Annotated in this window: 34 protein-coding genes and 1 pseudogene; 24 read left to right on the top strand and 11 right to left on the bottom strand. The window is 64.4% G+C overall.

The features are described from left to right. The first annotated feature begins 367 nt into the window (after nt 1-367). The 4 genes from ABE456_RS18745 to ABE456_RS18730 are packed head-to-tail and all read left to right on the top strand — an operon-like array spanning nt 368 to nt 5,482. Nucleotides 368-850 carry a formate dehydrogenase subunit gamma gene (locus ABE456_RS18745; protein WP_346645242.1) on the top strand — a complete coding sequence of 161 codons (483 nt, stop codon included), beginning with the start codon at nt 368-370 and terminating at the stop codon, nt 848-850. Next, nucleotides 844-2,403, top strand: coding sequence for an NADH-ubiquinone oxidoreductase-F iron-sulfur binding region domain-containing protein (locus ABE456_RS18740; RefSeq protein ID WP_346645241.1), 1,560 nt, complete (start codon nt 844-846; stop codon nt 2,401-2,403). The genes ABE456_RS18745 and ABE456_RS18740 overlap by 7 nt, the downstream gene beginning before the upstream one ends. Continuing rightward, the gene (fdhF, locus tag ABE456_RS18735) at nt 2,400-5,282 is read left to right on the top strand and encodes a formate dehydrogenase subunit alpha (protein WP_346645240.1); all 2,883 of its coding nucleotides are present in this window, start codon (nt 2,400-2,402) and stop codon (nt 5,280-5,282) included. Before ABE456_RS18740 ends, fdhF begins: the two co-directional genes overlap by 4 nt. Further along, nucleotides 5,279-5,482 (top strand): formate dehydrogenase subunit delta, encoded by a 204-nt coding sequence (locus ABE456_RS18730; protein WP_346645239.1) that lies wholly within the window; start codon nt 5,279-5,281, stop codon nt 5,480-5,482. Before fdhF ends, ABE456_RS18730 begins: the two co-directional genes overlap by 4 nt. A 145-nt stretch (nt 5,483-5,627) precedes the next feature. Here the strand turns inward: ABE456_RS18730 and ABE456_RS18725 are convergent, their stop codons facing one another. Further along, complete coding sequence (locus tag ABE456_RS18725) at nt 5,628-6,491, bottom strand: universal stress protein (protein ID WP_346645238.1); 864 nt, start codon at nt 6,489-6,491, stop codon at nt 5,628-5,630. 155 nt (nt 6,492-6,646) lie between these two features. Here ABE456_RS18725 and miaE point away from each other — a divergent pair, with 155 nt between their 5' ends. Then, nucleotides 6,647-7,264 carry a tRNA isopentenyl-2-thiomethyl-A-37 hydroxylase MiaE gene (gene miaE / locus ABE456_RS18720; RefSeq protein ID WP_346645237.1) on the top strand — a complete coding sequence of 206 codons (618 nt, stop codon included), beginning with the start codon at nt 6,647-6,649 and terminating at the stop codon, nt 7,262-7,264. Nucleotides 7,265-7,286: 22 nt separating this feature from the next. Here the strand turns inward: miaE and ABE456_RS18715 are convergent, their stop codons facing one another. Beyond that, entirely contained in the window at nt 7,287-7,604 is a 318-nt protein-coding gene (locus ABE456_RS18715) for a DUF883 family protein (RefSeq protein ID WP_346645236.1), read from the bottom strand. Between the two features lie 129 nt (nt 7,605-7,733). Here ABE456_RS18715 and ABE456_RS18710 point away from each other — a divergent pair, with 129 nt between their 5' ends. The 3 genes from ABE456_RS18710 to ABE456_RS18700 all read left to right on the top strand — a co-directional run bounded on the left by ABE456_RS18710 (nt 7,734) and on the right by ABE456_RS18700 (nt 11,820). Further along, complete coding sequence (locus tag ABE456_RS18710) at nt 7,734-7,997, top strand: hypothetical protein (RefSeq protein ID WP_346645235.1); 264 nt, start codon at nt 7,734-7,736, stop codon at nt 7,995-7,997. 123 nt (nt 7,998-8,120) lie between these two features. Beyond that, nucleotides 8,121-9,245: a sigma-70 family RNA polymerase sigma factor gene (locus tag ABE456_RS18705; protein ID WP_346645234.1), complete on the top strand. Its 1,125-nt coding sequence runs from the start codon at nt 8,121-8,123 to the stop codon at nt 9,243-9,245. 148 nt (nt 9,246-9,393) lie between these two features. After that, complete coding sequence (locus ABE456_RS18700) at nt 9,394-11,820, top strand: TonB-dependent receptor (protein WP_346645243.1); 2,427 nt, start codon at nt 9,394-9,396, stop codon at nt 11,818-11,820. A gap of 212 nt (nt 11,821-12,032) precedes the next feature. Here ABE456_RS18700 and ABE456_RS18695 read toward each other — a convergent pair whose 3' ends face one another. Continuing rightward, nucleotides 12,033-12,923 carry a LysR family transcriptional regulator gene (locus tag ABE456_RS18695; RefSeq protein WP_346645233.1) on the bottom strand — a complete coding sequence of 297 codons (891 nt, stop codon included), beginning with the start codon at nt 12,921-12,923 and terminating at the stop codon, nt 12,033-12,035. Nucleotides 12,924-13,025: 102 nt separating this feature from the next. Here ABE456_RS18695 and ABE456_RS18690 point away from each other — a divergent pair, with 102 nt between their 5' ends. The 6 genes from ABE456_RS18690 to ABE456_RS18665 all read left to right on the top strand — a co-directional run bounded on the left by ABE456_RS18690 (nt 13,026) and on the right by ABE456_RS18665 (nt 18,565). Further along, a complete protein-coding gene (locus tag ABE456_RS18690) occupies nt 13,026-14,105 on the top strand; it encodes a polyamine ABC transporter substrate-binding protein (RefSeq protein ID WP_346645232.1) in 1,080 nt (359 codons plus the stop codon). 24 nt (nt 14,106-14,129) lie between these two features. Further along, entirely contained in the window at nt 14,130-15,095 is a 966-nt protein-coding gene (gene speB, locus ABE456_RS18685; RefSeq protein ID WP_346645231.1) for an agmatinase, read from the top strand. 235 nt (nt 15,096-15,330) lie between these two features. Next, nucleotides 15,331-15,648: a hypothetical protein gene (locus tag ABE456_RS18680; protein ID WP_346645230.1), complete on the top strand. Its 318-nt coding sequence runs from the start codon at nt 15,331-15,333 to the stop codon at nt 15,646-15,648. 22 nt (nt 15,649-15,670) lie between these two features. Beyond that, nucleotides 15,671-16,822 (top strand): PQQ-dependent sugar dehydrogenase, encoded by a 1,152-nt coding sequence (locus ABE456_RS18675; RefSeq protein ID WP_346645229.1) that lies wholly within the window; start codon nt 15,671-15,673, stop codon nt 16,820-16,822. Between the two features lie 40 nt (nt 16,823-16,862). Further along, complete coding sequence (gene zapE, locus ABE456_RS18670; RefSeq protein ID WP_346645228.1) at nt 16,863-17,969, top strand: cell division protein ZapE; 1,107 nt, start codon at nt 16,863-16,865, stop codon at nt 17,967-17,969. A 14-nt stretch (nt 17,970-17,983) separates the two neighbouring features. Next, entirely contained in the window at nt 17,984-18,565 is a 582-nt protein-coding gene (locus tag ABE456_RS18665; RefSeq protein ID WP_346645227.1) for a DinB family protein, read from the top strand. Between the two features lie 42 nt (nt 18,566-18,607). On the opposite strand, the gene ABE456_RS18660 is transcribed toward ABE456_RS18665, so the two are convergent. From ABE456_RS18660 to yegQ, 6 genes are all read right to left on the bottom strand, one after another. Then, nucleotides 18,608-19,606 (bottom strand): alpha/beta hydrolase, encoded by a 999-nt coding sequence (locus ABE456_RS18660; RefSeq protein WP_346645226.1) that lies wholly within the window; start codon nt 19,604-19,606, stop codon nt 18,608-18,610. Between the two features lie 74 nt (nt 19,607-19,680). Beyond that, nucleotides 19,681-20,118: a YqaA family protein gene (locus ABE456_RS18655; RefSeq protein WP_346645225.1), complete on the bottom strand. Its 438-nt coding sequence runs from the start codon at nt 20,116-20,118 to the stop codon at nt 19,681-19,683. Continuing rightward, on the bottom strand, nt 20,118-20,546 hold the full coding sequence (locus tag ABE456_RS18650) for a DUF411 domain-containing protein (protein ID WP_016500648.1): 429 nt from the start codon (nt 20,544-20,546) through the stop codon (nt 20,118-20,120). The genes ABE456_RS18655 and ABE456_RS18650 overlap by 1 nt, the downstream gene beginning before the upstream one ends. Before the next feature lie 14 nt (nt 20,547-20,560). Next, nucleotides 20,561-21,460, bottom strand: coding sequence for a copper resistance protein B (locus tag ABE456_RS18645; protein WP_346645224.1), 900 nt, complete (start codon nt 21,458-21,460; stop codon nt 20,561-20,563). Beyond that, entirely contained in the window at nt 21,453-23,177 is a 1,725-nt protein-coding gene (locus tag ABE456_RS18640) for a copper resistance system multicopper oxidase (protein ID WP_346645223.1), read from the bottom strand. Before ABE456_RS18640 ends, ABE456_RS18645 begins: the two co-directional genes overlap by 8 nt. Nucleotides 23,178-23,255: 78 nt before the next feature. After that, nucleotides 23,256-24,590, bottom strand: coding sequence for a tRNA 5-hydroxyuridine modification protein YegQ (yegQ, locus tag ABE456_RS18635; protein WP_346645222.1), 1,335 nt, complete (start codon nt 24,588-24,590; stop codon nt 23,256-23,258). A gap of 133 nt (nt 24,591-24,723) precedes the next feature. Between yegQ and ABE456_RS18630 the strand changes: the two genes are divergently transcribed. After that, complete coding sequence (locus tag ABE456_RS18630) at nt 24,724-25,788, top strand: AI-2E family transporter (RefSeq protein WP_346645221.1); 1,065 nt, start codon at nt 24,724-24,726, stop codon at nt 25,786-25,788. Between the two features lie 74 nt (nt 25,789-25,862). Here ABE456_RS18630 and phnX read toward each other — a convergent pair whose 3' ends face one another. After that, on the bottom strand, nt 25,863-26,690 hold the full coding sequence (phnX, locus tag ABE456_RS18625; RefSeq protein ID WP_346645220.1) for a phosphonoacetaldehyde hydrolase: 828 nt from the start codon (nt 26,688-26,690) through the stop codon (nt 25,863-25,865). 34 nt (nt 26,691-26,724) lie between these two features. Further along, nucleotides 26,725-27,831, bottom strand: a complete 1,107-nt coding sequence (locus tag ABE456_RS18620) for a 2-aminoethylphosphonate--pyruvate transaminase (RefSeq protein ID WP_346645219.1) — start codon at nt 27,829-27,831, stop codon at nt 26,725-26,727. A gap of 112 nt (nt 27,832-27,943) precedes the next feature. Here ABE456_RS18620 and ABE456_RS18615 point away from each other — a divergent pair, with 112 nt between their 5' ends. The 9 genes and pseudogenes from ABE456_RS18615 (at nt 27,944) to ABE456_RS18575 (ending at nt 40,603) form a co-directional block, all read left to right on the top strand. Further along, nucleotides 27,944-28,807 carry a LysR substrate-binding domain-containing protein gene (locus ABE456_RS18615; RefSeq protein WP_346645218.1) on the top strand — a complete coding sequence of 288 codons (864 nt, stop codon included), beginning with the start codon at nt 27,944-27,946 and terminating at the stop codon, nt 28,805-28,807. Nucleotides 28,808-28,864: 57 nt separating this feature from the next. Continuing rightward, on the top strand, nt 28,865-29,887 hold the full coding sequence (locus tag ABE456_RS18610; RefSeq protein WP_346645217.1) for an AraC family transcriptional regulator: 1,023 nt from the start codon (nt 28,865-28,867) through the stop codon (nt 29,885-29,887). A gap of 78 nt (nt 29,888-29,965) precedes the next feature. Continuing rightward, nucleotides 29,966-30,244, top strand: coding sequence for a hypothetical protein (locus ABE456_RS18605; RefSeq protein WP_346645216.1), 279 nt, complete (start codon nt 29,966-29,968; stop codon nt 30,242-30,244). Nucleotides 30,245-30,257: 13 nt separating this feature from the next. Beyond that, nucleotides 30,258-34,922, top strand: a pseudogene (locus ABE456_RS18600) (NEL-type E3 ubiquitin ligase domain-containing protein). A gap of 122 nt (nt 34,923-35,044) precedes the next feature. Next, complete coding sequence (locus tag ABE456_RS18595; RefSeq protein WP_346645215.1) at nt 35,045-36,694, top strand: acyl-CoA synthetase; 1,650 nt, start codon at nt 35,045-35,047, stop codon at nt 36,692-36,694. 13 nt (nt 36,695-36,707) lie between these two features. Beyond that, nucleotides 36,708-37,475, top strand: coding sequence for an SDR family NAD(P)-dependent oxidoreductase (locus tag ABE456_RS18590; protein WP_346645214.1), 768 nt, complete (start codon nt 36,708-36,710; stop codon nt 37,473-37,475). Nucleotides 37,476-37,486: 11 nt separating this feature from the next. Then, nucleotides 37,487-38,680 carry an acetyl-CoA C-acyltransferase gene (locus ABE456_RS18585; protein ID WP_346645213.1) on the top strand — a complete coding sequence of 398 codons (1,194 nt, stop codon included), beginning with the start codon at nt 37,487-37,489 and terminating at the stop codon, nt 38,678-38,680. An 8-nt stretch (nt 38,681-38,688) separates the two neighbouring features. Continuing rightward, nucleotides 38,689-39,816, top strand: coding sequence for an acyl-CoA dehydrogenase (locus tag ABE456_RS18580; RefSeq protein WP_346645212.1), 1,128 nt, complete (start codon nt 38,689-38,691; stop codon nt 39,814-39,816). Between the two features lie 13 nt (nt 39,817-39,829). Continuing rightward, entirely contained in the window at nt 39,830-40,603 is a 774-nt protein-coding gene (locus ABE456_RS18575; protein WP_346645211.1) for an enoyl-CoA hydratase, read from the top strand. The last annotated feature ends 180 nt before the right edge of the window (nt 40,604-40,783 follow it).

The following is a 40,783-nucleotide window of genomic DNA, read 5'->3' as shown; positions in this document are numbered from 1 at the left end:
CGAAAGGGCCGCAAAGCGGCCCCAGGATTTTTGCGTCACGGCGAATATTGTTGGGGCTGCTTTGCAGCCCTTTCGCGACGCAAGGCCGCTCCCACAAGTGCAGGCACCTCAGAGCGCCGCCCGCATAAGGGCAGCATCAACCCGCGTCGGTTTCAGGATGCGCCTGGTCGCTCGCACGCAACCCCCCGGCGCCACAAGTGCCATGCTTGCAGGATGCCTTCGGACCAGCGCGCGCAGACGCGCGGCCGTGGGCGAGGAGGCCGCCGCACCACGCAACCGTGACGTGACCGGCGCGCCGCAGCAGAACACGCCGGATACCTGCCCTCACAATAATTCAGGCAGGGTCCGTGATGCCGAGGTCCGCTGTATGCCTGATGAATTGCTCCACCTGCCCGTGATCCACCGCATCCTGGCCCGCGACAAGGATACCCCCGGCGCTCTGTTGCCGATCCTGCATGCCATCCAAAACGACATCGGCTACATCCCCGATGCCGCTGTGCCCGAAATCGCCCATGCCCTGAACCTCAGCCTGGCCGAGGTGCGCGGGGTGATCAGCTTCTACCACGATTTCCGCACCACACCGCCAGCGCGCCATACCCTGCGCCTGTGCCGCGCCGAGTCGTGCCAGAGCCGTGGCGCCGAGGCCTTGGCCGCGCAACTGCGCGATCAACTGGCACTGGACGACCACGGCACCAGCGCCGACGGCGCCATCAGCCTGCGCCCAGTGTATTGCCTGGGCGCTTGCGCCTGCTCGCCGGCGCTGGAGCTGGATGGCCAGGTACACGCGCGGCTCACCCCTGAGCGCCTGCGTGCATTGGTGAACGGTTGCCGGGAGGACACAGCATGCTGAAGCTATACATTCCCTGCGATTCGGTAGCCCGTGCCGTGGGTGCCGACCAGGTCGTCGATGCCCTGCAGCGCGAGGCCGAGCGCCGGCAGTTGCCGCTGGACATCCAGCGCACCAGCTCACGCGGGCTGTACTGGCTGGAGCCGCTGCTGGAGTGCGACAGCGCGCAAGGGCGCCTGGGCTTTGGCCCGGTTACCCCGCAAGACGTGCCGTCATTGCTCGATGCCCTGGCCGGCGAGCCTGGTGGCCATTCGTTGGCGCTGGGGCTGGTCGAAGACATCCCTTACCTCAAGACCCAGCAGCGCCTGCTGTTCGCCCGTGCCGGCATCACCCGCCCATTGTCGCTGGACGACTATCGCGCCCACGGTGGTTTCGCCGGCCTCGAAGCGGCCGTGGCCCTGAACGGTGCCGAAGTGGTCACCGCCGTGCTCGACTCCGGCCTGCGCGGCCGCGGCGGTGCGGCGTTCCCGGCTGGCATCAAGTGGCGCACCGTGCGTGACGCCGGGGCTGGGCAAAAGTACGTGGTGTGCAACGCCGACGAGGGTGACTCTGGCACCTTCGCCGACCGCATGCTGATGGAGGGTGACCCGTTCCTGCTGATCGAGGGCATGATCATCGCCGGCCTCGCCGTGGGCGCCGACAAGGGCTACATCTATGTGCGCTCGGAGTACCCCGACGCCATCCGCGTGCTCGACCAGGCCTTCGCCATCGCCCGTGCCGCCGGTTACCTCGGCACAGACGTAGCCGGCAGCGGCCAAGCCTTCGACCTGGAAGTGCGGGTTGGTGCTGGCGCTTACATCTGCGGTGAAGAAACCGCACTGCTCGAATCCATCGAAGGCAAGCGCGGCATCGTCCGTGCCAAGCCGCCGTTGCCCGCGTTGCAAGGCCTGTTCGGCCTGCCAACGCTGGTACACAACGTGCTCACCCTGGCTTCTGTGCCCATCATCCTGGCCAAGGGCGCGGCGTTCTACCGCGACTTTGGCATGGGCCGCTCGCTGGGCACCATGCCGTTCCAGCTGGCCGGCAACATCCGCCAGGGCGGCCTGGTGGAACGCGCTTTCGGCCTGACCCTGCGCGAGCTGGTGGAAGGCTATGGCGGCGGTACCGCCAGCGGTCGGCCACTGAAGGCCGCGCAGGTCGGTGGCCCGCTCGGTGCCTGGGTGCCACCCAGCCACTTCGACACCCCGCTGGACTATGAAGCCTTTGCCGCCATGGGCGCGATGCTTGGCCATGGCGGTGTGGTGGTGGCTGACGACACCCTGAACATGGCCAGCATGGCGCGCTTTGCCCTGCAGTTCTGCGCCGAGGAATCCTGTGGCAAGTGCACCCCATGCCGCATAGGTTCTACACGTGGCATGGAGGTGGTCGACCGGCTGATCGCCAGCAGCGACCTCACCGAGCGCCACGACCAGGCCCTGCTGCTCCGCGACCTGTGCGACACCATGCAGTACGGCTCGCTGTGCGCCATGGGCGGCATGACCGCCTACCCGGTGGCCAGCGCCCTCAAGTACTTCCCCGCCGATTTCGGGCTGACCACCACGGAGGCCGCGCAGTGATCAATTTCTTCGACCCCGCTTCTGATAAAAGCAGCGACCTCGGCACCCCGGCCCGTGACAGCGAGGTGCAGGTCAGCCTGAGCATCGATGGCCGTGCCATCAGCGTGCCCGCCGGCACCTCGGTGATGCGCGCCGCGGCCATGCTCGGCACCAGCATCCCCAAACTGTGCGCCACCGACAGCCTTGAAGCCTTCGGCTCGTGCCGCATGTGCATGGTGGAAATCGAAGGCATGCGCGGCTACCCGGCGTCGTGTACCACCCCGGTCAGCGAAGGCATGGTGGTACGCACCGAAACCCCGCGCCTGGCTGGGCTGCGGCGCAACGTGATGGAGCTGTACATCTCCGACCACCCGCTGGACTGCCTGACCTGCTCGGCCAACGGCAACTGCGAGCTGCAGACCGTGGCCGGCCAGGTGGGCCTGCGCGAAGTGCGCTACGGCTACGACGGCGCCAACCACCTGGCCGAGAAAAAGGACGTATCCAACCCGTACTTCGATTACGAACCAAGCAAGTGCATCGTCTGCAGCCGCTGCGTGCGCGCTTGCGAAGACATCCAGGGCACCTTCGCCCTGACCATCACCGGGCGTGGCTTTGAGTCGCGGGTGGCGGCGGCGGGCGGCGACAACTTCCTCGCCTCCGAGTGCGTGTCGTGCGGTGCCTGCGTGCAGGCCTGCCCGACCGCAACCCTGACGGAAAAGAGCCTGGTGCAGCTGGGCCAGCCTGAACGCTCGGTCATCACCACCTGCGCCTACTGCGGCGTAGGTTGCTCGTTCCGCGCGGAAATGAAGGGTGACCAGCTGGTGCGCATGGTCCCCGACAAGAACGGCGGCGCCAACCACGGCCACGCCTGCGTCAAGGGCCGCTTCGCCTGGGGCTACGCCACCCACCCGGACCGCATCACCAAGCCGATGATCCGCAAGCGCCTGGAAGACCCGTGGCAGGAAGTGAGCTGGGACGAGGCGGTGACCTACGCCGCCAGCGAGTTCCGCCGTATTCAGCTGAAGTACGGGCGTGACTCCATCGGCGGCATCACCTCCAGCCGTTGCACCAACGAAGAAGCTTACCTGGTGCAGAAACTGGTGCGCACGGCGTTCGGCAACAACAACGTCGACACCTGTGCGCGGGTGTGCCATTCGCCAACCGGCTATGGCCTGAAGCAGACCCTGGGTGAGTCGGCCGGCACGCAAAGCTTCGATTCGGTGATGCAGGCCGACGTGGTGCTGGTGATCGGCGCCAACCCGACCGACGCCCACCCGGTGTTCGGCTCGCAGCTCAAGCGCCGCCTGCGCCAAGGCGCGCGCTTGATCGTGATCGACCCACGGCGCATCGACCTGGTCGACTCGCCGCACGCGCGCGCCGAGCTGCACCTGCAACTGCGCCCGGGCACCAACGTGGCCATGCTCAACGCCCTGGCCCATGTGATCGTCACTGAAGGCTTGCTGGCCCAGCGTTTTATCGATGCTCGCTGCGAAACCGAGGACTTCGCCCGCTGGCGCGACTTCGTCAGCCTGGCGGAAAATGCCCCCGAGGTGCTCGGCCCGGTCTGTGGCGTGCCTGCCGAGCAGATCCGCGCCGCCGCCCGCTTGTACGCCACCGGCGGTAATGCGGCGATCTACTACGGCCTGGGTGTGACTGAGCACAGCCAGGGCAGCACCGCGGTGATGGGCATCGCCAACCTGGCCATGGCCACCGGCAACATTGGCCGTGAAGGGGTAGGGGTGAACCCGCTGCGCGGGCAGAACAACGTGCAGGGCTCGTGTGACATGGGCTCGTTCCCCCACGAGCTGCCAGGCTACCGGCATATTTCCAACGAGGGCGTGCGCGCCGAGTTCGAGCGCGCCTGGGGTGTGACCCTGCAGCCCGACCCGGGCCTGCGCATCCCCAACATGTTCGAAGCGGCGCTGGACGGCAGTTTCAAGGCCCTGTACTGCCAGGGCGAGGACATTGCCCAGAGCGACCCCAACACCCAGCACGTCACTGCGGCCCTGCGCGCCATGGAGTGCGTGGTGGTGCAGGACATCTTCCTCAACGAAACGGCCAAGTTCGCCCATGTGTTCCTGCCGGGCAGCTCGTTCCTGGAGAAGGACGGCACATTCACCAATGCCGAGCGGCGTATTTCGCGAGTGCGCAAGGTCATGGAGCCGCTGGCCGGCAAGGCCGACTGGGAAGCCACCGTGGCCCTGGCCAATGCCTTGGGCTACCCGATGAACTACCGCCACCCATCCGAGATCATGGACGAGATCGCCCGCCTGACGCCGACCTTCCACCGCGTCAGCTACGCCGAGATCGACCGCCACGGCAGCCTGCAGTGGCCGTGCAACGACGCCGCGCCCGATGGCACGCCGACCATGCACATCGACCAGTTCGTGCGTGGCAAGGGGCGCTTCATGCTCACTGGCTACGTGCCCACCGACGAGAAGGTCAACAACCGTTACCCGCTGCTGCTCACCACCGGGCGCATCCTCAGCCAGTACAACGTCGGCGCCCAGACCCGGCGTACCGCCAACGTTGCCTGGCATGATGCCGACCGCCTGGAGATTCACCCGGCCGATGCTGAAAGCCGTGGCATCCATGACGGTGACTGGGTTGGCATCGGCAGCCGCGCCGGGCAGACCGTGCTGCGTGCCAAAGTCAGTGCGCGGGTGGCGCCGGGGGTGGTGTACACCACGTTCCACTTCCCCGAGTCGGGGGCCAACGTGATCACCACCGACAACTCCGACTGGGCCACCAACTGCCCCGAGTACAAGGTGACGGCAGTGGAGGTGGTGAAGGTGTTCCAGCCATCGCAGTGGCAGAAGCGCTACCAGGACTTCAGTGATGAACAGCGGCGCCTGCTGAAGGAACGCCGCATTGCGGAGAAAGCCGAGGTGCGCCGATGAGCAGTGACAACCTGGTCAAGATGGCCAACCAGATCGCCCATTACTTCGACAGCGAGCCAAACCGGGCGCTGGCGGTGCAAGGGGTGCGGCAGCACTTGCAGAACTTCTGGACGCCGGCCATGCGCCGGCAGTTGGTGGAGTGGATCGAGGCCAATGCAGGGGAGGGGCTGGACCCGAAGGTGCGCGAGGCGTTGGCCTAGATTTCCGGCCGCAAGAAGAAACCTTGTGGGAGCGGGTTTACCCGCGAATGCGGCGGTGAGTCCAACCACGCATTCGCGGGTAAAACCGCTCCCACAGGGGCCCTGCAATTTCAAAGAATCATGTGTCTTCCTGAGGAAGACAGATTCAGCCGCGGGCCAGCTCTGCTTGGTGGGCAATCGCCTCCTCGCTCTTGAGCACCAGCACATCCCCCTCCAGTGCATCCAGCACCACTTCCGAAGTATTACCAATCAACGCCCCGGTAATCCCCGTGCGGCACACGGTACCAATCACCGTCACTACCGCATCAAGCTTTTTCTCGGTATGCGGAATAAGCACATCCGCCGGCCCCTCGGCCACATGCAGGTGGTCTTCGCTGATGCCGTACTCGGCCTGGAACGCCGAGCACGCCTCGCGGTAGCGCTTCTCGATGGATTCGCTCAACTGGTACACCGGGTCCGACGCCGACAGCATCGGCGACGGATGGGCACTGATCACATGCAGCTCGCCCTTGGCCAGTTTGGCAATCTCAAAGCCATGGTCGATGATGCTGGCATGCAGGCGACGGTGGTCCTCGTCCTGGTTGCCCACATCCACCGCCGCCAGGACCTTTCCACCGGTCCACGGCCGCTCGCTCTTGACCATCAGCACGGCACACGGGCACTGGCGCAGCAGCTTCCAGTCGCTGGGGGTGAGCAGGGCTTTTTTCAGTGGGTTGTCCGGGCGGTGTTCCTTGATCACCAGCTCGCAGCCTTCGGCCTGCTGCACATGGATGATGGTGTCGTGCAGGTTGTCGCGCCAGGCTTCTTCATGGGTGACATTGTCGTAGCCATCATCGTGCAGCTGGCTGCCCAGCAGGCTCAGCAGCGCGCTGTGGTCATGCCGTTTGTCGCACATCAGCAGGTGCAGGCGCGCACCGGTGACGCCAGCGATCAGCTTGGCCCGGGTCAAGGCGCGGCTGTGGGCGTGCGAGGGGTCGAGGACGACGAGGATGCTGCGGACGGCTTGCATGGGCGTTAGCTCCCTTCAAAGGTGGCGACCAATGACTGACTATAGTCGGCGCGTCCCCCGCTGGCGCTTGATGTACGTCAAGCATAGTCACTGGCGCCGCCCGCCGCCGCCGGTATAATCGCCGGCCCTGCCTGTTCTGTGTGGTTTGCACGCTTATGTCCCTGATCCCCGAAATCGACGCCTTTCTTGGTTGCCCGACCCCAGACGCCTGGATCGAAGCGGCGCTCGCCGACCAGGAAACCCTGCTGATCGACCACAAGAACTGCGAATTCAAGGCCGCCAGCACCGCCCTGAGCCTGATCGCCAAGTACAACACCCACATCGACCTGATCAACATGATGTCGCGCCTGGCCCGCGAGGAACTGGTGCATCACGAACAGGTGCTGCGCCTGATGAAGCGGCGCGGCGTGCCATTGCGCCCGGTGTCGGCGGGGCGCTATGCCTCGGGGTTGCGGCGCCTGGTGCGTGCCCACGAGCCGGTAAAGCTGGTGGATACGCTGGTGGTGGGAGCGTTCATCGAGGCACGTAGCTGCGAGCGCTTTGCCGCGCTGGTGCCGCACCTGGATGAGGAGCTGGGCCGCTTCTACCACGGCCTGCTGAAGAGCGAAGCACGCCATTACCAGGGGTACCTGAAGCTGGCGCACAACTACGGCGATGAGGCGGACATCGCCCGCCGGGTGGAGCTGGTGCGCGCAGCGGAAATGGAGCTGATCCAGTCGCCGGACCAGGAGCTGCGCTTCCACAGCGGTATTCCGCTGGCGCAAGCCGCCTGATTCGCACCAGGCGGCCCAGGCTTCAGTGCCGGCGGCCCAACAGCAGGCCTACCACCAGCCCCAGCCCTGCGGAAAGGGCCACGGTCTGCCACGGGTGCCCGCCAATGTAGTCCTGGGTGGCGTCCACCACCGGTTGCGCCTTGCTGCGCATGGTGTTGGCGGCCTGGCGGGCCTGGCGTAGCTTCAGGCTTACCTGCGCGCGCAGGGTGTCGGCCTCGTCGCCGACCAGGGCGGCGCTGTCGTTCAGCAGTTTTTCCGATTCTTCGATCAGCGACTGCAGCTCGCTGAATACCTGGTCCTTGATCTGATCGCTGTCGGCCAGCGCATTTTTCCGGGCCATGAACTCGTCCTCGTCGATGGGGTGGTTTGAACAATGGATGCCGCCGCGTCGGGAAAGTTGCGGTGGTTTTCCGATGTTGCGTTGCCTGGGTGTAAGATAGCGGCCATTTTCAAACCTGCAGGTACCTTCATGAGTTTCAATCTGGCCAACATGAGCTTTGAGGAACGGGCGCAGATCGAGGCAGAGAAGGCCCGGCTGTTCGAACTGTGGCAGAACAACCTGGGCAAGGCCAAGGGCGAAGCGGCCCGGCTGATTGCCGAAAAGCCGCGGCGCAAGGGCAAGTGGGCCGAGTGGGTGCGGGCCGAGCTGGACGGCATGGCGCCGCCCGAGTACGCCAGCATGGTGCGCAGCGAAGTCAACAAGCTGATGGCCGCCGCCAGCGCCAACCGCTGATCAGACCTTACCCGGGCCAGTAGCGCGACAAATGCGCATCGGCGTTGAAAGTATCTATCCAGATGAATGATACTGTTTCTCACTAACGCCCGATAATTCCTCCTACTGGCCGTACCCAATCCCATGCTGACGTCACCCGTGTCGGGGCTGCTGGCAAGTTTCCAGGAGCACTACGACGACCTGCTGCAGTTTCTGACCCGGCGCATGCACGACCGCCAACGCGCCGCCGACGTGGCGCAGGAAACCTACCTGAAGCTGGTGAAGCTCGATGAGCAGGCGCTGCCGGTGCTGCATGCGCGCAGTTTCATCTTCCGCGTGGCTGGCAACCTGGCAATCGATGCCTTGCGCCGCGAACAACGTATCGCCGCCAGCCACGACGACAGCGACGGGGCAGGCGAGGTGGCCTGCCCGGCGCCGGCGCCCGAGGCAGCCTTGCTGGCCCGGGAACGCCTGCAGATCCTCGACCAAGCGCTGCTGCAGCTGCCCGACAATGCCCGCCAGGCGCTGTTGCTCAACCGCGTCGAAGGCCTTACCCAGAAGCAGGTGGCACAACGCCTGGGCGTTTCCGAGAGTATGGTGGCCAAGTACATCGGCCAGGCCCTGCGCCATTGCCGCAGCTGGCTGAAACAGGCGGGTGTGGCGGCCTCTGCGGTGTTGCTGGTCGCCGCTGTAGCGGGTTGGCAGCGGGCGCCGATGCTGCTGGCGGATTACCACACTGCAGTGGGTGAGCGGCAGGTAATTACCCTGGCTGATGGCACGCGGGTGACGCTGAACAGCGCCAGCGCCTTGAGCGTGGTGTTCAGTGACCGTGAGCGGCGAGTGGTGCTGGAGTCTGGTGAGGCCCTGTTCGAGACCACGGATGACTCACGACCCTTTGTGGTCGATACGGCAGGTGAGCAGGTACAGGGGCGTGATGCAACCTTCAGCGTGCGCCGCGATGGCCGTGTGGTGTTGGCCCGAGGCGAAGCCAAGGTCGGCGAGCATGAACTGGCAGTGGCGGCCGATGCTGGCACACAGATGGCCTGGCAGCGCGGCAAACTGATCTTCAATGGCAAGCCGCTGGGGCAGGTGTTGGCAGAGCTTGAGCGTTACCGGCATGGGCGCATTGTGCTGTCCGATAGCAAGCTGGCGGCCATGGAGGTGAGCGGGGTGTTTGACCTTGATGAGCCTGAGGCGCTGTTGCGGACCCTGGAGCAGCGTTATGGGCTGAAGGTGACTTACCTGCCGTGGCTGGCCGTGGTTCATTGATCAGCCTGTACCGGCCTCTTCGCGGCTACAGGAATAAAAATATTTTTCATTTAGCACTGCAAGTTCCTGCAAGCCAGATCGTCGTAGTGGGACTGATCAGCAACCCATTCTCATTTACGATTTGTCTGGAAACTCATTCGTGCCTCTGATGCTCAAGCCTTTGCACCGCCGTCGCGGTCCGCTTCACCACGCCCTGATGTCCTGCAGTGCCCTGGCCATGCTGGTCGGCCCACTGTGCGCAGGGGCCTCGACCGCCACCGAGCAAGCCCAGGTGCAGGCCCGCCAAGTCCAACTGGACCTGCCGGCCCAGCCGCTGGACCAAGCCCTGACCGCCTTCGCCGACCAGGCCGGCCTGTACCTGCTGTACACCACCGGCGATGTCGCCGGCCAGGCCAGCCCGGCCTTGCAGGGCAGCTACAGCGTCGAGCAGGCCCTGCAGCAGTTGCTGGCCGGCAGCGGCATGAACTGGCACTTCAGTGACGCCCGCACGGTGACCCTGCGCAAGGCCGAGGCAGCGCCGCAGGCAGTCAACCTCAAGCCGATCGAAGTCAGCGTGGCCTCGCGTACCAGTACCGCCATCAGCGAAATCCCCGGCACCGTCTGGGTGGTCGACCAGCAGCAGTTGCGTGAGCAGATCGACAGCGGCGTCAGCCTGAAGGAGGCCATTGGCAAGCTGGTGCCGGGCCTTGACCTGGCGCCGGAAGGGCGCACCAACTACGGCCAGAACATGCGCGGGCGCAACGTGCTGGTGATGATCGACGGCGTCAGCCAGAACAGCTCGCGTGGCCTGTCGCGCCAGTTCGACAGTATTTCGCCGTTCAACGTCGAGCGGGTAGAGGTGCTGTCTGGTGCCAGCGCCATCTACGGCGGCGGCGCCACCGGCGGCATCATCAACATCGTGACCAAGAAGGGCGAGCCCGGCCCGGCGCGCTTCGAAACCCAGCTCGGCGCCAGCAGCGGCTTCAACAACAGTGACGACCTGGCCACCCGCTTCGCCCAGTCGATCAGCGGTGGTAACGAGCGGGTCAATGCCCGGCTGGGTATTTCCGGTGAGCAGAACGAAGCCTTCTACGACGGTGCCGGCGACCAGATCTTCATCGACAACACCCAGACCGACCTGCAGTACAACCGCACCATCGACGTACTCGGCACCCTGGGCCTGCAGCTGAACGACCAGCAGAGCCTCGACTTGCTGGCCCAGTACTACGACTCGGGCAACCATGGCAGCACGGGTATCTACTTCCCCAACCTGAACTACAACGCGCCGTCCGACCTGGAAGATGCCGAGCTGCGCAGTGGTTACTCGTCGGACCTGGAGCCGCGTACCCGGCGCCTACTGCTGAACGCCAATTACCACCACAGCGACGTGCTGGGCCAGGATTTCTACCTGCAGGCCTCGTACCGCAAGGAAGACGACAACTTCTACCCGTTCCCGTACTACAACCGCGCCACGCCCACCGGCTCGCGCGGGGTGTACTTCGCCGCCTCGCAGCAGAACTTCGAGGTCACCAGCCTCAAGGGCCTGTTCGCCAAGCAGTGGGACACGCTGAAGCTGACCTACGGCGTCGACCTGGACCGCGAGCGCTTCAATGCCGAGCAAACCACCTTCAACGCCCAGACTTCGTCCGAGTCGGGTGGCCTGGAGCTGGAGAAAGACAGCAAAGCCGCGCGCTACCCCAGCTACCGGGTCGATGGTGTGTCGGTGTACGCCCAGCTGGACTGGCATGCCACCGACAACCTGACGTTCTCCGGCGGTGCCCGGCGCCAGCAGATGGACGTGGACGTCAGCGACTTCAAGGGCGTGCCGGGCGGCAGCAACGACTACCAGGTCAACCTGTTCAACATCGGCGCCATCTACGACTTCAAGAACGGCCACCAGGTATGGACCAACTACGGCGAAGGCTTCGACCTGCCAGACCCGGCCAAGTACTACGGCAAGCCAGGCCTGAGCGTGGCTGACAACCCGCTGGCTGGCATCAAGAGCCGCCAGGTGGAACTGGGTTGGCGCTTTGCCGACCTGGACTGGGATGCCCAGGCGGCGCTGTACTACATCTGGTCGGACAAGATCATCAACGTTGACTCGCAAACGCTCACCATCAACGTGGAAGAACAGAAAAGCCGTGACCTCGGCTTTGAAGGTGCGCTCACCCGGCACTTCCAGAATGGCTGGGAAACCGGCGGTACGCTGCACCTGACCCGCTCCGAGGAGGAAGACCCCGACGGCGGCTGGATCAAGCGCGACGCCCGCTATGCCTCGTTGTCCAAGGCCACCGCGTTCGTTGGCTGGAAGGGCGATGGCCGCAGCGCGCGGTTGCAGGCCAACCATGCCTTCAGCCTGAAAGACGATGCCGACCACGAGATCGACGGCTACACCACCTTCGATGTGCTGGCCAGCCAGGACACCGGCTTCGGCACCTTCAGCGCCGGCATCCAGAACCTGCTGGACAAGCAGTACAGCACGGTCTGGGGGCAGCGCGCGACGCTGTTCTATTCGCCGACCTACGGGCCGGCGTACCTGTATGACTACCAAGGGCGCGGGCGTACCTACACCCTGACCTGGAGCATGGCTTACTGACCCGTTTGGCGCAGGGTTGCTTTTATCCCTGTGGGAGCGGCCTTGCGTCGCGAAAGGGCCGCAAGGCGGCCCCGACAATTTGTGCTGCGTGGCTGAAATCCTGGGGGCGCTGCGCACCCGTTTCGCGACACAAGGCCGCTCCCACAGGGACCGCGTACGGCTCAAGGTTGGCGCCGTACTTGTGGGAGCGGTGTTCTCGCGAAGAGGCCGGGTCAGGCAAACGCTGCCAGCAAATCCTGCGCAAACGCCTGCTGTGCTTCACCCACCACCTGTGCCCGATGGCGGGCCAGGGTAAACGGCACCACAAAATCCAGCCCTGGGTCCAGCGCCCACAACAGCCCTTCAGCCTCCCACCCCTGCGCGCAATGGCACGGCAGGTAGCCGATATGCTGCCCTGACAGGATGAACGTCAGCACGCTCTCGATCTGCTCCGCCACCGCCATGCTGCGCCGGCTCTGGAACGGCTCACCCCCCTTGAGAAACCGGTATGGGTGGCGCACCTGGTCTGTCTCCAGCAAGCGCTCAAGCCCTGTTTCAGCCTTACCGAACAGCACATGCCCCTTGCCGCAATACAGCCGTTGCCGCTCCTCGAACAACGGCTGGTAGTCGAAAGCTGCCTGGTTGCCGGAAAAATAGCTGATGGCGTAGTCCAGCCGTTGCTCTAGCAACAGCCGCTCCAGCTCCGCCGGCGGTGCACTGATCAGCTCCAGCTGCACCGACTCTTCTCGCCTGCGAAAGGCCGCAATGGCCGCCGCCAGCTTCAGGCTTACCGCCTTGTCCTGGTTCTCCGCCATGCCTATGCGCACGGTCCCCAGCAAGCGCCCGGTAACCCCATTGGCTTGCTGGCGAAACTGCTCGATGTTCAGCAGCAGGCCACGGGCTGCGTCCAGCAGTAATGCACCTTTTTCCGTCAGGCGAAAACCGCCCTTGCCGCGGCTGCACAGGCGGTAGCCCAGGCGTGCTTCCAACTGCGCCATGCGCTGGCTGATGGTGGGCTGGCTCAGGCCCAGCACACCCTGCGCGGCGCTGAAGCCACCGGCCTCGACTACAGTGACGAACAGCCGCAGCAGGTGCAGGTCGGGGTCGTGCACTTGTCCGAGCATTACATTGCTCCTTGTGAATGTCAGCTTTGCAAACTTGCCATTCCTGCAATGTAACCCGGCTGGCATGCTCGCGGCATCCACCCATTTACCGAGGTGTCCGCCATGCGTCGATCGTTGTGCCTGTTGTCCCTGGTCCTGGCCTTGCCGCTGCAGGCCGAAGAAAAGGTCGTCAACCTCTACAGCTGGGCCGACTACGTCGCCCCGCAAACCCTGCAGCGCTTCGAACGGGAAACCGGCTACAAGGTGCGTTACGACACCTTCGACACCACCGAAGTGCTGGAAACCAAGCTACTGACCGGTGGCAGCGGCTACGACGTGGTAGTGCCGTCATCTACCGTGCTGGCGCGGGCGCTGAAGGCCAATGCCCTGCAACCGCTGGACGCCCAGGCCATGCCCGGCTACGCCAACCTCGACAAGGACCTGCTGGCCAAGCTCGCCGAGGCCGACCCCGGCAACCGCCATGCCGTGCCCTACACCTGGGGCACCCTGGGCCTGGGGGTGAACGTGGAGGCGGTGCGCCAGCGCCTGGGCGATGTGCCGTTGGACAGCCTCGACCTGTTGTTCAAGCCCGAATACGCCAGCCGCCTGAAGGATTGCGGCATCGCCATGCCCGACTCGCCGCAGGAGGTAATCGGCGTGGCCCTGAACTACCTGGGCAAGGACCCTTACAGCCAGAACAAGGATGATCTGGCCGCCGCGCAGAAACTGCTCAGCCAGTTGCAACCATCGATCAGCTACGTCGCCAACGGCCGGCAGATCAGCGACCTGGCCAACGGTAGCGTGTGCCTGGCGCTGACCTACAACGGCGATGCGGCGATGGCCGCCGACCAGGCGCGCCGCGCTGGCAAGCCGTTCGAGCTGATCTACCGCATCCCGCGTGAAGGTACGCTGGTGTGGCAGGACAACCTGGTCATCCCCAAGGACGCCCCGCACCCGGAAGCCGCGCGGGCATTCATCGCCTTCATGCTCAAGCCCGAGTCGGTGGCTGCGCTGACCAATACGCTGTTCTTTGCCAACGCCAACCAGGCTGCCACGCCGCTGGTGGACGAAGCGGTGCGCAATGACCCGGACATCTACCCGCCTGCCCACGTGCGCCAGCGCCTGTACGCCGACCGCAGCATGGCCCTGGCCGACCTGCGCCAGCGCAACCGCCTGTGGACTGCCTTCCGTAGCCGCCAATAACCATAACGACCCAGGAGCCCGACCGTGGACCAAGCCGCAAACAACGACCAGGCCATGACCCGCGACAGCCTGTACGGCACTGCCGCAGAAAGTACCTACGCTGGTATCACCAGTTTCTCGCGCCGCCGCTACAGCCGCGACCTGCGTGGGGTGGATGTGGTGGTCAGTGGCGTGCCGTTCGACACCGCCACCAGCAACCGCCCAGGTGCACGCTTCGGCCCGCGGGCGATCCGTGCCGCTTCGGTGCAGCAGGCCTGGGCCCGGCACTGGCCGTGGGCGTTCGACCCGTTCGACCACCTGGCAGTGATCGACTATGGCGACTGCGCCTTCGACAGTGGCACGCCGCAGTCGGTGCCGGACAGCATCGAGGCCCATGCCGAGCATATTCTGCAGGCCGGTTGCGCCATGCTCACCCTCGGTGGCGACCACTTCATCAGCTACCCGTTGCTCAAGGCACACGCCCGCCAGCATGGCCCGCTGGCGCTGATCCATTTCGATGCGCACAGCGATACCTGGCCGGACGAGGATGGCAAGCGCATCGACCACGGCACCATGTTCTGGCATGCCGCCCGCGAAGGCCTGGTGGACCCGGCTCACTCGGTGCAGATTGGCCTGCGCACCACCAATGACGACAGCCAGGGCTTTGCCATCCTCGACGCCCGGCAGGTGCACCGCCAGGGCACCGAAGCGGTGATTGCGGCGATTCGCCAGCGGGTAGGCGAGCGGCCGGTGTACCTGACCTTCGATATCGACTGCCTCGACCCGGCCTATGCGCCCGGTACCGGCACGCCGGTGTGTGGCGGGCTGAGCACGGTGCAGGCGCTGGAGATCCTTGGCGGGCTGCGCGGCATCAACCTGGTGGGCATGGACCTGGTGGAAGTGGCGCCGGCCTACGACCATGCCGACATCACGGCATTGGCTGGGGCGACGCTGGCGATGGAGATGCTGTGCCTGTATGCGGCGCGGCACAAGGTAGATAAAGGCCAGTAATTTGGGGGCCGCTTTGCGGCCCATCGCGACGCAAGGCCGCTCCCACAATGATCGGTGCACGCCGATCCTTTGTGGGCGCGGCCTTGCGTCGCGAAAGGGCTGCGCAGCAGCCCCCTGGGCCCATACTGAAACATCACGAATCAACTCCACCCATATTCACACTTTTGCCGCGAACCCTTCGCGCCTTAGGCTATCAAAGCCACCAGGCGCGGCATTTTCGTACAGGAGGTGAAGCATGACCCCGACATTGCCCACCCTGGCCCTCGGCCTGGCCTTGTGCCTGCCCGCGCATGCTGCCCCGCAGCCACCGTTGCAGCTCGCCGCCGGCAACAACAACCCCTACAACAGCCCGATCCAGCGCGCCAACCCCAACAGCCGCCAGGGCAGCATGTCGGCCACACCCCCCGTGCGCGGCCCGTCCACCGACCCGTACCAGCGCACCCCCACCCTGGACAACCGCGGCATCGGCAACGGCGACAACCTGCGCCGCCAGCAGCAAACCCCGAACCTGGAACCCACCCGGCCACCGCGCGACAGTACGCGGGCGCCGTGAGCCCCACTGAAAGGAATCCTGCATGTTTCGAGTACCCTGGCTAGCCACCCTGACCGCCGCCGCTCTGTTGCCCCTGCTGGCGCAGGCGGCGGCCGAACAGCAGTTTCGCAGCGAAGAAGGCACCGTGACTGTCAGTACCCTCGCCGATGGCCTGCGCAACCCCTGGGCGTTGGCCTTCCTGCCGGGGGGCAAGGACATGCTGGTGACCGAGCGCGCCGGCAACCTGCGGGTGGTCAATGCCGAAGGCAAGGTCGGCCCGCCGATCAGCGGCGTGCCGAAGGTCTGGGCCGAGGGCCAGGGCGGCCTGCTGGACGTGGTGCTGTCACCGGAATTCGGCAAGGACCGCACGGTGTACCTGTCCTATGCCGAGGAGGGCAGTGACGGCAAGGCCGGTACTGCGGTCGGCCGTGGGCAGTTGTCCGAGGACCGCGCGCGGCTGGAGAATTTCACGGTGATCTTCCGCCAGCAGCCCAAGCTGTCGGTGGGCAACCACTTCGGTTCGCGGCTGGTGTTCGACCGCGACGGCTACCTGTTCATTGCCCTGGGCGAGAACAACCAGCGCCCCACCGCCCAGGACCTGGACAAGCTGCAGGGCAAGATCGTGCGTATTCTGCCGGACGGCGAAGTGCCCAAGGACAACCCCTTCGTCGGCAAGGACAACGTGCGGCCGGAGATCTGGTCTTATGGCCACCGTAACCAGCAAGGCGCCGCACTCAACCCCTGGACCGGCAAGCTGTGGACCCACGAGCACGGCCCGCGGGGCGGTGATGAAATCAACATCCCGGAGCCTGGCAAGAACTACGGCTGGCCAATTGCGACCCACGGCATCAACTATTCGCTGCTGCCGATCCCCGAGGCCAAGGGCAAGCACGTGGACGGCATGGTCGACCCACACCATGTATGGGAAAAGTCGCCGGGCATCAGCGGCATGGCGTTCTACGACAGCCCCACGTTCAAGGCTTGGGACCACAACCTGTTCATTGGCGCGCTGGCCACCCAGGAGCTGATCCGCTTGCAGCTGGATGGCGACAAGGTGGTGCACGAGGAGCGCTTGCTCGGTGAGTTGAAGGCGCGGATCCGCGATGTGCGGGTGGGGCCGGATGGGTACCTGTATGTGCTGACCGATGACAAGGATGGCGCACTGCTCAAGGTAGGCTTGGCCGACGAAGCCTGACGCGCTCCTACAGGAATCGCGTGGCTGTGTAGAATGCCGCATGGCCATCTCCCCCGAACATCTCTACCAGCAAGCCCTGACCACCCAGGGCTATGTCGCCGACCCCGCCCAGGCCCGCGCGGTCGAGGCCTTGCAAGCCTGCTTCCAGGCCGTCGAGCAAGGCCGCGCCACCCGGGGCATCTACCTCTGGGGCCCGGTCGGCCGTGGCAAGACCTGGCTGATGGACCAGTTCCATCGCTGCCTGCGCATACCCAGCCGGCGTCAGCACTTCCACCACTTCATGGCCTGGGTGCACCAACGCCTGTTCCAGCTCAACGGCACTGCCGACCCGCTGCTGGCCCTGGCCCGGGAGCTGGCCGGGCAGATCCGCGTGCTGTGCTTCGACGAGCTGTTCGTCAACGACATCGGCGACGCGATCATCCTCGGCCGCCTGTTCCAGGTTTTGTTCGACCATGGGGTGGTGATCGTCGCCACCTCAAATCAGCCACCCGAGCAGCTCTACCGCGACGGCTTCAACCGCGAACGCTTTCTGCCCGCCATCACCGCCATACAGCGGCATATGCAGACACTGCCGGTGGCCGGTGAGCAGGACCATCGCCTGCACCCAGGTGCCGAACGCCAGCGCTATTGGGTGGCGCAAGCGGGGCAGGCCAGCCAGTTGCATGAGGTGTTCCGCCAGCTCAGCCCTGAAGACGCCGGCACTGAACAACCCTTGGCTATCGGCCCCAGGCAGGTGCAGGTTGTGCGGCGCAGCGAACAGGCCATCTGGTGCCGCTTCACCGACCTGTGCGAACAACCGCTGGCAGCCATGGAGTTCATGGCCTTGTGCGACCGTTTTCCGGCCATCCTGTTGTCGGGTATTCCGGCGCTGGGCGGTGAGCAGCGGGCCGGGCGCATTGCCCGTGGCACCGAGGACGCTGCGGCGCGGGTGGTGGCGGGCGATCGCCAACTGCCGGCGCTGTCCCCCAAGGACGACGCGGTGCGCCGCTTCATTGCCTTGGTCGACGAATGCTACGACCGTCGGGTGGCGTTGTACCTGGAGGCACAGGTACCGCTCGATGCGCTCTACACTCAAGGGTATCTGGCGTTCCCGTACCAACGGACGTTAAGCCGGCTACGGGAGATGCAACTGCAACGCTTCGCCTGAAAAGGAGCCGAACCATGGAGCCGTTGTCGCATCATCTGCTGACCCAGGCCTTTAACAATGGCTGGGCCAACCACCGCCTGTACAAGGCCTGCCTGCAACTGACCCAGGACGAATTCGTCGCCCCGCGCTGCAGCTTCTTCCCATCGATCAAGGCCACCCTCAACCACCTGCTGACGGTGGACTGGTTCTACCTGCACATGCTTGAGTGCGAGCAGCGTGGCGAGCAGCCCGATGCCGACGGCGAGCGCTTCTTCGACCCTGAACAGCCGTTTGCCACCTGTACCGACCTGCATGCCGAGCAGGCCCAGGCCGACCACCGGCTGATCGCCTATTGCCAGGCGCTGCGCGATACCGAGCTGGGCCGTTATGTGAGCATCGTGCGGCCCGAACGGGTGCAGCGCGAGCAACGGCTGCGCCTGCTGGCGCACCTGTTCGAGCACCAGGTGCATCACCGTGGGCAGGTGCATGCGATGCTCAGTGACACGGCGGTACGGCCGCCGCAGCTGGATGAGTTCTTTTGCGAGGAAGAGGCTGAGCTGCGGGCCGTGGACTTTGCCGAGCTGGGCTGGACCGAGGCTCAAGTCTGGAAAGTGTAGGGGGCTGCAAAGCAGCCCCAAAATGAGAGTTTAATTACTGGCTTACTTGTTCAGCCACTCCACCAGCGTGCGATTGAACCGCACCGGCTCTTCGATCTGCGGCGCATGCCCCATGCCTTCGAAGGTGATCAGCTCACCCCTGGGGATCAGCTTGGCCACCTGCGGCCCCAGCTCTGCGTACTTGCCCAGTTTGGCCTTCACCTCCGGCGGCGCAATATCGCTGCCAATCGCCGTGGTGTCCTTGTCGCCGATCAGCAGCAGGGTCGGCATCTGCAGGTCCTTGAACTCGTGGTACACCGGCTGGGTGAAGATCATGTCGTAGATCAGCGCCGAGTTCCACGCCACGGTTTCATGCCCAGGCCCTTTGTTCAGGCCCACCAGCATCTGCACCCAGCGTTCGTACTCGGGCTTCCAGCGCCCGGCGTAGTAGGTTTTGCGCTCATACTCGCGCACGCCTTCGGCATCCAGCTTGAGCTCGCGGGCATACCACTGGTCCACGGTACGGTAGGGCACCCCCAGGGCTTTCCAGTCTTCCAGGCCAATCGGGTTGACCATCGCCAGCCGCGCCACTTGCTGCGGGTACATCAGCGCGTAGCGGGTGGCGAGCATGCCGCCGGTGGAATGGCCGAGCACGATGGCTTGCTTCACGCCCAACTGTTCGAGCAAGGCATGGGTGTTGTCTGCCAGTTGCTGGAAGCTGTATTGGTAATGCGCCGGTTTGCTGGAGCTGCAGAAGCCGACCTGGTCGGGGGCGATGACCCGGTAGCCGGCCTTGCTCAGGGCATCGATGGTGGTTTCCCAGGTGGCGGCACAGAAGTTCTTGCCGTGCATCAGCACCACGCTGTGGCCGTTGGCCTGGCCCTGGGCGGGCACGTCCATGTAGCCCATCTGCAGGGCCTGGCCCTGGGACTTGAAGTCAAAATGCTGGAGCGGGTGCGGGTAGCTGAAGCCTTCGAGCTGGGGGCCGTAGGTGGGCGATTCGGCAGCGATGGCCGAACCGCCGGCCAGGCAGGCCAGGGCCAGGGCGGTTGCGCGCAGCATGGGGGCACTCCATGTAGGACCATGTAGAAAAGGGGAATGTAACAGCCCATGGACCACGCGGAACGTGAAAGGTGTTACCAGGCGTGAAACCAGCCCAGGGTGATCATCGCCAGCACTGCATAGCGGCCAGCCTTGGCCAGGGTTACCAGCAGCAGGAAGCGCCAGAACGGCTCGCGCATGATCCCGGCGATCAGCGTCAGCGGGTCGCCGATCACCGGCATCCAGCTGAGCAGCAGCGACCATTGCCCCCAGCGCTGGTAACGTTGCTGTGCTCGTTCCAGCTGGGCGGCGCTGAACGGGAACCAACGCTTGTCGCGCAGGTGCTCGATGGCCCGGCCCAGCAGCCAGTTGACGACCGAGCCCAGCACGTTGCCCAGGGTAGCTACCAGCAGCAGGGTCGCCCAGGCTTCGGGCTGGCGCAGCAACAGGCCGACCAGCACGGCCTCCGATTGCAGCGGTAGCAGGGTGGCGGCGCCAAAGGCGCTGAAAAACAGCGCCCACAGGCTGAGCATCAGTAGTTGGCGACCACAGTGTCCTGGCCATCCTGGGTCACGCCGATGACCTGGTAGGCATCCTTGTGGTCACCCATTTCCATGCCGGGCGAACCCATGGGCATGCCCGGCACGGCCAGGCCCTTGAGGTCACTGCGCTTGGCCAGCAGGCGCACCTGCTCGGCCGGCACATGGCCTTCGACGAACTTGCCGTCGATTACCCCGGTGTGGCACGACGCCAGGCGCGGCGCCACGCCCAGGCGTTGCTTGACCGCGCTCATGTTCGGCTCGACGTGGTCATTGACGGTGAAACCGTTGTCGCGCAGGTGGCTGATCCAGGCCTTGCAGCAACCGCAGTTGGGGTCGCGGTAGACGTCTATGGTCTCGGCGGCCTGGGCCAGGCCGGTGATGGCCAGCAGGCCCAGGGGCAGCAGGTGTTTGCGCAGCATGGTGAAGCACTCCTTTAAAAACGCAGGCGGATACCGGCGACCAGCCGGGTCTGGCCGAGGTCTTCGCCGTCTTCGCGGGCCTGGTCGGCACGCTTGCCGTGCAGGCGGTTGAAACTGACCCCGACATAGGGCGCGAAACTGCGCGTGATCTCGTAGCGCAGGCGCAGGCCGACCTCGCTGTCGGCCAGCCCCGCGCCTTGCTCGCGCCCGGCATCGTTGCGGCCGTAGAGGTTGGCTTCCAGGGTCGGTTCCAGTATCCAGCGGTTGGTCAGCAGCATAGCGTAAGCGGCCTCCAGGCGCAGCGCGGTTTGTTGCCGCTCGCCGGCGTAGGCGGTGGCTTGCAGTTCCAGGCCATACAGCGGCGTGCCCTGGATGCCGAAGGCGGCCCAGGCCTGGCCACTGGCAGGTTTGAAGTCCTGGCGCACACCGGCCACCAGCTCCCACCATGGGCTTATGGCATGGCCCCACAACGCCTGCAGCTCGGCCTTGTGGGTCTTGCCCTGCTCGCGTTCGCCTTCCGTGCGTAGCCACAGGCGGTCGATATCGCCGCCGACCCAGGCCGTGGCATTCCAGTTCAGGGCACTGCTGCTCTCGAAGTTCTGGTATTCGAGCTTGTCGACGATCACTGCCCAGTTCAGCGCCCGGTCGTGCACCTGGTGCCCAGGCAAGGGCGGGAAGGCGGCGCGGCGGTCGGCGTCGCTGATGGCCGGCAGTGGCGTGCGCGGCTGGCTGGGGGTGGCCGGGCCATGGCCCATGCTTTCATGGTTCATGCTGCCGTGGTCCATCGGCATGGCCTGATGGTTCATCTGGCCATGGTTCATGTGCTCCATGCCAGCGGCCATTGCCCGTTCGCTGGCGAGCAGGCTCAGCAGGGTTACCCCGGCCACGATGCTGCGGTTGCGGGTGTCATTCATCGACGCGTACCTCGCGGAACATGCCGGTCTCCATGTGGTAGAGCAAGTGGCAGTGGTAGGCCCAGCGGCCCAGGGCATCGGCGGTTACCCGGTAGGAGCGGCGGCTGCCAGGCGGGATGTCAATGGTGTGCTTGCGCACCAGGAACTGGCCGTGCTCGTCTTCCAGGTCGCTCCACATGCCGTGCAGGTGGATGGGGTGGGTCATCATGGTGTCGTTGACCAGGGTGATGCGCACCCGCTCGCCGTAGGTCAGGCGCAGCGGCTCGGCATCGCTGAACTTGATGCCGTCGAACGACCAGGCGAAGCGTTCCATATGGCCGGTCAGGTGCAGCTCGATGTCGCGCGAGGGCGCACGGCCGTCCGGGTCGGGGTAGGGGCTGCGCAGGTCGGCGTAGGTCAGCACGCGCCGGCCATTGTTGCGCAGGCCTATGCCAGGGTCGGCCAGGTTGGCGCGCGGGGCCATGGTCTGCATGTCTACCAGCGGGTTGTCGGTTTCGCTGGCCGGGTGTTGCTGCATGGCCGGCATGGCGGCGTGGTGCATGCCGGCCATGTTGCCGTGATCCATACCGGCCATGTTGCTGTGGTCCATGCCCGCCATGGCGCCCATGCCACCGTGGCCCATGTCGTCCATGGTCAATACCGGGCGCGGGTCGGGTTCAGGCACCGGAGCCTGCAGCCCGGCGGCGCGGGCCAGGGTGCCGCGGGCGAAGCCGGTGCGGTCCATGCTCTGGGCGAACAGGGTGTAGGCGGGCAGGTCGCCCACGGTGACCAGCACGTCGTAGGTCTCGGCCACGGCAATGCGCAGTTCGTCCACGCTCACGGGTGTTACCGGCAAGCCGTCGGCGGCAATCACTGTCAGCTTCAGCCCAGGGATGCGGAAGTCGAAGTAGGTCATGGCCGAAGCGTTGATCAGCCGCAGGCGCACGGTTTCGCCCGGCTGGAACAGGCAGGTGAAGTTGCCCTCCGGCGGCTGGCCATTGAGCAGGTAGCTGTAGGTGGCGGCGCTGATATCGGCCAGGTCGGTGGGGCTCATGCGCATGCGTGCCCAGGCGGAGCGCTCGGCGACAGTCGGGCTCCAGCCCTTGTCGGCTACGTCATCGATGAAATCGCCTAGGGTGCGCTTGTGATAGTTGTACGTGTCGGACTGCTTCTTCAGCGTGGCCATCAACTGTTCCGGCGCCTGGTCCGACCAGTCGCTGAACAGCAGTACATGGTCGCGCTGGTAGCGGTGCGGCTCGGGCTCGCGTGGCTCGATGACAATCGCCCCGTAGACCCCGGCTTGCTCCTGCAACCCGGAATGGCTGTGGTACCAGTAGGTGCCACTCTGGCGCAGGGTGAACTGGTACAGGTAGTCGCCACCAGGCTCGATGCCGGCAAAGCTCAGCCCCGGCACGCCGTCCATGTTGGCCGGCAGGATGATGCCGTGCCAGTGGATCGAGGTGTCCTGAGCCAGGCGGTTGCGCACGCGCAAGGTGACGGTATCGCCTTCGCGCCAGCGCAGCAGCGGGCCGGGCAGGCTGTTGTTGATGGTCAGTGCGGTGCGTGGGCGGCCGGTGATGTTCACCGGGGTCTGGCCGATGAACAGCTCGAAGTGCTGGCCGGCCAGGTCACGGCCTTCGGCCGCCTGGGCCAGCGGGCGCCACAGCCCCAGGCCCGCCAGTGTGGTGGCGGCGCCCAGGCCTTTGACGAAGGTACGGCGGGTGGGGTTGCGCAACATGGCGTGGCCTCATGCGGGAGAGCCACGATGTTCGCCTGCGCCGCCTGTCAGGTAGCTGAGGCGAACATTACAGCGTTGTCAGCTGGCGGCCTCGTCGGCGCCGAGGTCACGCATCAGCAGGGCGTAGCCGAGCGCAACCTGTTCCGGGATCGGCAGGTACACCACATGGCCGTCACCCGGCGCCACCTCGATCGCCTGCTGCTGGCGGTTGCACAGGCGGTGCAGGTCGAAGTGGTAGTTGCCGCGCGGGGTCATCAGCTCAAGGTGGTCACCCACGGCGAAGCGGTTCTTCACCTTGACCTCGGCCAGGCCATCTACGCGCACGCCGGTCAGTTCACCCACGAATTGCTGGCGCTCGGATACCGAGTTGCCGCGCTGGTAGTTCTGGTATTCGTCATGCACATGGCGGCGCAGGAAGCCTTCGGTGTAGCCGCGCTGGGCCAACGACTCGAGGTTGTCCATCAGGGCGAGGTCGAACGGCCGCCCGGCCACGGCGTCGTCGATTGCCTGGCGGTACGACTGCACTGCGCGGGCGCAGTAGAAGTGCGACTTGGTGCGGCCTTCGATCTTCAGCGAATGCACGCCCATGCTGGCCAAGCGCTCGACGTGCTGGATGGCGCGCAAGTCCTTGGCGTTCATGATGTAGGTGCCGTGCTCGTCTTCGAAGGCTGGCATTTCGGTGCCGGGGCGGTTGCTTTCCTGCAGCAGGAACACCTGTTCGGTGGGGGCGCCCAGACCCAGGGTGGGCTGTACTTCACGCACGATATCGCCGGTGGCGTTCTCGCTGGCGGGCGTGGCGTCGTACTTCCAGCGGCAGGCGTTGGTGCAGGTGCCCTGGTTGGCATCACGCTTGTTGAGGTAGCCCGACAGCAGGCAACGGCCGGAATAGGCCATGCACAGGGCGCCGTGGACGAACACCTCCAGCTCCATGTCCGGCACTTGCTGGCGAATTTCCTCGATTTCTTCAAGTGACAGTTCGCGCGACAGGATCACCCGGCTCAGACCCAGTTGCTGCCAGAACTGCACGCTGGCCCAGTTGACCGTGTTGGCCTGCACCGACAGATGCACCGGCATCTGCGGGAAGTGCTGACGTACCAGCATGATCAGGCCAGGGTCGGACATGATCAGCGCATCCGGCGCCATCGCTACCACTGGCGCCAGGTCCTTGAGGAAGGTCTTGAGTTTGGCATTGTGCGGGGCGATGTTGACCACCACGTAGAAGCTCTTGCCCAGGGCATGCGCCTCCTCGATGCCCAGCGCCAGGTTGGCGTGGTCGAATTCGTTGTTGCGCACCCGCAAGCTGTAGCGCGGCTGGCCGGCGTAGACTGCGTCGGCGCCATAGGCAAAGGCGTAGCGCATGGTCTTGAGGGTGCCGGCGGGGGCCAGCAGTTCGGGCTTGGCGATTGGGTTCATGTGCGCACCGGGGCAAAAGGCGCGGATGCTAGGGCCGGCGCAAAATTCGCGTATTGATTTGCATCAAGGGAGTGGCGGCACTTTTACCCAAGCGGCGCGTACTAATACTCCAGAAGCCACCTGGGGACTTGCGATGAACGAAGCCGCGCTACAGAACAAAGCCTTGGCAGTGCTCCTGGCGCTGGTGACCATTGCCTTTGTCTGGATCCTGCTGCCGTATTACGGCGCGATCTTCTGGGCGGTGATCCTCGGCATCCTGTTCGCGCCGCTGCAACGGCACCTGCTGATCCGTTTTGGCCGCCGCCGCAACCTGGCCGCTGCTACGACCACGCTGGTGTGCCTGCTGGTGGCGATCCTGCCGGTGATCATCACCAGCGCACTGCTGGTGCAGGAGGGCGCCATGCTGTACCAGCGCATCGAGAGCGGGCAACTGGACATCGCTGGCTATGTCGAGCGTGGCAAGGACATGCTCCCGCCCTTTGCCCAGCATGGTCTGGACAGCATGGGCATGGGTAACCTGGATGGGTTGCGCGACAAGATCACCAAGTGGGCCACCCAGGGCAGCCAGGTGCTGGCTAGCCAGGCGTTCAGCTTTGGCCAGGGCACGTTCGAGCTGTTGGTCAGCTTCGGCATCATGATGTACCTGTTGTTCTTCTTCTTGCGTGAAGGCGCGGAGGTTGCCCGCCGGGTACGCCTGGCGGTGCCGTTACCCGAACACCAGAAGCGCCGTTTGCAGCTGAAGTTCAACCGTGTGGTGCGGGCGACGGTGAAAGGCAACGTGTTGGTGGCCATTACCCAAGGGGCGCTGGGCGGGTTCATATTCTGGGTGCTGGGTATTCCCAGTGCACTGGTGTGGGCGGTGCTGATGGCGTTTCTGTCGTTGCTGCCGGCGGTGGGGGCGGGCATCGTCTGGGCACCCGTGGCGGCGTACTTCCTGCTCACCGGGGCGATACTGCCGGGGGTGATCCTGACCGCGTTCGGGGTGCTGGTGATCGGTTTGGTGGACAACCTGTTGCGGCCGATCCTGGTGGGCAAGGATACGCGCATGCCAGACTACCTGATCCTGGTGTCGACGCTGGGCGGGCTGGCGGTGTTCGGGCTCAACGGCTTTGTGATCGGGCCGTTGATCGCGGCGTTGTTCGTGTCCAGTTGGGCGATATTTGCGGCGACCAAGCCGCAGGTGCAGTTGCCGGAGTAGGGCGTTGCTCCCGAGGTTGTCGCGGTCCTTGTAGGCGCGACACAAGGCCGCGCCTACAGAGGCGGTGCAAGCCTTTATAAGGCCTGCGGCATCTCGCCCTTGGCCAGGCGGCGGTTGATGTCGGCGATCACTTCAGGCAACTCGTTGATGGTGTCGATCAGGTAGTGCGGGCGCGAGCCGGCAAACAGCGTGTGGATGCGCTTGCGCTCGCTTTCCAGCTTCTCGGCGCTCAGCGCGCGGTAGCCTTCCCAGGTCAGGCCCAGGGCATTGCCCGAGCACACCAGGGCCACGGTCCACATGCCAGCACGGCGGCCTTCAAGGATGCCCGGTACGGTGTCGTCCACCTTCACGCAGGCTGCTACATCGTCAATTCCCAGGGCGATCACGTTGGCCAGCGCCTGGGCTGGCCATGGGCGGCCGTTAGGGGTTTCGTCGGTGGCCACCACGTGGTCAGCTACATAGCCGTTCTGAGCGGCCAGCTCTACCACCTTGTCCATCACCACCTTCGGGTAGCCCGAGCACGAGCCAATCTTCAGGCCGTCCTGGCGCAGGCCGGTGAGGGTGTCCAGGGCGCCAGGGATCAGCGCCGAGTGCACGGCAATTTTCTCGATCTGCAGCGGCATGAAGCGGTTGTAGATGGCGGTGACGTCATCGTCGGTCGGGGTGCGGCCGAACACCTTGCGGTAGCGCTCGGCAATTTCCGGCACGTCGCACAGGGTGCGGATGTGGTCCCACTTGCCCATGCCCATCGGGCCACGGGCTTCTTCGATAGACACCTGCACGTCGAATTCGGCAAAGGCTTCGACAAAGATCTGGGTTGGAGCAAAGGAGCCGAAGTCGACCACGGTACCGGCCCAGTCGAGGATGGCGGCTTGCAGCTGGGTAGGGTTGCTGTAGTTCATGTGCGCTAATTCCTGAATTCAGGTGGGCAGAGGGTCAGATGTCCAGCACTTCCATTTCCCGCAGCACTTCGGCCACGGCATTCACGGCGGCTTGCATGCCGTCCGCGCCGACCACGCCGATACAGCCGACGCGGAAGGTTTCCACCTGGGTCAGCTTGCCCGGGTAGAGGATGAAGCCTTTGGCCTTGACCCGCTCGTAGAAGTCCTTGAACTGGTAGCGGGCATCATTCGGTGCGTGGAAGGTGACGATGATCGGCGCCTGGATCTCGGCTGGCAGGAAGCTGCGCAGGCCGATGGCGGCCATGCCGTCGAGCAGGGTCTTGCAGTTGTCGGCGTAGCGCTGGTGGCGGGCTGGCAGGCCACCTTCCTCGTTGTATTGCTGCAGTGCTTCGTGCAGGGCGGCGACTACGTGGGTTGGCGGGGTAAAGCGCCATTGGCCAGTCTTGGCCATGTAGGTGTGCTGATCGTGCAGGTCCATGGCCAGCGAGTGGGCATTGCCTTCGGCTGCGGCCAGGGCGGTTTTTTCGGCGAATACGAAGCCCATGCCTGGCACGCCTTCCAGGCACTTGCCGGAGGCGGCGATCAGTGCTTCGAAGGGGATTTCGCGGGCGTCGATCGGCAGTGCGCCGAACGAGCTCATGGCGTCGATGATAAGGCGTTTGCCGTGCTGTTTGATCACCTGGGCGATCTCGGGCAGCGGGTTGAGAATGCCGGTGCTGGTTTCGCAGTGAATCAGCGCCACGTGGGTAACGCTCGGGTCGGCGGCCAGCAGGCGATCGACATCGGCCGCGGTGGTTGGCTGGTCTTCAGCGGTTTCGAAGGTGCTGTAGGCGCGGCCCAGGACCTTGCAGATCTTGGCCAGGCGCTGGCCATAAGCGCCGTTGATCAGTACCAGAACCTTGCCGTCACGTGGCACCAGGGTGCCGATGGCAGCTTCCACGGCGAAGGTGCCGCTGCCTTGCAGTGGTACGCAGTGGTGGCTGGCACTGCCGTCGATGATCGCCAGCAGTTGCTCGCAGACACTGGCGGTCAGCTGGTTGAAGTCGCGGTCCCAGGAGCCCCAGTCCACCAGCATGGCTTGGCGGGTGCGGATTGAAGTGGTCAGGGGACCTGGGGTCAGCAGAATCGGGGCGTTGCTCATTCCGTTATTCCTCACAAGCGGTGGGCTGAAACTACGGGGCCTAGGTTGCAATTCGCGCTGCTATCAATCAAATTGTTTGTTGTTATCCTAGCTATAAGTCAGGCCGATAAATATGAACCTGTTCCAGCTGCGCGCCTTTGATGCCGTTGCCCGTGAGGGCAGCTTTACCCGCGCCGCCGCACGCCTGTTCATCAGCCAGCCGGCGGTGACCGGGCATGTGAAGGCGCTAGAGGAGCACTATCAGATCACCTTGCTGCGGCGCACCGCGCGACGGGTGGAGTTGACCGAGGAAGGCACCCGCCTGGCCGCTATCACCCGCGCCATGTTTGGCTTGGCCGAAGAAGCGCAGGCCATGCTCGAGGCCAATCGCCAACTGCTGACCGGGCGCCTGGAAGTGGCAGCCGACGGCCCGCACCGGGTCATGCCGATGTTGGCGCTGCTGCGCGAGCGCTACCCGGGCATTACCGTCAACCTGCGCCTGGGCAATGCTCAGGAAACGCTCGCGGCGTTGCTCAGCGAGCACGCCGACGTGGCAGTACTGACCGAGATCGAGCCGCGCAAGGGCCTGTACCTGCAAAACCTCTGCGAGTCGCGCCTGTGTGCGCTAGTGCCGGCGGGCCATGCCTGGGCGCAGGCCGAGCAAGACCTGCCGCTGGCTGAACTGCACCAGCAGATCATGGTGCTGCGCGAGCCCAGTTCCACCACCCGGCGCACCTTCGACAAGGCCTGTGCGAAAGCCGGCGTGCAGCCGCGGGTGTTGCTGGAGCTGGACAGCCGCGAGGCCGTGACCGAAGCAGTGGCCTCGGAGCTGGGTATCGGCGTGGTGTCGTCCACCGAAGTGGCCAACGACCCGCGCGTGGTCGCACGGCCGTTGGCGGGCCAGGGGTTGCTCAACCAGCACCTGGTCGGCTGCCTGGAGCGCCGCCGCGAGTTGCGTCTGATCCAGGCATTCCTGGGCTTGGCGGCGGGGCTTTGATGGCTGTTTTGCGCAGGGCGGCCTAAGATGGCCGGCATTGAATTGACGGGACTGTCGATGAGCGAGAAAGACACCATTTCCATGCAACTGGTGCGCGAAGCGCTGTTGCAGACGTGCCCCGCCGGTGAGCCCGACAATGGCTTGCTGGCTCGGGCCGGCATCGCCGTTGAACAATTGCACCTGCCAGAAGCGCGGGTCAGCGCTGAATCCTATGCCCGGCTGTGGCGCTTGCTGGCGCGGCGCTGCAACGATGAATTCTTTGCCATGGACCCACGCGGCCTGCGTAGCGGGTCGATGGCATTCATGTGCCGTGCCAGCATGGGCCAGCCGACCCTGGCAGCCGGCCTGGAAACCGCCCTGGCGTTCCTGTCGCTGATGCTCGAAGACTTGCAGCCGAGCCTGGTGCGTCAGCAGGGCCTGGCCGAAATCGTCATCAACGAGCCGCGTGATGCGCCCCGCCGCGCGTTCACCTATTTCACCTTCTGGATGATCGTGCATGGTGTGGCCTGTTGGCTGGCCGGGCGGCGTATCCCGATCCTGGCCATTGACCTGCGCTGCGCCGAGCCGCCGTTTTGCGAGGACTACCGGGTGATGTTTTCGGAAAACCTGCAATTCGAGCGCCCGCGCACGCGCATGATCATTGCCGCTGACAGCCTCGACGTGCCATTGAAGCGCACACCGGAGGAACTGCAGCGTTTTCTGGCCGAGGCCCCCGGTAACATCCTGGTCAAGTACCGCGACCCGGCCAGTTTCGCCCGGCGTGTTCGCCACGGCCTGCTGCATCAGGCCCCAGGGCAGTGGCCCGATGGCGACAGCCTGGCCCGGCAGCTGTGTCTGTCGCCATCGACGCTGCGCCGGCGCCTGGCCGAAGAGGGGCAGACGTATCAGGGCCTCAAGGACAGCGTACGGCGCGAACTGGCGATTGCCTGGCTGAGCCGGGAGGATGCAGCCCTGGGCGAGGTTGCCGAACGCCTGGGCTTTGCCGACAGCAGCTCGTTCTACAAGGCATTTCGCAAGTGGTTCGGCTGCAACCCGGGGCATTACCGTGCATTGGTCCAGGCACGCGGCTCAGGGCATTAAGGGGCGAGCGCTTCCGGCTGCCGGGCAGTAGCGTACAGGTGCAGGGTGGCAGGTCGAATTACCCAGAGGATTTCGACCATGCCTGAAGCAAAGGTCCACCCTAAACTGCAGCAGGCAGCGGATGACTTCATTGCGGAGCAGTTGCCCGCCTGGCTGAAAAACACTTCCCCACAGCAATTGAAGTCACTGCGTGCTTGCATGAGCGCGCATTTGCAAAGCCAGAAACGCATGGCGGCGACCTCGCGGCAATTGCTGGCGCTCGACCGGTTTGCCGCCCAGCGGCTTGAACAGGCCATGATTCTGGACGCCTTACCTGCGAGCCAGGTACCCACAGGCATTCGCGCAGGTTTCCGATAATTTTGACCGGCAGATGGACGCGCTGGACGAAGAGAAGGAAGCCTTGGGCAGTGGGGTTTATGTAGAACGTTGTGAACAGCTGCGCCGGGATACCGAACTTGCCTTCGAGGCGCTGGCTTTACGCCTTAAGCTCGCCATCACAAGGCAGCTGCCAGGCCTCATTACTGCATGGATCACTTCCCCCTGTGTAGTGATCTACTACTTGTCCAGCATGGTTGGCTCCGCCCGACACCCCAAGGAATCAACCATGCCCACCCGCTTGACTGACACTGATCATTTTATTGCAGCCAGATTACCTGCGTGGCTCAAGCGTGCCTCAAAAAGCCAGATCAACACCCTGCGTAACAGCCTGAACGCACACCACGCGAGTCAGGCGCGCCTGGGTGGTTTGATGCTTGATTTGCTACCGCTGCCGCAGTTTGCCGAACAACAGCTGACGACGTTGCTGGACTCGCCCTTGCCCGAAGGGCAGACACTTGCCCAGCTTGAATGGCTGCTGGTTGCCCCGCGTGTTGGCAGGCTCCCGGGCACTTTGCAGCAGGTCTACGAGTACAGCGAAACCCGCGAAAACGGCTTGCTGCGGCTCATGCGCAACTTTGCTGCAGGCACCACTTATTTCAAAGGCACAGGGTTGGTAATGCCAGGCCGTGATCAGCCTTTGATCGCGTCGCTGAGCGCGTTTATCGAGGCATGTCGCACGCTGGATGTTGGCCAGCGATATCAGGATGAGCTGCAGCGGGTCTTCAACCCGGCGACCCAGGCCGTCATGTCCGAGGACAAGCGCTCAGGGTTGAAGCTTGCGATCGAAGTGGCCGCGTTGCAGGGAAGCATCAGCGCCGACGTACAGATAGCCTTGCGTGAGGTGGCCGATGACGGCCAGGTGCATCGTTCGCAAGGGCTCAAAGGCGATCCGAGGTTATTGACGGTACTGGGGCAGGCGGTGGCCGATGGCTTGCTGATTGCGTTGCGCGATAAAGTCGGTAGAGAACGGGGCCTCGTGCTTTACCTTTCCAGCGACCCTCAGCAGGCGCTGCGCTTTTTTGTCGATGCAACGGCCATGAACGATGCGATGGCGCAGCGGTTGCAACAGGCGGCCTACCGGCAGTACTTCACGCAATTGATCAGCCTCGAACATCGAGCAGGTTTCGTCACAACGCTTGGCAAGCGCCTCGGGGACAAGCAGCCAGACCTGCAGCTTGAATGTGTGCCGCGGCGTGGAAGCATTTTCACCCAATTGGCTACCTTGCAAGTGCAACGGGTCAAGGAAGATGCCCGGTTGTTGCTGGTGCCGAGCGCCGATGCCGACAACCTCGCTGAACATGCCCGGCACGCAGAGTGGAAAGCGATGGGGCTCGACCTTGTGAACCTGGCCGGGTTCTTTATTCCTGTCGTGGGCGCCTTGCTGATGGGGCAGCTGGTTGTGCAGACCTGCTCGGAAGTGTTTGAAGGCGTGACGGATTGGTACCGGGGGCACCAGCATGAAGCACTGGAGCATTTGCTGGGGGTCGCAGAAACCCTGGCGGCCACGGCGGCTACCGTGGCCGGGGTCGGTTTCCTGCGTAGCGCGTTCGTCGGTGGCCTTCAGCCGGTAAGCCTGGGGAACGGAAAAAGCCGTCTGTGGTGCTACGACTCCGCCCATTATCAATCGATGCCAGACACAATCGAGTTGCTTGAGGAAGGGCGCTATGGCGTGGCCGAGCGCCGCTGGGTCTGCATTGAAGGACGCTTTTACGAGGTGCATCAGCCAGTTGCCGATGGGCCTTACCGCTTGCGCCATGCGTCAGGCGATGATGGCTACGGGCCGGTCATGCTGCACAACGCAGAGCGTGGCTGGCGCTTGATGCACGGGCAGCCACTGACCTGGCAGGAGCCTGCGCGCATGCTTGATGTGCTCTGGCCGCAGCATCCCATCATCGAAGCCGGCCAAGCAGAGCAGGTATTGCGGGTGGCGGGTGTCGATCTTGAAGAGCTGCGCGGGTTGCTGGTAGAGAACCGCCCTGCGCCAGTGAACCTTGGGCAAGCCCTGCGCGCTTTCCAGGCCCATGCACGCATCGAAACCTTCTTCACGCGCGCCCGCCTGAACACCTTGATGCCACCCGACAGTGAACTGCTGGCCTGGAGTGAGGGGCGGCTGGAGGTTGGCAAGGGGTTGGCTGAGGTGCTGTCGCACGAGGCCGAATTGCGCCCACAGTTGTTTGCCCACCTGACACGGCAATCCTTTGCCGAGGACCCACTGACGCAGCTGGTAAAGCGTGATTTCCCTGGCTTGCCTTCGGCCTATGTGCGCGAAGTGGTCGGTCAGGCAGGCGACCTTGAGCGTGACATGGCCCGGGTCGAGCAACGCTTGCCTTTGCCCTGTGCGCAAAGCGCGCGCTCGCTATTGCGTCTGGCGCGACTGAACAGGGCGATTACAGGGCTCTACTTGAGCACTGGCTACAGCGACGAGACGGGTGAACTGGTCCTCGCATTACTCGATAGCCTGGAACTTGAAAATATCGATATCGACTTGCGCGAAGGCGCCGTGGATGGACGTTCGATCAAGCTCCTGGGTAGCGGGGGGCAAGGTGAGGCAGCCAGGGTACTGGTGCGCAGCAATGGCAAGTTTCAACTCTTCAATGGGCTGGGAGAGCTGCAAACCGTTGCGTTGGCTGACCCCGGCTGCATCTTCGAAGCGATCTTTGCAGCGCTGACCCCTGCGCAGCGGCCGGGTATTTCCTCGCCGGAGCAGTTGCGGGATCAACTGCTGGCACAGCTGCCTGCTTCACATGGGGGAATCACCCGCATGCTTCGCTGGCCCGAGCGACGCGCCTGGTTCAATCCAGGCCGTCGCCTGGATGATGGCCGCGTGGGTTATCCCCTCAGTGATCACCCTTCCGCCAGCCCCAGGAATGGGCAAGCGACCATTCGCGATCAACTGCGCACGTTGTATCCAGGCTTGGACGAACAGGCGCTTGATGAGGAACTGGCGCGTTTGCAGCAGGGCGAGCGCCCAGTGCTAGAACGACTCGTGGAGTTACAGGATGACCATGATCAGTTGGTGCGCCATCTCAACCGCTGGGTCAATGCCGAGTTGCAGGAAAGCCGCCAGGCTGCACGCAGGTTGACGGCAGACAGCATCTTGCGGGCTTGGCGGCTGCAAGGCGAAATTGTTTCAACCAGGGAAGGGCGGGTGCAGGGCCAGCGTTTGTCATTGAGAGGTAATCACTTGCGCACGCTGCCGTCGTTACCTCCGCAGATCGAGTTTCATCGCATTGCGATGCTTAGCCTGAACGACTCATTGGTCAGTGATGTACCGGTCGACTTCCTGCGCCCATTCACTGCTGTGACGGAGCTGAACCTCGCCAACAATCAGTTGCTGCGTCTGCCAATAGGCATCGCTTATCTACCCGATGTTCAAGTGTTGCGCCTGGCGCACAACCAGATCCGGTTTGATGCCCAGGCGCTGGAAGTTCTCCACGGGCTGCCCAGCCTTTCCCATCTGGACCTGAGCTACAACCGACTAGAGACGCTTGACTTGAGGTTTCAGCATCTATCCCGGCTGACCACCCTGAACCTGCGCTATTGCCGGCTGGGCGCGTGGCCGCAGCGCCTGGAGCTGTGTGGCTTTCTTGAGTGTGCCGACCTGCGTGACAACCAGTTGCGCACGGTGCCGGAGGACATCCAGCAAATGCCTTACGCGTTCCGGCGAACCATTTTGGTCGATCGCAATCCGTTGTCGGCCATGCAGTTGCAGCGGTTGTACTCACTTGACGTCATTGATGAGCATGGGCACTTGCCGGAAGCCTCAGGACCTGTTGATTTACCACGGACCCTTGCGCTTTTGGCCGGCAATGCAGACGCAGCAGGCCAGGAAGTGCGGCAGGGCTTGTGGCAGCGGATGCTGCAGCAACCTGCGAGCAGCGGTTTGTTCAGGTTACTGGCTCGTCTGGAATTCACCGCAGACTACAGCCGTGCAGGCGAAGGGCGAACAGTACTGGTCGAGGGTGTTTGGAGCTTATTGGGTGCCCTGGACGCTGATCCAGTTCTCTGCGGACGGGTTTTTGAGCGTGCCGGCCTGCCGTTGTCCTGTTCCGACGCGGTTGCCAGCCGCTTCAGTGAACTTCAATTACTGGTCAGGCAGGCCCAGGCTGAAACCGAAGCTTTAAACCCTGAAAACCGGGGGCGGTTGCTGGAATTGGGCCGACAGTTATTCCGCCTGTAACGGCTTGAAGGCGTAGCCTATCGGGATGGCCGGCAGCGTCTCTCCACAGGGCAGCATTTTGATGAGCTGGCATTGCAATTGGCGTACAGGGTGCGACTGCGCGCTCGCCTGGGCCTGCCCTGCCAGCCCCATGGCATGCGCTATCCCGATGCAACCGAACTGACCGAGGATGTTATCGAGGCTGCTTTCAGCCAGGTCACCCACGCTCAAACGACAGCTGCCCTGACCGAGAGCCTGAGCCAACGCGAATTCTGGCGCCGTTACCTGCGTCAACAACATGGCCAAATGTTCGATGTGATTGTCGCAGACTACAACCAGCGCTCGATTCAGCTTCAGGCGGTGCGGCCTGCTTTGTCGCAGGTGGAGTATGAGGATCAGCTGAGTCTCTTGCGAGATCGGGAAACCGCCGACATCGAGCGCCTGATCAGCGGCTTGACCGAGTCCTACCTGCGTGCGGCCGAGCGCGGCGAAGGCTGACCCCAGGCGGCCAAACCGGTCATCCAGATTGACAGCTTTGGCCATTGTCGCCAGGCCCGGGCGGCGCGAACATCGTTGGACCGATGGTTCCACTCCAAAAACAAGAAACCAGGAGTCCGACGATGCGCGATTACGCCGAGGCCGCTCGTGCGTTCGACCATGCCCAGGCCGCCGCTGCGGCGCTGCATGGCGACCTTGATGCCCTCAATGCCTGTGTCGAATGCTGCGACCGCCATGCCACCGGTACCGGCAAGCTGGCGCTGATTCACGAAGACCGCGATGGCAACAGCGCGCAGTACAGCTTCGACCAGCTCAAGGCGCAGGCTGCCCGTTTTGCCAATGTGCTCAAGGCGCAGGGTGTGGGTGCCGGGGACCGGGTCGCCGGCCTGATGCCGCGCACCCCCGAGCTGCTGGTCACCATCCTCGCCACCTGGCGTCTCGGGGCTGTTTACCAGCCGCTGTTCACTGCCTTCGGCCCCAAGGCCATCGAGCATCGCCTGGAGCAGTCGCACGCCCGGGTCGTTGTCACTGACAGCCATAACCGCAGCAAGCTGGACGATGTGCACCCTTGCCCGACCATCATCACGGTCAAGGCGCGCAGTGGCGAACTGGACTTCCAGCAATGCCTGGACAGCGCCGCAGACGTCTGCGAGCCCGTGATGCGTTCGGGCAACGACCCGTTCCTGCTGATGTTCACCTCTGGTACCACCGGGCCGGCCAAACCGCTGGAAGTGCCGCTGCGCGCCATCGTCGCGTTCCAGGGCTACATGCGTGATGCTATCGACCTGCGCCCCGAAGACAACTTCTGGAACCTGGCCGACCCGGGTTGGGCCTATGGCCTGTACTACGCGGTCACCGGCCCGTTGTCGCTGGGCCATGCCACCACCTTCTACGATGGCCCGTTCAGTGTTGAAAGCTGCGCCCGAGTAATCGACAAGCTGGGCATCACCAACCTGGCTGGCTCACCCACGGCGTACCGCATGCTGATTGCCGCCGGCGATGCCTTCTCGGCGCCAATCAAGGGCCGCCTGCGGGTGGTCAGCAGCGCCGGCGAGCCGCTCAACCCGGAAGTGATCCGCTGGTTCGCCGATGAGCTGGGTGTGACCATTCACGACCACTATGGGCAGACCGAACTGGGCATGGTGCTGTGCAACCACCATGGCCTGCAGCACCCGGTGCACCTGGGCTCGGCCGGCTTTGCCATCCCTGGCCATCGTATCGTGGTGCTGGACGAGCAGGGCTTTGAACTGCCCGCAGGCCAGCCGGGCATCCTCGCTGTCGACCGTGAACAATCGCCACTGTGCTGGTTTGCCGGCTACCACGGCCTGCCAACCAAAGCCTTCATCGGCAAGTACTACCTCAGCGGTGACACCGTGGAGCTGAACCAGGACGGTAGCATCAGCTTTGTCGGGCGCAGCGACGACGTGATCACCACCTCCGGTTACCGGGTTGGCCCGTTCGACGTGGAAAGCGCGCTGATCGAGCACCCGGCGGTGATCGAGGCGGCGGTGATCGGCAAGCCCGACCCGGAGCGCACCGAGCTGATCAAGGCCTTCGTGGTATTGGCCAGCGGCTACACCGGTAACGCCGAGCTTGAGGAAACCCTGCGCCAGCACGTGCGCCAGCGCCTTTACGCGCATGCCTACCCAAGGGAAATCGAATTCGTCAGCGAGCTGCCCAAGACCCCGAGCGGCAAGCTGCAACGCTTCATCCTGCGTAACCAGGAAGTCGCCAAACAACAAGCGCTACAGGCCACCCCTGCCAGCGCCTGAAAGGAAACCGATCATGCAGATAGCCAACAAACACTTCATCGTCAGCGGCGCCGCCTCCGGGCTGGGTGCCGCCACCGCGCAGATGCTGGTCGAGGCCGGCGCCAAGGTCATGCTGGTCGACCTCAATGCCCAGGCCGTGGAAGCCAAGGCCCGCGAACTGGGTGACAACGCCCGCTTCGCGGTGGCCGACATCAGCGACGAGTTGGCCGCCCAGGCAGCGGTCGATGCTGCCGTCAGCGCCTTCGGCAGCATTCACGGGCTGGTCAACTGTGCCGGCATCGTCGGTGCCGAAAAGGTGCTGGGTAAACAGGGCCCACATGGCCTGGCCAGCTTCGCCAAGGTCATCAATGTCAACCTGATCGGCAGCTTCAACCTGCTGCGCCTAGCCGCTGCAGCCATGGCGGAAGGTGCCGCCGATGAGGGTGGTGAGCGCGGGGTGATCATCAACACCGCCTCCATTGCCGCCTATGACGGCCAGATCGGCCAGGCTGCCTACGCTGCCTCCAAGGGCGCCATTGCCAGCCTGACCTTGCCGGCCGCCCGTGAGTTGGCGCGTTTCGGCATCCGCGTGATGACCATCGCCCCGGGCATCTTCGAAACGCCGATGATGGCCGGCATGACCGAGGAAGTGCGCGCTTCGCTGGCCGCAGGCGTACCGTTCCCGCCGCGCCTGGGGCGCCCGCAGGAGTACGCCGCGCTGGCCCGCCATATCATCGAAAACAGCATGCTCAACGGCGAGGTGATCCGCCTCGACGGTGCACTGCGCATGGCTGCCAAGTAAGGAGAGCGAACATGACCCTCGCCAATGACCCGATCGTTATCGTCAGCGCCGTGCGCACGCCCATGGGCGGCCTGCAGGGCGACCTCAAGAGCCTGACGGCGCCGCAACTGGGCAGCGCCGCCATCCGTGGTGCCGTCGAGCGCGCCGGCATTGATGCCGCCAGTGTCGAGCAGGTGTTGTTCGGCTGCGTGCTGCCGGCCGGCCAGGGCCAGGCCCCGGCGCGCCAGGCGGCGCTGGGCGCCGGGCTGGACAAACACACTACCTGCACCACCCTGAACAAGATGTGCGGTTCGGGCATGCAGGCGGCGATCATGGCCCACGACCTGCTGCTGGCCGGTACTGCCGACGTGGTGGTGGCCGGTGGCATGGAAAGCATGACCAACGCCCCGTACCTGCTGGACAAGGCCCGTGGCGGTTACCGCATGGGCCACGGCAGGATCATCGACCACATGTTCATGGACGGCCTGGAAGACGCCTACGACAAAGGCCGCCTGATGGGCACCTTCGCCGAAGAGTGCGCCCAGGCCAACGCCTTCAGCCGCGAAGCCCAGGACCAGTTCGCCATTGCCTCGCTGACCCGTGCCCAGGACGCGATCAAAAGTGGCCGTTTTACCGCCGAGATCGTGCCGGTGGAAGTCACCGAGGGTAAGGAAAAACGCGTGGTCAAGGACGACGAACAGCCGCCCAAGGCGCGCCTGGACAAGATTCCCCAGCTCAAGCCGGCCTTCCGCGAAGGCGGCACGGTAACTGCAGCCAACTCCAGCTCGATTTCTGATGGCGCTGCGGCGCTGGTGCTGATGCGCCGCTCCGAAGCTGACAAGCGTGGCCTCAAGCCACTGGCGGTGATCCACGGCCATGCTGCTTTCGCCGACACGCCCGCGCTGTTCCCGACCGCACCGATCGGTGCCATCGACAAGCTGATGAAACGCACCGGCTGGAACCTGGCCGAGGTCGACCTGTTCGAGATCAACGAAGCCTTCGCCGTGGTCACCCTGGCGGCCATGAAGCACCTCGACCTGCCGCATGACAAGGTCAACATCCACGGCGGCGCCTGCGCCCTCGGCCACCCGATCGGTGCTTCCGGCGCACGTATTCTGGTAACCCTGCTGTCGGCTCTGCGCCAGAACAACCTGCGCCGGGGTGTGGCGGCCATCTGCATCGGCGGTGGTGAAGCCACAGCCATGGCTGTCGAATGCCTGTACTGAGGTGAACCATGCTGGTAACTGACGAGCAACAACAGATCGCCGACGCGGTACGCACCTTCGCCCAGGAGCGCCTGAAGCCGTTTGCCGAGCAATGGGACAAGGAGCATCGCTTCCCCAAGGAGGCCATCGAGGAGATGGCCGAACTGGGCCTGTTCGGCATGCTGGTACCGGAGGAGTGGGGCGGCAGCGATACCGGTTATGTGGCCTACGCCATGGCCCTGGAAGAGATCGCCGCCGGTGATGGCGCCTGCTCGACCATCATGAGCGTGCACAACTCGGTGGGCTGCGTGCCGATCCTGCGCTTTGGCAACGAGCAGCAAAAAGCGCAGTTCCTTACCCCGCTGGCCAGCGGCGCGATGCTCGGTGCCTTTGCCCTGACCGAACCGCAAGCGGGCTCCGATGCCAGCAGCCTGAAGGCCCGCGCACGTCTGGATGGCGACCACTACGTGCTTAATGGCAGCAAGCAGTTCATTACCTCGGGGCAGAACGCCGGGGTGGTGATCGTGTTTGCGGTGACTGACCCGGACGCCGGCAAGCGCGGCATCAGCGCGTTCATCGTGCCGACCGATTCACCGGGCTACCAGGTGGCGCGGGTCGAGGACAAACTTGGCCAGCACGCCTCCGACACCTGCCAGATCGTTTTCGACAACGTGCGCGTGCCGGTGGCCAACCGCCTGGGTGCGGAAGGCGAGGGCTACAAGATCGCCCTGGCCAACCTCGAAGGTGGCCGCATCGGTATTGCCTCTCAGGCGGTGGGTATGGCCCGTGCGGCGTTTGAAGTGGCACGCGACTACGCCAACGAGCGGCAAAGCTTCGGCAAGGCGCTGATCGAACACCAGGCGGTGGCCTTCCGCTTGGCTGACATGGCGACCAAAATTGCCGTGGCCCGGCAGATGGTGCTGCACGCCGCTGCGCTGCGGGATGCCGGGCGCCCGGCGCTGGTGGAAGCGTCGATGGCCAAGCTGTTTGCCTCGGAAATGGCCGAAAAGGTCTGTTCGGATGCCTTGCAGACCCTGGGCGGTTATGGCTATCTGAGCGACTTCCCGCTGGAGCGGATCTACCGCGACGTTCGGGTTTGCCAGATCTACGAAGGCACCAGCGACATTCAGCGCATGGTCATTGCGCGTAATCTTTGAAGGAGCAGACTGCATGGCATTCGAAACCATCCTGTTGGACATCCACGGCAAGGTCGGCCTGATCACCCTTAACCGTCCGCAGGCGTTGAACGCGCTGAACGCGCAGATTGTTGGCGAAATCAACCAGGCTCTGGACCAGCTCGAGCGTGACCCGAACATCGGCTGTGTGGTGCTGACCGGTTCTGCCAAGGCTTTTGCCGCTGGCGCCGACATCAAGGAAATGGCCGAGCTGCAATACCCGCAAATTTACGTCGACGACCTGTTCAGCGATTCGGACCGCATTGCCAACCGTCGCAAGCCGATCATTGCCGCAGTGTCCGGCTTTGCCTTGGGTGGCGGTTGTGAACTGGCGATGATGTGCGACTTTATCCTCGCTGCCGACAACGCCAAGTTCGGCCAACCGGAAATCAACCTTGGCGTGCTGCCGGGCATGGGCGGCACCCAGCGCTTGACCCGTGCGGTGGGGAAGGCCAAGGCCATGGAACTGTGCCTGACTGGCCGCCTGATGGGCGCTGAAGAGGCCGAGCGTGCTGGCCTGGTGGCGCGGATCGTGCCGCAGGCAGAGCTGCTGGAGGAGGCGCTGAAAGTAGCGGCGACCATTGCCAGCAAGTCGATCCCGGTAAGCATGATGGTCAAGGAAAGCGTCAATCGCGCGTTCGAAGTTACCCTCAGCGAGGGTGTGCGCTTTGAGCGCCGGGTGTTCCATGCGGCCTTCTCTACCGAAGACCAGAAAGAAGGTATGGCCGCGTTCATCGCCAAGCGCGAGGCGCAGTTCAAGGATCGCTGATCAGACTCCATCCGTTGCCGTTGCCGTTGCCGTTGTTTTTGCTTCTAAGCGCGCGGTAGTACAGGCGATGCAGATTGCGACTTCAGGAGGCCGAGCGAAGGGCTTGCGGAGGGAGGTGACGGGCATGGATGCCCGTCAAGCGCTGAGGCCCCATGGATGGGGCCTGCAGCGCGTACTCCC

The sequence above is a fragment of the Pseudomonas sp. TWI929 genome (assembly GCF_039673335.1).
GTDB lineage: Bacteria > Pseudomonadota > Gammaproteobacteria > Pseudomonadales > Pseudomonadaceae > Aquipseudomonas.
The sequence above is the reverse complement of the archived record's forward strand: the minus strand, read 5'-3'. Positions and strand labels throughout refer to the sequence as shown.

What these genes read in the sequence shown, in the direction of transcription:
- ABE456_RS18640 (WP_346645223.1), bottom strand. Translation starts at nt 23,177, where the DNA reads ATGTTGCGCAACCCCACCCGCCGTACCTTCGTCAAAGGCCTGGGCGCC.
- ABE456_RS18745 (WP_346645242.1), top strand. Translation starts at nt 368, where the DNA reads ATGCCTGATGAATTGCTCCACCTGCCCGTGATCCACCGCATCCTGGCC.
- yegQ (WP_346645222.1), bottom strand. Translation starts at nt 24,590, where the DNA reads ATGAACCCAATCGCCAAGCCCGAACTGCTGGCCCCCGCCGGCACCCTC.
- ABE456_RS18580 (WP_346645212.1), top strand. Translation starts at nt 38,689, where the DNA reads ATGCTGGTAACTGACGAGCAACAACAGATCGCCGACGCGGTACGCACC.
- miaE (WP_346645237.1), top strand. Translation starts at nt 6,647, where the DNA reads ATGTCCCTGATCCCCGAAATCGACGCCTTTCTTGGTTGCCCGACCCCA.
- ABE456_RS18590 (WP_346645214.1), top strand. Translation starts at nt 36,708, where the DNA reads ATGCAGATAGCCAACAAACACTTCATCGTCAGCGGCGCCGCCTCCGGG.
- ABE456_RS18705 (WP_346645234.1), top strand. Translation starts at nt 8,121, where the DNA reads ATGCTGACGTCACCCGTGTCGGGGCTGCTGGCAAGTTTCCAGGAGCAC.
- zapE (WP_346645228.1), top strand. Translation starts at nt 16,863, where the DNA reads ATGGCCATCTCCCCCGAACATCTCTACCAGCAAGCCCTGACCACCCAG.
- ABE456_RS18665 (WP_346645227.1), top strand. Translation starts at nt 17,984, where the DNA reads ATGGAGCCGTTGTCGCATCATCTGCTGACCCAGGCCTTTAACAATGGC.
- ABE456_RS18660 (WP_346645226.1), bottom strand. Translation starts at nt 19,606, where the DNA reads ATGCTGCGCGCAACCGCCCTGGCCCTGGCCTGCCTGGCCGGCGGTTCG.
- ABE456_RS18630 (WP_346645221.1), top strand. Translation starts at nt 24,724, where the DNA reads ATGAACGAAGCCGCGCTACAGAACAAAGCCTTGGCAGTGCTCCTGGCG.
- ABE456_RS18695 (WP_346645233.1), bottom strand. Translation starts at nt 12,923, where the DNA reads ATGCTCGGACAAGTGCACGACCCCGACCTGCACCTGCTGCGGCTGTTC.
- ABE456_RS18715 (WP_346645236.1), bottom strand. Translation starts at nt 7,604, where the DNA reads ATGGCCCGGAAAAATGCGCTGGCCGACAGCGATCAGATCAAGGACCAG.
- ABE456_RS18740 (WP_346645241.1), top strand. Translation starts at nt 844, where the DNA reads ATGCTGAAGCTATACATTCCCTGCGATTCGGTAGCCCGTGCCGTGGGT.
- ABE456_RS18610 (WP_346645217.1), top strand. Translation starts at nt 28,865, where the DNA reads ATGAGCGAGAAAGACACCATTTCCATGCAACTGGTGCGCGAAGCGCTG.
- ABE456_RS18690 (WP_346645232.1), top strand. Translation starts at nt 13,026, where the DNA reads ATGCGTCGATCGTTGTGCCTGTTGTCCCTGGTCCTGGCCTTGCCGCTG.
- ABE456_RS18655 (WP_346645225.1), bottom strand. Translation starts at nt 20,118, where the DNA reads ATGCTCAGCCTGTGGGCGCTGTTTTTCAGCGCCTTTGGCGCCGCCACC.
- ABE456_RS18650 (WP_016500648.1), bottom strand. Translation starts at nt 20,546, where the DNA reads ATGCTGCGCAAACACCTGCTGCCCCTGGGCCTGCTGGCCATCACCGGC.
- ABE456_RS18575 (WP_346645211.1), top strand. Translation starts at nt 39,830, where the DNA reads ATGGCATTCGAAACCATCCTGTTGGACATCCACGGCAAGGTCGGCCTG.
- ABE456_RS18725 (WP_346645238.1), bottom strand. Translation starts at nt 6,491, where the DNA reads ATGCAAGCCGTCCGCAGCATCCTCGTCGTCCTCGACCCCTCGCACGCC.
- ABE456_RS18615 (WP_346645218.1), top strand. Translation starts at nt 27,944, where the DNA reads ATGAACCTGTTCCAGCTGCGCGCCTTTGATGCCGTTGCCCGTGAGGGC.
- ABE456_RS18605 (WP_346645216.1), top strand. Translation starts at nt 29,966, where the DNA reads ATGCCTGAAGCAAAGGTCCACCCTAAACTGCAGCAGGCAGCGGATGAC.
- ABE456_RS18620 (WP_346645219.1), bottom strand. Translation starts at nt 27,831, where the DNA reads ATGAGCAACGCCCCGATTCTGCTGACCCCAGGTCCCCTGACCACTTCA.
- ABE456_RS18680 (WP_346645230.1), top strand. Translation starts at nt 15,331, where the DNA reads ATGACCCCGACATTGCCCACCCTGGCCCTCGGCCTGGCCTTGTGCCTG.
- ABE456_RS18675 (WP_346645229.1), top strand. Translation starts at nt 15,671, where the DNA reads ATGTTTCGAGTACCCTGGCTAGCCACCCTGACCGCCGCCGCTCTGTTG.
- phnX (WP_346645220.1), bottom strand. Translation starts at nt 26,690, where the DNA reads ATGAACTACAGCAACCCTACCCAGCTGCAAGCCGCCATCCTCGACTGG.
- ABE456_RS18595 (WP_346645215.1), top strand. Translation starts at nt 35,045, where the DNA reads ATGCGCGATTACGCCGAGGCCGCTCGTGCGTTCGACCATGCCCAGGCC.
- ABE456_RS18645 (WP_346645224.1), bottom strand. Translation starts at nt 21,460, where the DNA reads ATGAATGACACCCGCAACCGCAGCATCGTGGCCGGGGTAACCCTGCTG.
- ABE456_RS18585 (WP_346645213.1), top strand. Translation starts at nt 37,487, where the DNA reads ATGACCCTCGCCAATGACCCGATCGTTATCGTCAGCGCCGTGCGCACG.
- ABE456_RS18700 (WP_346645243.1), top strand. Translation starts at nt 9,394, where the DNA reads ATGCTCAAGCCTTTGCACCGCCGTCGCGGTCCGCTTCACCACGCCCTG.
- ABE456_RS18710 (WP_346645235.1), top strand. Translation starts at nt 7,734, where the DNA reads ATGAGTTTCAATCTGGCCAACATGAGCTTTGAGGAACGGGCGCAGATC.
- ABE456_RS18730 (WP_346645239.1), top strand. Translation starts at nt 5,279, where the DNA reads ATGAGCAGTGACAACCTGGTCAAGATGGCCAACCAGATCGCCCATTAC.